The sequence below is a fragment of the Bacillus sp. KS1 genome (assembly GCF_020075515.1).
GTDB lineage: Bacteria > Bacillota > Bacilli > Bacillales > Bacillaceae > Bacillus > Bacillus velezensis.
The window spans coordinates 1-57,671 of sequence record NZ_JACAWW010000014.1; the positions used below are offsets into that span (position 1 = coordinate 1).

Here is a 57,671-nt window from a genome sequence, read left to right on the forward strand (position 1 = left end):
ACCCGTTCCCATGCCGAACACGGAAGTTAAGCTCTTCAGCGCCGATGGTAGTCGGGGGTTTCCCCCTGTGAGAGTAGGACGCCGCCAAGCTATCTTACCCAGTTCATGATGAACTGGGTTTTTTATATGAAAGATTACATAGATATATAAAGCTAATGCCTTTCAAAGGCATTAGCTTTTTTGTTTACATTGATTTTGCTTTGCTGTTGTGATGTTGAAGATTGTTTGATTTTATTGTCTCGAGCATTCTTAAACTGAACACAATCAGCAGCATAAGGAGCATCAGTGCAGTAAACAGCCAGAACGCAGTTTGTGCGGGATATTCATCTAAGCTCCAGCCGACGGCGATCGGAAGGAGTGAACCTCCTAATCCGTTTGAAGCGAGCAGAATACTGGTAGTCGTTTCTGTCTTTCCGGGGTAAAAATGATTCGTGATGATTAGGGCTATCGCAAACATGCCCGCCATGAACAGTCCTAAAAAGAAGCAAAGGGCAAAACCGAACCATACGTTTTTGCTTAATGCTAATACGGTAAGTGCAGCCAGACCGCCAATGCTTATGAGACGAAGATAACGGTGATATGTCAGCTTTTCTGATACCGGGCCTGTTAATAACCTTCCGATGATCATGCCCGTCCAATACACTGTAACTGTTATCGTTGCCAAAGAGTTGGGGATACCCCATTTCTCAGCGAAGATGGAGGGGATAAAATGTACAATGGAAACTTCACTGCCGCCGTAAAAGAAGAAGTAAGCACCCGCCAAGGCAATAAACAGCAATCCGTGTGACCGATAACCGGTGCTTTCTTTTTGAGTGTCATCGGAAGAGACCTCTTTGCGGATGAGAAGCTGATCAATACTGCCGAAACTCATCTGCTTCCATGCGATTAAGAGTGCAAAACTGGATAACCCTAATACTAAAAAAGCAATTGTCCACATGTGGTTGTTGATAAGAAAGCCTGAGAGCAGGGGCATGAACAGCGCACCTAATCCGTAAGCGACCTCCATCTTGCTCATGGCCACAGCCTGTCTTTCTTTAATAGCGGTGAGGATGATCGTGCCTACACAGGATTCCACCAATCCGGCGCCAAGCCCCGCGATGCTGACGAGAAGAAATAGCAGCGGCCAGGGCGGCAGGAAGGTGATGAACATTTCACAGCTGATGAGTGCCAGGCCAAAGATAACGACGTTTTTGCGCCCAAGCTTTTTCACCATGTAAGGCATTCCGATGACACCAATGAGAAAGCCCATGAACTGAGAGAATACCAATACTCCGCCATTACTGTAGCTTTGTGAATAATGTGTGAGTAACTCAGGCAGTACGGCTCCCAGAATAACAAGTGTAAAAGCAATCGATCCATAAGAAAAACAGCTTATCCACAGCAGACGAGTTTTCATCATTTTATCTCCTTATTAGTAAAATCATATTTCTCTCTACTCGTATGACATGATGTTTTTACAAAAAATCCAAGTACTGTTACTATATCACATAACTTTTTCTTGTACATCTCTTATGGTAACGTTAACAAATTGTTAACATTTTTTACAAGAAAGATCGTTGACATTATTTTCAATAATTTATACGATAAAAAGCGAAATTCTAATAATTTCATAGGGGTGGTATTTGTGGGAACGAAGGAAATCACGAATCCAGACAGCTTGTATTACAGTGTTGACGATGTAGTAATGGAGCGCGGAGAAGGGATTTACCTGTACGATCAAGAGGGAAATGAGTACATTGATTGCGCCTCTGCCACGTTTAACTTGAATTTAGGATACGGTAACAAAGAGGTCATTGATACGGTTAAAGAACAAGCCGATAAGCTGATCCATGTAACATCATCTTTTCAAACAGACGCCGTAAATAAACTGGCAGAAAAACTAGCAGAAATCGCCCCCGATAATCTCACAAAAGTACACCCTAAAGTCAGCAGCGGTTCCGGTGCAAATGAAGGAGCTATTAAAATGGCTCAGTATTACTCCGGAAAAACCGATGTCATCTCCTTATTTCGAAGCCACCTCGGACAAACGTATATGACTTCCGCTTTGTCCGGCAACTCATTCAGAAAAGAACCTTTCCCGCCGCAAATTTCTTTTGGCCTGCAAGTCCCTGATCCCTATTGCAGCCGCTGTTTCTATAATCAGAAACCTGATTCATGCGGTATGCTGTGCGTAGAAAGAATTAATGATTTTATTGAGTATGCGAGCAATGGAAAAATTGCCGCCATGATTATTGAACCGATATCCGGAAACGGTGGAAACGTCGTTCCGCCTAAAGAGTATTTTAAACAGCTGAGAAAGCTTTGTGATGAACATGATATCGCTCTGATTTTTGATGAAATTCAGACCGGGTTCGGACGGACGGGCAAAATGTTTGCCGCGGACCACTTCGATGTGAAACCTAATATGATGACGGTAGCAAAAGGGCTCGGGGGCACAGGCTTCCAAGTCGCCGCCACTCTGACGGAGGACAAGTATACCGGGCTTCCGGGGTATACGCACTCCTTCACGTACGGCTCAAATGTGATGGCCGCCGCTGCCGCGTGTAAAACCATAGATATCATGCAGCGTCCGGGATTTTTGGAAAATGTAACGACGGTCGGTCATTATATTATGGATCGCTTAGAAACGATGAAAGAGGATTTCGCTTTTATTTCTGAGGTAAGAGGCGTCGGTCTTATGATCGGTGTGGAGATTGTTAAAGAGAACAATGAACCGGATGTGGAGCTGACCAATTATATTGCTAAACGGGCAATGGATTACGGGCTGATTCTCCGGACATCCCGTTACGGATTCGGAAATGTATTTAAGATCCGTCCGCCTTTAACCATAACACTTAGTGAAGCCGAAGTGCTCTGCTACAGACTTCGTAAGCTATTGGAGGAAATCAAGTGAGAGACTATATCATTGGGCTTGGACAATTTGTTTATCAAAAGGTGAAAAATCAAAAAGGCACACTGAAAAACCGGCTTGTAAACGGCTATTCCCCGGGAGGCGACGCCCAATTTAACATAGACGCCGCTGCTGAGGAGGCGGTGCTGGATTATATTCAAGAAAAGGGCCATCCGGTTGCTTTTTACACGGAGGATGGCGGCCTGAAGCTGATTGGAGAAGATCCGCAATATATTTTAATTGTAGATCCGATAGACGGAACGCGCCCGGCCGCCGCGGGACTTGAAATGTCGTGTATTTCGATTGCGCTTGCTTCGTATAAGCCAAACGCAAAGATTAAGGATATCGAATTTGCTTTTTTACTTGAATTGAAATCAGGCGCTTTTATGTACGGTGATATATACAGCGATGCCATTCATTTTGAAGGGTATCATGGAAAATTGCCGAATTTGAGCGGAGTGCGGGATATTAAAAATATGTTTTGGAGCCTTGAATTTAACGGGCATCCGGCGCAGCTGATGACGGACGCATACGGCCATCTGATTGACCAGTCGGCCAATAATGGCGGGGTTTTTGTTTTCAACAGCGCTTCTTATTCGATTTCACGAATTATTACGGGGCAGATGGATGCTTATGTGGATATCGGCAATCGTCTGCTGAAAGATGATCCGAAGCTGCTTTCAGATTTTCAGCAGGTCGGGAACGGGCAGGTGCTGCATTTGTTTCCTTATGATATTGCCGCAAGCGTCTTTTTGGCGAAGAAGGCGGGGGTGATCATTACGGATGCATACGGCCGGTCTTTGGACGAAACACTTCTGACAGATTTAAGTTATCAGAATCAGCAATCATGTATTGCGGCATCAACGAAAGAGCTTCATCAAACATTGTTAGACCAAATCCGCTGGGGCAGAAAGGAAGAGAAATATGAAGGCGTTGGTCTGGACTCCTAATGATAAGCTTGAATATCAAGAGGTGGACGAGCCTCAAATTCGAAAATCCAATGATGTGAAAGTGAAAATTTTCGGCACTGGTATCTGCGGAACGGACTTAAATGTGCTGAAAGGAAAAATGAATGCAACCCATCATATGATTATGGGGCATGAATCGGTGGGAGCGGTCGTGGAAATAGGACCGGACGTGACAAATGTAAAAGTCGGAGACCGCGTCGTGATAGATCCTACGCAGTTTTGCGGGAAATGTCATTATTGCCGGAGAGGGCTGACGTGTTATTGCGAAACCTTCGAGGATTGGCAGCTCGGAATCGGGGCGCACGGAACGTTTGCGGAATATTACGTGGGGGAAGACAGGTTCATGTACAGAATTCCGGATTCAATGGAATGGGAGCGGGCCACATTGGTTGAGCCTCTCTCCTGTGTACTGAATGTTGTGGACAAGGCTTCGATTCAGCCTCAGGACTCGGTCTTGGTTTTGGGGTCCGGACCGATCGGACTGCTTGTGCAAATGATGGTGAAAAAACTGGCGCGATTGACGGTTGCGACTGAAATAGGCAGTTTCCGAAGCGAGGCGGCGAGCCGGATATCGGATTATGTCTACCACCCTGAAGCATTAACCGTGGATGAAGTGAAACGGATTAATCAAGGAAGAAAATTTGATGTGATTTTTGACGCGATCGGCAACCAGCTTGATTGGGCTTATCCTTTCATTGAAAAGGGAGGCAGAATCGTGCCGATGGGCTTTGATGATACGTATGAGATGACGGTCAGGCCGTACCAGCTGCTGTCAAACGGCGTAACGATTGTGGGCACAGGTGAAGCCCGCCAGATCATGGAAGCCGCGTTAGCATGCGCGTCCGACCTTCCGCAGCTCTATGATCTTATTACGGAAAAGACGGAACTGAAGAATTATGAAGAAGCCATTGATCATCTCATGGGCATCGACCCGGTGACAAAAGAAAGAAAGGATATCAGCGCAATAAAAACGATTCTTGTGTCTGATCCGGAACTTTTATAAAAGCGGAAACGGCTCCAGTGAGAGTCGTTTTCTTTTCTTATTTATACGGTCTTGCACATTTCTTTAAAATTTAATATGATACTCTTTGTTAACAATTCCTTTCCTCAACGACATTATACTCTGAGCGTGTCCTCTTTTTCCCCGTAAGCTTGCCTCATATTCCACAGATGAAAATCAATGTTTCCAACTGATAGGGTGCGGATTTTTATAGTGAAAAGGAGTCGTTATCATTTGAAAGATTATACATTACAGCAGCAATGGTTCGGAAATGTCCGTAAAGACATTCTGGCCGGTATTCTGGTTGCTCTCGCTCTGATCCCTGAGGCGATCGGATTTTCAATTATTGCAGGTGTCGATCCGATGGTCGGCCTTTATGCATCATTTTGTATCGCGATTATTATTTCTATCTTCGGCGGCAGACCGGGAATGATTTCAGCCGCTACGGGTTCAATGGCGGTTGTCATGGTGACATTGGTGGCTGATTACGGGCTGCAGTATTTGTTTGCGGCAACCATTTTGACAGGTATTATTCAATTTATTCTTGGTGTCAGTAAGATAGCGAAATTGATGAAATTTATTCCGCGTTCGGTCATGATCGGATTTGTGAATGCTTTGGCGATCTTGATTTTTTCTGCGCAGCTGCCGCAGTTCAAAGGAGCTTCATGGGTCATGTACGCCATGCTTGCCGGATCACTGGCTATCATATATCTATTGCCGAAGGTTACGACGGCTGTGCCGTCTCCGCTGGTGGCGATTATTGTCATGACGATCATTGCGGTGGTCTTCCATGCGGATGTCCGCACGGTCGGTGATATGGGCGGGATTACAAGTTCACTTCCGCATTTCTTGATACCGGATGTTCCGTGGACGTTTGAGACATTGCGGATTATTTTCCCGTATTCTCTGGCGCTTGCATTCGTCGGATTGCTTGAGTCGTTGCTGACGGCCCAGATCATTGATGAAATGACGGATACGGATAGTGATAAGAACAAAGAAAGCCGCGGACAAGGCATCGCCAATATTGTGAACGGATTTTTCGGAGGCATGGCCGGATGCGCTATGATCGGCCAGTCTGTCATTAATACGAAAGCCGGCGGACGCGGCCGGTTATCGGCTTTTACGGCCGGCGCGTTTTTAATGTTTTTAATTGCCGTATTAAGCGGTATCGTCGTGAAAATTCCGATGGCTGCGCTGGTGGCCGTGATGGTTATGGTGTCCATCGGCACGTTCGACTGGTCATCGATTAAAGGTTTGCGGAAAGCGCCCCTTACTGATTCGATCGTTATGGTTATTACCGTCGTGACGGTCGTCCTGACAAATGATTTATCAAAGGGTGTCTTCGCGGGTGTGCTGCTAAGCGCGATCTTTTTTACGGCGAAAATTTCTAAGCTGAAGATTGTGTCACATTCCGAACAGAAAGATGTCAGAACATATAAGGTAACGGGACAGATCTTTTTTGCTTCCGTGTCTGAGCTCATGAATGCCATCGTTTATGATGAAGGCGTGAAGCGGATTGTCATTGATTTGACCGATGCCCATGTGTGGGATGATTCGGGAGCGGCGGCTCTTGAGAAAATTGTCGCCAAATGTAAAGAATACGGAATTGAGGCTGAATTAAAGGGATTAAATCAGAAAAGCCGAGATTTAATGAAACAAATGGCATAGAATTTGTGAAGTCCGGATGAATATATCCGGGCTTTTTTTCGGTTAAATTTGTGGGTTTGCATTGTTATAATGAATGAGATTTGAAAACCGTGATATAGGAGACTTGCATATGATGTGGCTTCAGAAGTTGAACCAAGTGTTGGGGAGAATCATGCCGCTTTTGACTCCGTCAAGTGTGGCGGCGGGTGTGCTGTTATCTCAGCATATCAGCTGGATGGCCGGCGCTGTGCCGTGGATATTTGCATTTATTACATTTACGGGCAGTCTGAGTGCCAATTTTCAATCGCTGAAGCGCAGTATCGAGAAGCCGCTCCCGATGATCATGGCATTGTTTGTTCTGCATATTTTCATGCCTGTTTTTGCATGGGGAAGCGGCCATCTGATTTTCAGCGGTGACCCTTTAACTGTGACGGGTCTGATTATGGGTGTGGTGATTCCGACCGGAATTACGAGTTTGATTTGGGCTGCGATGTATAAGGGAAATGTCGGATTGACGCTGTCTATTATCCTGGTTGATACCGTGCTTTCTCCTTTTATCGTACCGTTAAGCCTGTCTGTCCTGGCCGGGGCGAATGTTCAGATGGATGTGTGGGGAATGATGAAAGGGCTGGCGGAGATGGTGGTGATTCCATCCATCGCAGGGATGATAGTCAACCAGTTTTCCCCGCCGGTAAGGACTCAGGCAATAAGCCGGTCGCTGTCTCCTTTTTCAAAAATCTGTCTGATGATTGTCATTGCCATTAACAGTTCGGAAATCGCGCCGTATGTCACGCACGTGGATATCAAATTTGCGGGCATCGCAGGCATGGTATTTTTTATTGCCATGACGGGTTATGCCGTGGCTTGGCTGATCGGAAGACTGATGAAGCGGAGCCAGGATGAAATCGTGTCTCTGATTTATACAGGGGGCATGCGCAATATCAGCGCCGGAGCCGTTCTCGCCGTGTCTTTCTTTCCGTCTCAAGTGGCGGTTCCGGTCGTCATCGGGATGCTCTTTCAGCAAATCCTTGCCGCTTTGTTCGGCTATTTGCTGAGACGCTTTGAACTTAAACCGGTCGTGATGAAGTATGAAAAAAACCGCTCAGCTACGTGAGCGGTTTTTTCCGTACAGCCAGCTTAGAGCTGATTTGAATTGTCGTTTGAATGCTTCTTGATGGTGCACGGTGCCTTTTTCAACAGTGAAAGAGAGCTGAGATTGAGAAAAGCCTTTTTGCCTCAGGCTTTCATGCACGTCTTTATTTTGTCGGATCATGGTGTTTTGGATGTTGTTTTTATGCTCAGCTTCGCGGCTGCCGACAGACATATAGATACGCTGCCGTGCCGGACGCAAAGATGCGGAGCGGACATACTCTGCTGATTTTTCATACCAGAAGGAACCGGAAATACAGCCGATTCTGCCGAATATTTCAGGCTTCTGTAACATCGCGTATACCGAAAACAGTCCGCCTAATGACGCGCCGATCAGGCCTCTCATTTCTGGATGTGCAGAAATGTGATGCATATCTTCAACAGTGGGAATGATGACATTTGTCAGCTCCTCGAGAAAGAGCCTCCCTTTGCCGCCGAAATCATGAAACGCAGGGCTCAGGGAAGGCGCGGGCCACGGTGTGTACTCATCGAGCCTGTCAGCCGGTTTGATGCCGATGAAAATCAATTCGGGAAGTGTTCCGTTCGCAAATTGGGATTCAAGCTTATCCATCTGTTCTAAAAACAAAGAACCCCCGTCCAGTACGTATACACAGGGTACAGCCCCTGTTTGAACCGAATAGGAGTGAGGAAGATACACAGTGCATTCCTTTCCGTTTATCCGGTGTTCTGTAAGGGTGCCTCTCATGCATCCAGCCCCTTCTTTTGCTTAAACAGAAGAAAAAAGAAATAAGGAACGCCGAGAATCGCAAGAATAATTCCCGCCGGCACTTCTGAAGGCTGAAAGAACAATTTGCCCGCAAAGTCGGCGGATATGACGAGGAGCATACCGACCAATCCGCTGACCGGTAATGAGTATCTGTGCTCAATCCCGGCGAGCCTGCGGGAAATATGGGGCGCGATCAGTCCGACAAATGCCATGCTGCCCGCTGCGGTTACACATGCGCTGATCAAAGCGATGCAGGCAATGAGTAAAATCGTTTTTTCTTTATTGGTTGAAACACCGAGGCTTTTCACCGTGTCCTCATCGAAACGAATGGTATCCAGCAATGACGTTTTCGCCATAAGAAGAGGAATGAACAAGATCAGCCACGGAAGGATCGCCGTAATGGTCATCCAATTTGCCGACCAGATGCTGCCGTTTTTCCAAACCATCGCCATCTCATAATCCTGCGGGTCCATTTTTAATGAAAGAAATAAAGACAGCGCGCTGAATCCGGAATTCATGGCGATCCCGACGAGAATAATTCTGCCCGATTCCAGATGCCCCCGGTGCCAGGCGAAAATATAGATCAGCACGGCCGCCATCAATCCTCCGATGAGGCCGAAGACAGGCATACCCATCGCAGAGGCAAGTGCCGTCGCTTCAGATTGTCCCTGAAACAGAAGCATAAACGTGACGATTCCGGCTCCGGCTCCTGCATTAATGCCCAAAATACCGGGATCGGCAAGACCGTTTTTGGTAATGGCCTGAATAACGGCTCCGGCTATCCCCAACCCGAGTCCGATGGCAGCAGCCATGACAATGCGCGGCAGCCTCAGCTGAAACAGCAGAATGTCATATTGCGGATTCGGATGGATGCGGAAAAGCGTACTAAGCAGTTCACCCGGCTTTGCGGAAAAAGAACCGCTTGTCATGCTGAAATAGCTTACGAGCAATATGAGAGCAATCAGAATGATATAAATTCCGGCCATTTTACGCACCACGCTGATTCCCTCCTTTTCTTTTAATCAAATAAAGAAAGAAAGGAACACCGATGATAGAAGTGACAACTTCAATAGGCGTCTCAAACGGATAATTGATGAATCGGCTGGCAAGATCGCAAAGAGTCAGGAAGACGCCGCCGATGATGCACGCGCATGGGATCAGCCTGCTGTAGTCCGATCCGACGAGAAAACGTGTGATGTGCGGAACGACCAAACCGACAAAGGCAATTTTTCCGGCGAGTGCCACCGAGCTTCCTGTCAATATGACAACGGCCGCCATCGCCATGAGTTTGATGGTTCTTTTCTGCTGTCCCAGACTTTTTGAAATGTCGTCTCCTAATGATACGGCAGTGACCTTTTTGCTGAGAATCATGGCCGTGATGATTCCGATCGCAAAAAACGGGACGGCCAGTTTCAAAAAATCAGGGTTCATTTGATGCAGTCTCGCACTGTACCAAAAACTGAAATCCTGCGAAATTTGAAAATAAATCGAAAGCGCAGCCGACAGACTGCTGAGAAGCATACTGGTCACCGTTCCGATAATGGCAAGCTGCACCGGGGTAAAACCGCCGGGAAGAATGGAGGCCAGCCCGAAAACAAGAGCGGCGCCGAATGCGGAACCGATAAACGAGTATATGATCATTTCAATGGATGTCGATTGAGGGAGCAATACCATGCAAAGGGTGATGATAAAAGCGGAGCCGTCCGACACACCCATGATCGAAGGCGAGGCCAGATAGTTCCGTGTGATTCCCTGCATGAGCGCTCCGGAAACAGCAAGGGCGGCGCCGATAAACATAGCGCCGGCAGCCCTCGGGATTCTTGAATGCCATATGATCTGATGGTCGGTATTCTCCGGATTAAAGTGCAGCAATGCGGAGAACACGGTATGGATGTCAAGCTGCTTTGCGCCGTATAAAACGGAAAGCAGCAGTGACAGAACAATGGCAATCGGTGAAGCAATGATAATAATGTGTGTCCGCCGTTTTGCATACATGTGAAAAACCTACTCTTGATTAGTCTTGAGTCAATTTGTCAGCCGCAACCTGTAAGAAGCGGATTTTACTCCAAGCGGTTCCGCCTTGGGCTAATGGATCGATCGTATTGACGTATACATGGTCTTTTTTGACTGCCGTCAGGCTCTTCCAGATCGGATTTTTCTCTAAGTCTTTCAAAGCGTCCGGCTTATCTGCGTTTTCGTCATCAGAGAATTGTACGAAGATGTGGTCAGGGTTCATTTCGCTTAATTTTTCAAGAGAAATCAGTTCCTGCGCTTTCGCCGCTTTGACTTCGTCCGGCGCCTTCAGGCCTAAATCACCGTAAAGCGTGGAGTTGAAATAAACTTGTTCAGGATAGATATAGATATTGCCTTGTCTGATTCTGATGACCAGCGCGTTTGACTGTTTCGCTTTGCTGTTGATCTTTGTTTTTGTCTTTTTCAGGTCCTGTTCGTAATCTGCGATGATTTTTTTCGCTTTTTTCTCTTTATCTGTAAGCTGGGCGAGCAGCATCATGTTTTCTTTCCAGTTTGATGAGATATGAGAGACAGGGATCGTTTCGGCGGTGCCGCTCAATTTTTTCAACGTTTTTTCCGGGAATTTGGTTGATGCCAGAATGACGTCCGGCTGCAGCTCAAGAATTTTTTCCATATTCGGCTGCATTTTTTCTCCCGTTGATACGGATTTATCTGTAATATCTTTAAACAGTTCCGGGAATTTGCCGGAGAAAGAAATTGCTCCTGCCGGATGAACGTCAAGCAATTTGGCGTCTTCCATTGACTCTACGCTGCCTGTAATGGCGATTTTGTCAGTCGGCGCTTTGACTTCATATGTTTTTCCGAGATATTCGATTTTCTTTTTATCTGAAGAAGCGTCCTTTCCTTTACTTGCTGTATCAGATGTTTCTGAGCTTCCGCAAGCCGCGGCCGTGAAAGCCAAAAGCAAAATCATGAAAGCGAATGCCAATTTCTTCATCTATTGTTCCTCCTGTTCAATTGATAACTATTATCAATTGGAATTATAGAGAAGGATCAGGGATAAGACCATGGATAATTTCCGGCATTACCATGGACGATCTTCGGATAAAATGGAAATGCTTTGCTCGATCATCCGCTGATGTCCGCTTGGAGAATATTCAATCCACGGGTCAGATGATATGGGAAACACGCGTTTATTGCTGACGGCTCTAAGGTTCTGCCATATTCCGGTCTGCTGAATCCGCTGAAAATAACGAAGCGTTTCCGGTTCTTTACAAGTGAAAAGCATGATGCAGTCAGCCTGGCAATCCGCCAGCATTTCCAAGGAAATCTTTTCGTCAGGAGCAAAAGATTCCGGTTTTGCGGAGGCAAAGCCTAAATCACCGAAGAAGACATCCTCAATACTGTTGTTATGGGCGATGTACATATTTTCTTTATATACACGGATAAATAAGAACCGCTGATGCCGCACGTGTTTAAGAGCATCTTTCGCTGAATGGGCGAGACTTTGATAAGCTTTAAGCCAGTGCCGCGCTTCCTGCTCTTCATTCAAATATGCGGCTGTGCGAAGAAACTGGTCTCTCCAATTCTCTTGAGCCGGAAGGTAAAAAACGTCAGTGATGTCATTCAGGCGCTGTTTTTCTTCTTCACTGACAGAATCAAGACTGAAAATGATGTCCGGGGCAGCTTGGGAAAGCGTGTGCAAGTTCTCTTCCCAATTTGCATTATAGCGGTAAGCACTCAGGTGAACCGGAATATCGGAAGAGAATTGTTTGTAATAATAGGCCGTCCATTTCGGGTGCAGCGCCGCAGCGTAAGGCACGTGATGCAGAGGAATCAGATGTCCCATCGTTTCTTTTCCGTAAGCGGCCATTTTTGTGCCCCTTTTTTTCATATAGCTTGTAGGTGAGCTGCCGGTATGTTTTTTAAAGATGCGGCTGAAATAAAATTCGTCCTGGTAGCCGATTTGATGAGCGATTTCCCGCAGTTTGCAGTTTGCCTTGGCCATCAGTTTTTTCGCATTGGTTATGCGGATGTCTGTGATATATTCGGTTACGCTCTGCCCGTATAGTTTTTTAAAGGTTTCACTGTAATGCTTGGGACTGATTCCCGCCATATGAGCGAGCTGGGTGAGCGTGATTTTTGTGTCGGACTGAGCATGTATGAATTGTTTTGTCTGTTCGATCGCCGCTTTCGTATTATTTTGATGGCATACTTTTGCGGCATAAAGGTCGTACATCAGCTGCTGAAAGTCGGCTGTGTATTTCATTTTCTGCAATGCATCCGCCGATCGCACGTTTTCAGAAAGTGACTGAAGACGGCTTGTCAAATGATCAACCGTTTGTAAATGCATTTGCTGAAGTCCGTGGAAGATGTCTTCCCCATTATCCGGAAGCATCGCTTCATCATCTGATGAATAGGAGAAAACACGGAGTCTGACGATATACAAATGGATGCCGCCTGACGATATAGGGGCAATATTGAATGTCTCATCACAAGGACAGATGTAGAGCGTTTCCTTCTGCAGCGGAAAGCTGTCTGTTCCGATATCAATTTGTCCCTCGCCTTTCACATGAAAGATCAATACGGGGGAATCAGTGAGCTGATGCTCTGACAGAAGGTCGGCTGTTTTTTTTACGGAGATGATATCAATGGGCTGAAAGAATAATGTGTTTTTCATGAGAAACCACCTTTTAGGAAACATTCATTTAAATGATAACTGTTATCATTTAAATTGTACCAAATAAATGAATGTTTTCCTATAAAAAGCGGAAATGTGAAATGCGTCAAAATGTTACACGTGTAACACGAATGTTGTCAGTATATGAGGTATTGTTTTCTTAGAGTTTTGAATTGGTCCAGCCGGCGTTGATATGTGCCGGTGATGTCTTCAATGGAAGCGCCTTTTTCTATTTTTTTGCGTACCCAGCCGTTACCGATCAGCTTGTCAAAAGAGCCTGTCGGCAAGAAGGAAAAGTCATTTGGATATAAGTCATGCATGGTTTTCAGAATGGAAAGCCCTGTTTTTGCCGCTTCAAATGTGTTTCTGTTTGTTACGTAGACTTGAACGCCGTGGCACAGCTTGCCCTGGTGCTTGGAGAAGCTGGGGGTAAATGATGCGGCTCTGAAGGCGACGCCCGGAAGCTTGAGACTGTTCAGGCGTTCTTCGAGCTCGGTGCTTTTCATATAAGGCGCGCCGATAAGTTCAAACGGCTTTGTCGTGCCCCTTCCTTCGGATACGTTTGTGCCTTCGATTAGTCCTGTCGCCGAATATGCGAATATGCTGTCCGGGGTCGGGATATTAGGCGAAGGGAGGACGAACGGCAGACCGGTATCTTCAATCGTCATCGTCCGCTTCCAGCGCTTCATTTTTACGACGGTGAGGTCGGCGCCAATATGAAACTCTTTATTGAATAAAAGAGCAAGCTCACCGATCGTCATGCCGTGCTTCAGCGGGATCGGATACAGTCCGACAAATGAAGCGTAATCCGGTTCAAGAACCGGGCCGTCCGGATTTCGTCCGCCTTGCGGATTCGGCCGGTCTAAGACATAAAAAGGGATGCCTTTTTCTTTGGCCGCTTCCATGGCATAGGCCATTGTATAAATGTAGGTGTAGTATCGTGTTCCGACATCCTGAATATCGAAAATCAGCACATCCGTATCTTTCAGCATGTCAGGCGTCGGTTTCCTCGTTTCCCCGTACAGGCTGTAGACGGGAAGCCCTGTTTTTTCGTCTATATAGGATGTGACTTTGTCTCCGGCCTGAGCATCGCCGCGGACACCGTGCTCCGGTCCGAATAATGCCGTTAAATGGATGTCTGGTGCCTCATACAGCACGTCAACGCTGCTTTTCAATGAATTGTTCACACCGGTCGGGTTGGTGATCAGCCCGACCCTTTTTCCCTTCAGTTCCTGTTTATAATCTTTCACCAGGTGGTCGATGCCTGTTTGGATGCTTGGTTTCTTGGCGGTATGAAGGTTTCTGTCAGAAGCCGCCGAGACTGCCGTCATAGCACTGATGACGACTAATCCGGCAAGAAGCGCAGCCGTTTGTGTTTTCATGATCTGTCCTCCTGTTTAAAGCGGTTTTCCGGTCTTCAGATTGATACCGAAACCATAAGGATAGAGTGTCGTTCCCGGATGAGTGACGGAAGGAATGTCAGCGGGCAGCCTGCCTTGCGGTTTTGTCTGTCCGAATATCGCTTCAATGCCTGCCGGAATGTTTGGCTGGAGAAATTGTCCGTCTGTATATCCTTTAAAGCCGTAGACTGCGATAAGGGCTTCAGCTTCTTCAAAGTTCGCGGCGTCGTAAGGATTACGCAGGCTCATCAGCACAAAGGGTTTTTTGTTCGATTGTGCGGCTTTCATGACGGCCCGCGGAAATGCAGTCGTCCACTTGCCGGGATCTGTGACGGAATCGTCAATGACGCCGTCGTTTACGACAGGATCATTTTTTACGACATATGAGCCTGTAATCACGTAATCAGCGTCAGATATCAGCTTTTTGTGCTCATCATGAAATGTGCGCTCGGCGAAGTTCATTTTACTGATGGTTACCGGCCGGATTTTTTTCTTCTTGATGAGCTGTTGAATGGTTTGTTCCATTGACGCTGTTTGATCTTCATAAGGAGCGGCAATGAGAACGCGGCTGTTCTTTTTCGGTTTGAATGGGAGCGTGCGGTTTTTGTTTTGTAAGACGGTGACGGATCTTTCCGCGATTTGTTTTTCAGCTTTCAGGTGATTTTTGCTGCCGACGGTTTTCTTTGCTTTTGCAATCTTCTTTTTCAGATTTGTCTCTTTCGGGGCGGGATATATCCCTCGTTTTATTTTCAGGGAAATGATGCGTTCCGCTGATTTGTTAATTTGCTGCAGCGGAATTTCCCCTTTTTGTACCGCCTTTTTTAAAGCGGAATGAACCCGGGCAAAGCAGTTTTCCGTTTGCAGCGATGTTACTTGTGCCGGCATCAGGGCAATATCGACTCCTGCTTTTACTGCCATGACGACCGCCTCTTCCTGGCCGAAATGATCGGCAATGGCTTTCATATTTAATGCATCCGTAACGATGACGCCGTTAAATCCCATTTCTTCACGGAGAAGATGAGTCATCACTTTTTTCGAGAGTGTGGCGGGTACGAGGATGTCTGAACCGTCCAGCTTGCTTTTATAGGTTGTATCGTCAAAAGCGGGAAATTGCACATGGGCTGTCATGATCATATCAGCTCCGGCCTGAATGGCCTTCCGGAACGGATAAAGTTCAATCTGACGCAGCCTTTCTTGATTGTGGGTGACAAGCGGAAGGCCGTAGTGGCTGTCGACATCCGTGTCGCCGTGTCCCGGGAAATGTTTGACGGCGGCAGCGACATCCTGCTTTTGCTGAGCCTTCATTGAGGCAAGGCCGAGTGAAGCTGTCAGATCACGGTCTGAACTGAACGACCTGACGCCGATGACAGGGTTTCCGGGATTATTATTGATATCGAGAACGGGAGCGAAATTCGTATTAATGCCCAGTGCTTTCAGTTCTTTGCCGATAATGGCGCCGGTCTGGGACGCGTAGGCTGTTTTTCTCGCGGCTCCGAGCGCCATATTGCCTGGGAAATGAGTGCCTTCACCAAGTCTGGTTACGATGCCGCCCTCCTGATCAATGCTTAATAATAGCGGAATGTCAGGGCTCGCCTTTTGAAAGGCATTTGTCAGGCGTACCGTTTGCTCAGTATTTTTTACATTTTCTGCAAATAAGATAACGCCGCCGAACCGGTACTTTTGAATAAGCCCTGCGACTTCGTCATTCATTTGGGTAAGAGCCTCAGGTGATGACTGCCCCTTTTTTTGCCAATTTCGAAAATCAGGCATGAGCATCTGCCCTAATTTTTCATCTAATGTCATACGGGATACCAGTTGTTCCGCCTGTGACGGAATGTCCGGTTTTGTCGATGCATGATGCGTGCCGAAAACAATGAACAACAGTAATACAGCTGAGATGACAAGTTTCATGATGGTGCCCTCCTGCCGTCATAGTTTGGACAAAAGACATGGGTTGTCATTCAATGGCTTCATAAATCGTTTTTATGACGCTGCCGTAGCTTCCGGTCGGGAAAAGATCCCCTTCAAAAACATTTGGATTTTCACCGGGACTGACGACGGGGGAATGCTTTTTATTGGTCAAAAGTGCGATCCCCAGCTTATAAGCGGGATCAATAATCGTGATGGTGCCGGTCCATCCTGTATGGCCATATGCCTGCCTGCTTGCATAAGGGCCGAACATCCACTCCATATCCGGGCTGCCGTTTTTCCGCCAGCCGAGAGCGAAAGTCGGATCAGAGGATGCCGCCGTTGTGAACAAATCGGCCGTTCTTTTATTGAAGAGAGAAACGTGTTTATAACTGCCTCCGTTCAGCATGACTTGAAGAAGGACGGCCATGTCATCAGCTCTGGAAAACAGCCCGGCGTGACCGGACACCCCTCCCATGGAGTAAAATGCTTTTTCATCGTGAACTTCCCCCTGCAGCGTATACGTCCTGATGTGAGGGAAATGGATGACTCCGTCACGTGTGTTGCCTAAACGTTCAGTAGCTGCGAATGCTTTTTCTTTAAAGCCTTTTTGCAGCGGGTTGAACAGTGTGTGCGTCAGTTTCAGCGGTTTGTACAGTTCTTGTTCAGCATAGGCATCAAGGGTTTTTCCGGTTATGCTTTCAATGATGCAGCCGAGAAGCATGTAACCGATATCGCTGTATACGTGTTTTGTTCCCGGTTTGTATTCAAGCGGGATTTGGGTGAGAAAACGGATCGTTTTCTCACGTTCTTGTGAATACAAAGGGCCTGCGGTATCCGGCTGATAGAAATAAAAGCTTGCCGGCAGACCGGATTGATGCTGGAGCACATCGATGACGCGAATGCGGTCTTTTTCTTGAATCGGATCGCTTTTTCCGTCTTTGAAATCAGGAAGGTAAGCCGAGACTTTTTGATACACATCAAGCTTTCCCTGGCTGACGAGTCGCTGCAGTGCAAAATTGGCCGCGTACATTTTTGTATTGGAAGCTAAATCAAACATGGTTGATGTTTTCATTTTTTTCGGACGGGATAAAAGGGTGTTCCCGTCATATTTTTTGCTGTAGCCGTATGCTTTCTTTTTGATCACCCGTCCGTCCTTTACGACGACAAGGACGGCTCCGGGGAATCCTGCTGCGATGTCTTTTTCAATCATTTGATCAACCTTTCTGAGCTTTGCTGCGTCGTATAATTTGGATTGGGCTTCGGCTTTGTGCTGCGGCAGGAAAGAGAGGCTGATGACCATTGTGAGTATGGCGGCTGTCAGTGTTTTCATATTCTGATCCCTCCCGGTTTATTCAAATTCAGCAGCCATGTCATCCTTAAATCCGAACGCATAAGTGAAGACAAAGCCCGCCGCGTAAGAGATGAAGAGACCGATGATATACAAAACGATTTGAGCCGGCTGTACGAGAAACGAGAGCGGAAGGCCGGAGACACCGATTGAAAAAGTAGCCACCTGAAAATGGGCTTGAAAGGCGCCGCCGATTCCCGCCCCTAAACACGCCGTCAAAAACGGCCGGCCGAGCGGGAGCGTGACGCCGAAGATGAGCGGCTCTCCGATTCCGAGCAGACCGGATGGAAGTCCGCCGCCGATCGCTCTTTTCAATGAGGCTTTTTTTGTTTTCATAAAGATGGCGAAGGCCGCCCCTACTTGACCCGCGCCTCCCATCGCGAGAATCGGAAGAAGCGGGTCATCTCCGATTGACCGGATTAATTCCAAATGTACGGGGGTCAAGCCCTGATGCAGGCCGGTGACGACAAGCGGCAGGAAGGCGGCTCCCAGTACAAACCCTGAGAGCACTCCCCCGACATTCAGCAGCGACAATAAACCTGATGTAATCAGATCAGAAATAAAACCGCCTGCAGGGATAAAAACGACATATGTCACCAGCCCGGTGATAAGTAAAGACAATGTAGGCGTGACGATAATGTCGATGGATTGATGGACGTACTTTCTGATAAACCGTTCGGTATAAGCGATAAAAACCGCAGCGAAAAGAACGCCGATTAATCCTCCCCTGCCAGGGAGCAGATTCTCTCCGAACAAACTGATATTGGCGATTTCAGGGTTAAGGATCAATATACCCGCAAGGCCGCCCATCGCGGGAGTCCCGCCGAATTCCTTCGCCGCATTGATGCCGACAAGGACGCCGAGGTATGCGAATAAGCCTGAACCGATAACCGTTAAAATAAGTGCGATTTGGGATTCTTTCGGGAGCCAGCCGGCCTGAATGACGGCTTTCGTAATACCGGTGATTAAACCTGATGCAATGAGTGCGGGAATAAGGGGAATGAAGATGCTTGATATTTTTCTCAGAAACAGTTTGATGGGTGTGGTGTTTTTTCTGTTGAGATCGGCTTTTTTCCGTGAGGCGGCTTCTTTTAAATCAATGTTTTTTCCGGATGGCATAAGTTTTGCGAAAGCGTCGGCGACATGATTGACGACACCCGTGCCGAGAATGATCTGCAGTGTTTCGGCTTCGACGACGCCTATTACCCCGTCAAGCTGTTTCAGCGCTTCAATATCCGTTTTGTCCTGATCTAAAGGCGTAATCCTCAGGCGTGTCATACAGTGGGTAAAGCCTGAAATATTCGATGAACCGCCGCAATTGTCCAGGATATCTTTGGCCAGTGACTGATAAAATGCCTCTTTGCTCATGGAGATCCTCCTTTTTCCGTACGATTTTTCCCGGGGAGCTGTGCCTGAAACGCATCCTAAAAGCGCCTGCGCCGATTATGAAAACGGCGCGGGCTCGTAAAAGCACATTATTTTTCACCAAAGAACGATCAGCGTTCTTTTTCTTTTGAAAGGTGCTGTTCAATGGCTTTATCAATGAAGCCGTCTGATTCTTTGAGCAGTGCCTTCGCGTGTGTTTCGTCCGAATTCGTCTTCAGCATGACGATTGCCGTTTTGACATGGCTGCCTGCGGCCTCAAGCGTTTCTTTTGCCTTGTCGTACGGAACGCCCGTGATGCTTTGGATAATGCCGATTGCGCGTTCTTTCAATTTTTCGTTGCTGACATGAACGTCCACCATTAAATTTTCGTACACTTTGCCGCTTTTGATCATCACGGCCGTGGAAATCATGTTCAGAATCATTTTATGTGCCGTCGCCGCTTTCATTCGTGTTGACCCTGTAATTACTTCAGGGCCGACGACGACTTCAATGCTGTGATCGGCATAAGTGCTGATCAATGAGTGTTTATTGCATGTGAGGGCGACGGTTTTGGCGCCGATTGTTTTTGCGTATTTCAGCGCACCGGCCGCATACGGCGTGCGCCCGCTTGCCGCGATGGCGATCACGGTGTCTTCTGCGGTAAGCCCGATCGTTTTGAGATCGAGAGCGCCGGTTTCCTCGCTGTCTTCTATACCTTCAGCCGCTTGCAAAAAGGCGTCTGCTCCTCCGGCCATCAGACCGATGACGGTGTCGGGACTTACGCTGTATGTAGGCGGGCATTCAACCGCATCCAGTACACCGAGCCTGCCGCTTGTGCCCGCTCCCGCATAAATCAGCCTGCCGTTTCGCCGTAAGGACTGATGGGCGAATTGAACGGCAATCTGAATATCGGGCAGCACCTGCTGAACGGCTTCAGCCACTTTGAAATCCTCTTGGTTAATGATGCGGAGAATTTCCATCGTGTCTGCTTGATGGATTGAAGCGGTCTGCGGATTTCTGGTTTCTGTGGTCAATCTGTGAATGTTAAGCCGGTCTGTCATGATTGTACCCTCCCAAGTCGTTAATACTTGAAGTATATGGGCTTCTGAATAGATGTTTCAAGAAAAATCGGCAGGGATGAGATGAATAATCAAGCGCTTTCACAAAAAATGATGCAGAATGTGCTGTTCGCCGATGGGGCCGATCGTGCGACGACCTTTATCAATAAAACCGGAAGACCGGTACAGGTTCTTTGCACGATGATTGCGATGGTTTACAGCAAGCACGATTTCATCACACCAAGGAAAGTAATTTGCGACAAAAGCGGGGAGCTGCAGCATCGCTTGTTTGGCATAACCTTTTCCCTGATGCGGCGCATGTAAGGACAGCGCACTCAGCAAAATGGCAGACACATTGTTCGAATACGGGGCAATGGTTTCTTTTGAGGTATGTAAAATGAAAAAACCGACGGGGCGGTCTTCTTTTAAAATGACTGTCGGGTAGCGATCCCGGATGACGAGAGCCTGCGGCAGGACATCTATCGGCAGAGCTGTGAACTTTTTATCTTCTTCACTCAGCACAAATCCGTTCAGCCCGTCTGCATGATCCGGTTTATAAAAGGACAGGGCTACACCCATGATATCTACTCTCCTTTTTTATAATTGATCCAATTCATCTTCTGATAGAACACGGCAGCCTGCCCGTTTTAAAAGAGCGGAAGTGATGCCGTCTCCGATTATTTTTTTCCCCGAAAAAGTGCCGTCATAGATAAAGCTGCTGCCGCAGGACGGACTGTTTTCTTTAAGGATGACCGTTGCGGCGCCTATTTCTTTTGCGTATGCTAACGTTTTTTCCGCGCCGTCCATATATAAAGCCGTAACGTCTTCGCCTGATGCTGTTACGATTCTTGCTGTTCCGTTCAGCACGTCTTCGCCCGTACCGCCGATGATTTCCGCCGGTTCGCGGGGAGTGGTGAAGCCGCCCAAAAGTTCGGGGCAGACCATCACAGCTTTCTTTTCTTCTACGAGTCTGCGGATTTTTTCCGAAGCGGCGTGAGAGCCGTTATACCTGCATTCGATACCGCCGAGACAAGAGCTGACTAAGATCATCTGTGTCCATTCCCTTCAATATTTTGATACTTTCATCATAAATGAAATAAGAGAGGAGGGATGAGTTTTTCAGTTAAAAAACGGGTAAAAAAGTTTGAAAATAAAAAAAATAATTTTTCTCTTTACAAATGGGGTACAACCTGTATATAATAACTTTTGTCAGCTCGACGCGGACACAACGGCCCGTTGGTCAAGCGGTTAAGACACCGCCCTTTCACGGCGGTAACACGGGTTCGAATCCCGTACGGGTCATATGGAGGATTAGCTCAGCTGGGAGAGCATCTGCCTTACAAGCAGAGGGTCGGCGGTTCGAGCCCGTCATCCTCCACCATATTTGCCGGCCTAGCTCAATTGGTAGAGCAACTGACTTGTAATCAGTAGGTTGGGGGTTCAAGTCCTCTGGCCGGCACTGTTTTTCAAAAAATACGGAGGGGTAGCGAAGTGGCTAAACGCGGCGGACTGTAAATCCGCTCCCTCAGGGTTCGGCAGTTCGAATCTGCCCCCCTCCACCATTTTTGGGCTATAGCCAAGCGGTAAGGCAACGGACTTTGACTCCGTCATGCGTTGGTTCGAATCCAGCTAGCCCAGTCTCAGACACCTTTTGCATAAAGGTGTCTTTTTTTTCATCAGCATTTTGTTTCAATTTCTGATTGTTCATCAGATATACTATTTTTAAGCTGCTGTTAAGGCAGTATATTCTGTATTTTCCATCTACACCCTGCCTGAAATTTGGTAAAATAAATGTAATAAAAAAATGAAACCTTTTAAAACAATCAACGTATAGATACAGACCGGTGAAGGGCAGAGGTAAGATAAAACATGGAAAACCTGATTAAAAAAAGAATCAAGCAAGTCAAAAAAGGCGATCAAAATGCGTTTGCAGAAATCGTTGACCTTTATAAAGATAAGATTTACCAGCTTTGCTACCGCATGCTCGGCAATGTTCACGAAGCGGAAGATATTGCGCAGGAAGCTTTTATCAGAGCGTATGTCAATATTGACAGTTTCGATATCAACAGAAAGTTCTCAACGTGGCTTTACAGAATTGCGACCAACCTGACCATTGACCGCATCCGCAAGAAAAAGCCTGATTACTATCTGGACGCAGAAGTAGCGGGAGCAGAAGGGCTGACGATGTATTCGCAGATCGCCGCGGACGGGGTTCTCCCTGAAGACGCCGTATTGTCATTGGAGCTGTCGGACACAATTCAGAAAAAGATTTTAAAGCTGCCTGACAAGTACAGAACGGTTATTGTATTAAAGTATATTGACGAACTCTCTTTAATTGAAATCGGGGAGATTCTGAATATCCCTGTCGGCACCGTCAAGACAAGGATACACAGAGGCAGAGAGGCTCTTAGAAAACAATTGAGGGATCTTTAAGTGGGGTGATGAAATGAGCTGTCCTGAACAGATCGTGCAGCTTATGCATAAGCATCTTGATGGAGATATCCTTCCTGAAGATGAAAACGTATTAAAACAACATTTGCAGTCATGCGGGAATTGCAAACGGCATTTTCATGAAATGGAGAAATCCGTAGCACTCGTCCGAAGCACATCGCATGTCACGGCCCCTGCTGATTTTACTGCCAAAGTTATGGCGAATCTTCCAAAAGAGAAAAAACGCGCTTCTGTAAAACGATGGATCAAAACTCATCCGATGATTGCAGCCGCAGCGGTTTTTGTGATTTTAATGGGCGGCGGTTTTTTCAACAGCTGGCATAATGACCACAATTTCAGTGTGTCCAAACAGCCGAACCTTGTCGTGCAGAATCACACGGTCACCGTCCCTGAAGGCGAGACCGTAAAGGGCGATGTCACAGTAAAAAACGGCAAGCTGTTCATTGAAGGAAAAGTCGACGGCAATGTGACCGTCGTCAACGGAGAAAAATACATGGCCTCAGCCGGACAAGTCACCGGGCAGATTGAAGAGATTAACCAATTGTTTGACTGGGTCTGGTACGAACTGAAATCGGCGGGCCAGGGCGTCGTGAGCGCTTTGGACCCGAATGAAGATGAGTAAAGCGTATAATCGCTTTACTCTTTTTTTGTGCATCGCCGCACTGGCTCATTTCACTTGAGAAATCAAAATGTGGTATAATGAGCACGCTATATGATGTACATATTGCTCATGCAGCACAATTCATAACAGAAAAACGAAATGACTGAATTCTTGGAGGACGAGGAAATGGCTTTTGAGGACATCCCATTTTTGCAATACCTCGGCAATGCCGTTGATATTCTCCTTGTTTGGTATGTGATATATAAATTAATCATGGTCATACGCGGGACGAAGGCGGTTCAGCTTTTAAAAGGAATCGTCGTCATCGTATTGGTCCGGATGGCCAGTTCATATTTGGGACTCAGCACGCTTCAGTGGCTGATGGACCAAGCGATAACATGGGGATTTTTAGCGATCATCATTATATTCCAGCCTGAGCTGAGACGGGCGCTTGAACAGCTCGGACGGGGCCGGTTCTTTTCCAGGAGCGGAACCCCCGTGGAGGAAGCGCAGCATAAGACAATTGAAGCGATTACAAAATCGATCAGCTACATGGCGAAACGCCGCATCGGCGCACTCATCGCGATTGAGCGCGATACGGGAATGGGCGATTATATTGAGACGGGCATCCCGCTTAATGCGCAGGTCAGCTCGGAGCTTTTGATTAATATCTTCATCCCGAATACACCGCTGCATGATGGAGCGGTCATTATGAAAAATAACGAGATTGCGGCGGCTGCCTGTTATCTGCCGCTTTCTGAAAGCCCGTTTATTTCAAAGGAGCTGGGGACGCGTCACAGAGCGGCTGTCGGCATCAGTGAAGTGACGGACAGCTTAACCATTATTGTATCTGAAGAGACGGGCGCCATCAGTGTGGCCAAAAACGGAGACCTTCACAGAGAATTGACGGAAGAAGCACTGAAAGAAATGCTTGAAGCCGAGTTTAAGAAGAACGCCAGAGATACTTCTTCTAACCGCTGGTACTGGAGGGGCAAGAAAAATGGATAAATTCTTAAACAACCGCTGGGCTGTAAAGATCATTGCATTGCTCTTTGCGCTGCTGCTTTACGTTGCGGTTAACAACAACCAGGCGCCGACTCCGAAAAAGCCGGGGGAATCCTTTTTTCCGACATCAACGACTGACGAGGCTACGCTTACTGATATTCCTGTAAAAGCATACTATGATGAAGCGAACTATGTCGTCACCGGCGTGCCCCAGACCGTAAATGTCACGATTAAAGGCTCGACAAGCGCGGTGAAAAAGGCGAGACAGACGAAGAATTTTGAGATATACGCCGATATGAATAAGCTGAAGACCGGGACTCATAAGGTCGAATTGAAGGCGAAAAACGTATCGGACGGACTGACGGTCTCCATTAACCCGTCAGTCACGACGGTTACGATTCAGGAAAAAACGGCTGAGAGTTTTCCCGTGGAAGTTGAATACTACAATAAAAGCAAAATGAAAAAGGGATACACCCCTCAGCAGCCGATTATCAGCCCGAAAAACGTGCAGATTACAGGTTCGAAAAATGTGATTGATAACATTTCACTTGTCAAAGCATCCGTGAACCTTGAAAATGCAAATGAGACCATTGAAAAGGAAGTGAAAGTGACCGTCTATGACAAAGACGGCAACGCACTTCCTGTTGATGTTGAACCGTCAGTCATTAAAGTGACGGTTCCCGTAGCCAGTCCGAGCAAAAAGCTTCCTTTCAAAATCGAAAGGAAGGGAAGTCTTCCGGACGGGGTGAGCGTTGCGAGCATTGACTCGAATCCGAGTGAGGTGACGGTTTACGGCCCGCAGGATGTGCTGGATTCACTTGAATTTATTGACGGCGTATCTCTTGATTTAGGAAAAATTGATAAAGATACCGATATCAATGCCGATATCCCGCTTCCTAAGGGTGTCACTAAGGTATCACCGGAAAAAATCACGCTTCATGTTAAAGTGGACAGTGAAGACAAAAAGGATTTTGACAATGTCGGAATCAAGACGGTCGGACTGGGAGGCTCACAGCAGATTGAGTTTCTCGATCCTGAATCGCAGGCGATAAATATTACGGCCAAAGGCTCTCCCGCCAACATTAAGGCGCTGAAAAAGTCGGACATTGAACTGTATGCCAATGTCTCGGACTTTGATGACGGAGAGCACTCTGTAAAGCTTGAAGTAAACGGCCCGCAAAACGTCACATGGTCCCTGTCAAAAGACACGGTTAAGATCAAGCTGACTTCTAAGAAAAACACAAGTTCAAATAAAAATAACGGCGGTTCCGCTGATTCCGGCAATAAGAACGGCACAAGCGGAGACGCAGACAAAGACAAGAACAAGAACAAGAACCGGGAAGACGACACTGACAGCGATCAGAATAAAAGTCAAAACCAGGATCAAAATCAAGACCAGGATGAAGACGGATCAAGCGCTGATTCTTCTTCAACAGAATGAAAAAGGAGCGATACAAAATGGGCAAGTATTTTGGAACAGATGGTGTAAGAGGTGTTGCCAACAGCGAGCTTACGCCAGAGCTGGCCTTTAAAGTTGGGCGTTTTGGCGGTTATGTCCTGACCAAAGATAAGCAGCGCCCGAAAGTGCTGATCGGCCGTGATACACGTATCTCCGGACATATGCTGGAGGGAGCCCTTGTCGCCGGACTTTTATCGATTGGAGCTGAAGTGATGCGCCTCGGCGTTATTTCTACGCCGGGGGTATCCTATTTAACGAAAGCCATGGATGCTGAGGCGGGCGTCATGATCTCCGCTTCTCACAACCCCGTACAGGATAACGGAATTAAATTTTTCGGAGGGGACGGCTTTAAGCTTTCTGATGAGCAGGAGGCCGAGATTGAACGTCTCATGGATGAACCGGAAGATAAGCTGCCGAGACCGACAGGCGCGGACCTTGGGCTTGTGAACGATTATTTTGAAGGCGTTCAAAAGTATCTGCAATTTTTAAAGCAGACGGCGGACGAAGATTTCACAGGCATTCATGTAGCGCTTGACTGCGCCCATGGTGCGACATCTTCCATTGCGACGCACCTTTTTGCCGATCTCGATGCTGACGTGTCTACAATGGGGACGTCTCCGAACGGATTAAACATTAATGATGGCGTCGGTTCTACACACCCGGAAGCGCTGAGTGCTTTCGTCAAAGAAAAAAACGCCGATATCGGCCTTGCGTTTGACGGCGACGGCGACCGCCTCATTGCCGTTGATGAAAAAGGAAACATCGTCGACGGTGATCAGATTATGTACATATGCGCGAAGTATTTGAAATCAGAAGGCCGTCTGAAGGATGATACCGTCGTATCGACCGTGATGAGCAACCTCGGTTTCTACAAAGCGCTTGAAAAAGAAGAAATCAAAAGCGTTCAAACGGCAGTCGGCGACCGCTATGTCGTAGAAGCGATGAAAAAAGACGGCTATAATGTCGGCGGCGAGCAGTCAGGGCACCTTATTTTCCTTGATTACAACACTACCGGCGACGGTCTCTTGTCCGCGATCATGCTTGTGAATACGCTGAAGGCGTCCGGCAAAACCCTTTCAGAACTTGCGGATGAAATGAAAAAATTCCCGCAGCTATTAGTGAATGTGAAAGTGACGGATAAATATAAGGTAGAAGAAAACGCTAAGGTGAAGGCCGTTATTTCTGAAGTGGAAAAAGAAATGAACGGAGACGGCCGGATTTTAGTGCGCCCGTCAGGCACCGAACCGCTCGTCCGCGTGATGGCCGAAGCGAGAACAAAAGAGCTTTGTGACGAATATGTCACAAAAATCGTGGATGTCGTGCGGACAGAAATGGGAGCGGAGTAGCGAAGTTTATAAGCAGAGAGCGAACAAGACAAGTGCGATCAGCATAATATGATAGTAAACATGATGCCGGGGCGGCAAAAAATAATTGACCGTCCTTGGCACATGCTGTAAAATCAAGCTTGTTCAGCCTTTGTTTTTCACTTGCAGGAAAGGCGGGATTGTTTGCATCTTTTATAATTACAGCGCCCGAACTAAGCGCCCGAAAAACGGCTTAGTTGACGAGGATGGAGGTTATCGAATTTTCGGCGGATGCCTCCCGGCTGATTCATTTAGATCACAGCCGTAAGGATTTCTTCAAACCGGAGGGGCGACTCTCCGAACAAAGAGAAATCACATGATCTTCCAAAAAAACATGTGGGAGGGGACGATTGAAAGTCCCCTTGTAATTTGACTTTCTTCGTCTCCTTTCGCACCTTTAGGAGGAAGAAAATATGTGTGGAATTGTAGGTTATATCGGTCAGCTTGATGCGAAAGAGATTTTGTTAAAAGGATTAGAGAAGCTTGAGTACCGCGGTTATGACTCTGCCGGTATCGCTGTGGCGAATGAGCAGGGCGTGCATGTGTACAAAGAAAAAGGCCGCATCGCCGACCTTCGTGAAGTGGTGGATCACACGGTTGAATCTCAAGCGGGAATCGGCCATACACGCTGGGCGACTCACGGCGAACCAAGCTTCCTGAACGCTCACCCGCATCAAAGCGCACTCGGCCGCTTTACACTTGTTCACAACGGTGTGATCGAGAACTATGTTCAGCTGAAGCGCGAATATCTTGAAAACGTTGAACTGAAAAGCGACACGGACACTGAAGTAGTCGTTCAAATGATCGAGCAATTTGTGGCGGGAGGACTTAGCACGGAAGAAGCGTTCCGCAAAACACTGACTCTGTTAAAAGGCTCTTACGCAATTGCATTATTTGACGGTGAAAACACAGACACCATTTACGTTGCAAAAAACAAAAGCCCTCTGTTAATCGGCCTTGGAGATACGTTTAACGTCGTGGCGTCTGACGCGATGGCTATGCTTCAAGTAACGAATGAATACGTTGAGCTTTTGGACAAAGAAATGGTGATCGTGACAAAAGACGAAGCCGTGATTAAAAACCTAGACGGTGAAGTCATGACACGTGCGTCTTATATCGCTGAGCTTGACGCCAGTGATATCGAAAAAGGCACATACCCTCACTACATGTTAAAAGAAACGGATGAGCAGCCGCTTGTTATGCGCAAAATCATCCAAACGTATCAGGACGAAAACGGCAGACTGGCCGTGGCCGGCGATGTCGCTGACGCCGTGGCGGAAGCGGACCGCATATATATCGTGGCTTGCGGAACGAGCTACCATGCCGGTCTTGTCGGGAAACAATATATTGAAATGTGGGCAAACGTACCGGTTGAAGTGCATGTAGCGAGTGAATTCTCTTATAACATGCCGCTTCTGTCTAAGAAGCCGCTCTTTATCTTCCTTTCTCAAAGCGGAGAAACAGCGGACAGCCGCGCTGTGCTTGTTCAAGTCAAAGCGCTGGGTCACAAAGCGCTGACGATTACAAACGTTCCGGGATCAACGCTTTCCCGTGAAGCGGATTACACATTGCTTCTGCACGCAGGTCCTGAGATCGCTGTTGCATCAACAAAAGCGTATACGGCTCAGATTGCCGTCCTCGCGATCGTTGCGTCCGTTGCAGCAGAACGCAACGGCGTTGATATCGGTTTTGATTTGGTCAAAGAATTAGGTATCGCGGCAAACGCCATGGAAGCCCTCTGCGACCAGAAGGACGAAATGGAAATGATCGCACGTGAGTACCTGACTGTTTCAAGAAACGCTTTCTTCATCGGCCGCGGCCTTGACTACTTCGTGTGTGTCGAAGGCGCCCTGAAGCTGAAAGAGATTTCTTACATCCAGGCGGAAGGCTTCGCCGGCGGCGAGCTGAAGCATGGAACAATCGCTCTGATTGAAGAAGGAACACCGGTCTTTGCGCTTGCGACACAAGAACACGTCAACCTGAGCATCCGCGGAAACGTGAAGGAAGTCGCAGCCCGCGGCGCCAACACTTGCATCATCTCGCTGAAAGGCTTAGAAGACGCAGACGACAGATTCATCCTGCCGGAAGTCAACCCTGCGCTTGCTCCGCTGGTATCTGTTGTGCCATTGCAGCTGATCGCTTACTATGCGGCACTGCACCGCGGCTGTGACGTTGATAAACCGCGCAACCTTGCGAAGAGTGTGACTGTGGAATAATATATTTAACCCCTTTGGTTATTAGCCAGAGGGGTTTTTTAATGCGGAAATTAGAAATACATACTCTTTGCGATTGTAAAGAAATCCCCTTTTATATATTGAAAAGGATTAACACCTGCTTTATAATACGAAATGCATTCCGGTTAAAATCCATAAATGTAATCATTAGTAAATTGTTTTGTGCATGCCTCATCGGAAAGTAATCACCTCCAGTATTTTTCATCATGAATATCCATTATATAAACGTAATCAATCGATTACACATCCACATTATGCTTAAGACTTTAAAATCCCTTTTGTATTTGCCGACTCCTGATCCATTATGAATACCTAGACTAGATATGAAAATCACATCATTTTTGCAATAATCCGGTTAAATTCTCAAAAAAAGTCCTGACAGCAATGATAGGAGTGGAATGATGTCAAACCTTTTAGAAATCAGAAACATCAGCAAATCTTTTGGTCATAAAGCTGTTTTAAAGGATGTTACATTCAATGTGCCTGCCGGATCAATTGTCGGTTTTATCGGTGATAACGGCGCAGGCAAGTCAACAACATTTAAAACGGATATTAGGATTAATCTCTCAGGATAGAGGTAAAGTGAAAATCTTTGGTAAAGAGAATCTGGATAAACATATAAAGTTCAAAGAAGATATTGGGGTCGTATTTGATGCGATGAATCTTCCTGCGCACCTTACGATAAAGCAGCTGAATCATGTATTTAAGAAACTATTCGGTGCTTGGGACCAAGATCATTTTTACCGGTTGGTTCATTCTTTCTCTTTACCTATGGACAAAAAAGTGAATACATTCTCGCGCGGCATGTCAATGAAGTTATCCGTAGCTGTTGCTTTGTCGCATAATGCAAAATTATTACTTCTGGATGAAGCAACGGGAGGACTTGATCCCTCTTCAAGAGATGACCTGTTAAATGAATTAAAAAGCTTTGTGAGTAAAAGCAACGGCGGTATTTTACTTCCATCGCACATTATGACTGATGTCGAGAAGATAGCCAGCCATATCATTATTATGAAAGATGGCGAAATTTTATTAAATGAAGAGAAAGATAAGGTTCTTGAAAGCTATACTGTTATAGACGTTGATGAAGGCCGATTGGCTGAGCTTGACGAAGATATCGTTCTAGCAAAAAGGAATCATGGATCTTATTGGAGTGTGCTTGTATCGGATCAACAGAAATTGCCGAATGGCGTAACGGCCAACACCCTTTCCATAGAAGAAATCAGCGTCTTTTTAACGAGGAGTGAAAACATTGAAAGGTCTGTTACTGACTAACTATTATTTGGTTTATCGAAGTTTCTTTGCATACACGGGGGTGGCCATATTGGTATCAGCAGTCATTTTTTATTTTGGGGATGCTTCAATGCATCGTTTTGTGGCTATGCTGATTATTTTGTTTGTCGTTATGCCCGCACTTGAGGTTATAAAGTATGAGAGCAAGTCTGGCTATGACAGCTATGTCCTGACTTTACCGGTCAGCAGAACAAATATTGTTCAAAGTCATTATTTCTTTTATCTTTTGATCGTTGTGATCGGAGCTGTAATATCTTATGGTATTTTCCTTGTATACAGCCTGGGTTCTGATGAACCAATTGACGGCATATTGAATATTGTCTCTTTTGGAACGTTCATCGTTCTCTTTGCCGGTGCAATCGTTTACCCTCTTCTCTACATGATAGGCCCGGAAAAGTCTGATGCTATCGTGATTGGAGGTGCAATGGGGGGACTTTTTGCTACCTTTGGATTACAAAGTGTCGTTGGGGATGCAGCAGAACAAGTACCGCTGTCATTTTTGCACATAAATCCTTCTTTATATGTCCCGATTATATATCTCATGATCGGCGTTATCTTATATATCATTTCATTTTTCATTGCCGCAGCTATATATCATAAAAACAGAATTTTAGCAACTGATCAAGTTATAATAGGATAAGTGTGTTTCCAGCCTTTACTGCAAAGTTTCACAGTCTTGGCTATCCCAGAGCAAAAGGTGAAAAAGCTGACAAATGATGACGTCAGCTTTTCTTTATGTGTTTTTTTAAAACTCCTCATACTCCGCCGGGTCTTGGCCGTTTATGCGTCCGTCGGGGCGGGTAAGCGAATCGATAAGTTTCATGTCATTTTCATCAAGGGAGAAATCAAAAACAGAGATGTTTTCAAGCTGGCGCTCGGGCGATGCTGATTTTGGAATCGGGATGGCGCCCAGCTGGATATGCCAGCGTAAAATGACTTGAGAAATGGTTTTGCCGTATTTGTCCGCAATCCGTCCGAGTTTTTGATCGTTCAATACTTCGCCGGCGCGGGATAACGGACTCCATGATTCTGTCACGATGCCCTGTTCTTCGTGCCATTGGCGCTGCTGTTGCTGATTAAAAGCGGGATGCAGTTCAATTTGGTTGATGCCTGGCTTTACGCCGGTTTCACGTTCGAGCCGTTCGATATGCTCAGGCAGGAAATTGCAGACGCCGATGGATCGGATCAGACCCCATTTTTTCGCATCAATCAGTGCCTGCCATGCTTCCGTGTAGCGGTCTTGTTTCGGGTTCGGCCAATGGACGAGATACAGGTCATAGTAGTCCAGACCGGCGCGGTATAAAGATTCTTGGATGGTTTGTACAGCTTTGTCATAGTCATGGTAGCGCCCGGGCAGCTTGGACGTCACGTATAGCTGTTCTCTCGGAACAGAGCTTCTGCGGATGGCTTCTCCGACCGATCCTTCATTTTCATAGTTATAAGCGGTGTCAATCAGACGGTAGCCGATATCAATGGCGCTGGTAATGGCATGAACGCCATTGTTTCCGTTAAGAGCGTATGTACCGAAGCCGATCGCGGGAATGCTTGTCCCATCCAGCAGTTTCTTTTGCGGAATTGTCCCAGTCATCATTAAATCCCTCCTTGTTTTCTACTTTACCATTATTCTTACAAATGAAACGTAATAATGGAAGGAAATGAGATGATCCGCACATGAAAAAAGCTGACGGAGAACCGTCAGCTTTAAATTTGAAACATCCATGCTACGACGGGGCCGAAGACCGACCCTAACACGGCGCAGAGCGTCATGGAAACAGAACTCATGGAGACCGTTAATTCTCCGTACTCCATTGCTTTTGAGGTGCCGAGCGCATGGGAAGCGCTCCCGAATGCAATTCCTTTCCCGAGTGAGCTGCGGATGCGGATCCACTTGAGAAGCAGCGGTCCTAAGATAACGCCGGAAAACCCTGCGATCATGACGAACACGACTGTCATGGAAGGGACACCGCCGATACCGGACGCAATCTGTATGGCGACAGGCGTCGTAATTGATTTTGGGATAATTGACAAAATCAAACTCCGGCTGATGCCGAACAGCTCTGCAAATAGCAGGCCGCTGACCATTCCGGAGAATAAACCGGCCAACACGCCGCCAATGATCGGAAACATATACTTGATTAACACCCGGCGCTGCTTATAAAGCGGGTATGCCAAAGCCACCACGGCGGGGCCGAGCAGTGAATTGATCCATTGTCCGCCGATCATATAGTCTTTATACGGAATATGAAAAACAAGCAGCACGGCGATAATGAAAATCGTAGTCGTCAAAACCGGTATGAGAAAGGGATATGGAAAGCGCACATATAATTTCACCATAGCCAGATAGGCGGCGGCCGTGAACAAAATTATAAGGATTGCGATACATGCTTGCTGCACTTCTTTTTCTCCTTTCTCTGATTGGCTTTGTGCTCTAACAGCTGGCTGGCGTACCCTGCGGCGATCATTGTGACGATGGTGCTCAGCACGATGATCAGAAACAGAGCAGCCCCGCTGGCGGAAAACAGTGACGGGTAATTGATGACGCCCGTCATGGCCGGAATGAATAACAGCGGAAGAAAAGACAGCAAAAATCCGGCTCCGTCTTCAATCATTTTGACGGGAATGATTTTAACCGATAAACATATGATCAGCAGGATCAAACCGATGATACTTCCGGGAATGGGCAGGTGAAAGAATTGCTGAACGGCTCCCCCGATAAAGGAAAATGCGAATAAAATAATGATTTGCAAGATGATGCGTATGACTTTCACGACAATGCTGTTCTTTGGAGAAGAGCAGCTTCCCCCTTTCTTGATGCTTCGATATGTTTCTTTACTTTTTGCGCATATATTTGTACTATACAAATATATGTATGCAAAATCTTTCTATATGTTTTCTGAGTAAATGTGCATATATTTGTATTATACAACTAATATTGCTGTTGTCAATTGTAAGGAGTGAGGCTGTTGTCAAAACAAGATCCGATTGAATTAATTGAATATGAGCTCACCACTTTTATCAGGAGAGCTGTTTATCTTGATAACTCCGACCGTAAAATCGGACATCTGGAAAGGGCTGCGTATTTGTTATTACGGCAGCTGGATGAATTCGGACCGGCGCGTGTAAAGGAATTAGCCGAATCTTTTAAGCTGGATATTTCCACATTGTCACGCCAGGCCGCGGCCTTGGAGTCGAAAGAGCTGATCCAGCGTTTTTCCGATCCTTCTGACGGGCGGGTCAGTCTGTTTGCGATTACGAAGCTTGGCAAACAGAGGTTAAAAGCTGATAAAAAGATGCGTCTTGATCGGTATCATCGTATGCTTGACGATTGGTCAGGCGATGAAAAAGAAATGTTCGGCCGGCTTTTGCTGCGGCTGAATGAGGCATTTATCGATTAATGCATGATTTTTGCCGGGTTAAGCAGGATTATGGCGTATACAAGGGAGAATGGAAGAGAGTAAGGCTTTACGCCATTCTGCTTAGCAAAAATAATATTGAATAGGGGGCGGAAAACGTTTCTTCTGGGAAATAATGTTTCTCGGAGGCTGCGGCATTTATTATCTCAATATTCATAATTAAATAAAAATGAAAGCGCTTTATTTTTAGTATGTTGGTTTAGGGTGCAAGGTGTTTACCTGAAAAAAACAATTGTATTTTCCACGGAAATTTATTATGATGGAATAAGGAAATTGGAGATTATATAACAATAGAAAGATAGAATATTTCTAATATTGCGGGAAATGAAGAGCGAGTTAGGTTCAACAGGTGCACCTTCTGCTTCATTATTTCACATATATCAGAGCTGTTAAGAGGAGGAAGCGAAGTGGCAAACAAAGAATTAAAGAGAGGCTTAAGCGCGCGTCATATACAGATGATTGCGCTGGGCGGCACGATCGGTGTCGGTTTATTCATGGGGTCATCCAGTACGATCGGATGGACAGGGCCGTCTGTCCTGCTGGCTTATGCGATCTCAGGTATCTTTATCTTTTTTATCATGCGTGCGATGGGCGAAATGCTCTATGTAGAGCCGAGTACAGGGTCGTTTGCGACGTTCGGCCATAAGTATATACATCCGTTAGCCGGCTATATGACGGCGTGGAGCAACTGGTTTCAATGGGTGATCGTCGGGATGTCTGAAATTATCGCCGTCGGTTCGTATATGAAATATTGGTTTCCTGATCTGCCGGCATGGATTCCCGGCATTATCGCCATGGCCATTCTCGGTGCGGCGAATTTAATTTCGGTAAAATCTTTCGGTGAGTTTGAATTTTGGTTTGCCATGATCAAAATCGTCACCATTATTCTGATGATCGTGGCCGGAATCGGGATTATTTTCTTCGGTTTCGGTAACGGAGGGCATGCGATCGGATTATCTAATTTATGGTCGCACGGCGGTTTCTTTACAAATGGTTTTTCAGGATTTTTCTTTGCTTTGTCTTTGGTCGTTGCGGCCTATCAAGGGGTCGAGCTGATCGGGATTACGGCAGGGGAAGCGAAGGACCCGCAAAAAACGCTGCGAAGCGCGATTCAGAGTATTATTTGGCGGATTTTAATTTTCTACATCGGTGCGATTTTCGTAATCGTTACCGTATATCCGTGGAATGAGCTTCACTCACTCGGCAGTCCGTTTGTTTCGACATTTGCGAAAGTCGGGATTACGGCGGCGGCCGGTTTGATTAACTTTGTTGTGATTACCGCTGCGATGTCCGGATGCAACAGCGGGATATTCAGTGCGGGACGCATGCTTTATACATTGGGCGTGAACGGACAGGCCCCGAAATTCTTTAAGAAAGTTTCTTCTAGCGGTGTGCCGATATTCGGTACGCTTGCGGTATTAATCGGACTTGTGATCGGTGTCGTGCTGAACTACATCGCGCCTCCGAAAATTTTTGTCTATGTGTACAGCGCGAGTGTGCTGCCGGGAATGATTCCGTGGTTCGTCATTTTAATCAGCCATCTCGGTTTCAGAAGAGCGAAGGGCGCTGAGCTTGATAAGCATCCGTTTAAGATGCCTTTTGCGCCGTTTACAAACTATTTGACGATCGCTTTCTTACTCATGGTATTGATCGGCATGTGGTTTAACAAAGATACGCAGATTTCTTTGGTTGTCGGGGTGATTTTCCTGGCGATTGTGACGGTCAGCTATTATGCGTTCGGTATCGGCAAGCGCATGCCTGGTGAAAAATCGAAAATAGAAGACGCTGTATAATTCAAAAAGACACCTCTCTTACAGGGGTGTCTTTTTCGGCCTGTCCGCGAGTGGTATACTGGTTAAAAAAAGCAGAACCGGGGGAAACATCGATGAGTCATTACCGTACGTTATTATTTGATATAGACAATACGCTGCTGGATTTTACCGCTTCAGAAACCGATGCTCTACAAAAATTGTTTCAAGGTTCAAAGCTGGACCTGACGGCAGAGGTAAAAGCCCGTTATAAAGCGTTAAATCAGGGGCTGTGGAAAGCGTTTGAAGAGGGGGAAATGACCCGCGATGAAGTGGTGAATACACGGTTTGCCCTTTTGTTTAAAGAATACGGCATCGAAGCCGACGGCGTGCTGATGAATCAGGCGTACCGCCAATACTTAGAAGAAGGGCACCAGATGATAGACGGAGCTTATGAGCTGATTGAACGGCTGAGTCCTTTATTTGATTTATACATCGTGACGAACGGCGTCTCAAGATCACAATATAAGCGGCTGGGCGACTCCGGTCTGTATCCGTTCTTTAAAGATGTGTTTGTATCTGAGGACACGGGTTTTCAAAAGCCGATGAAGGAATACTTTGATTACGTGTTTGCGAGAATTCCCGGTTTTTCTGCCGAGGGCGGACTTATTATCGGCGATTCACTGAGCGCGGACATAAAAGGCGGCCAGATGGCGGGAATGGATACGTGCTGGTTTAATCCCGGAAAGAAAGCAAATGAGTCCGGAATCATCCCGACATACGAGATTCATTCGCTTGATGAGCTGTATGATGTGCTGAACGTGGAGCGAAAAGCCACCGCTCATTTGTAAGGAGAATTCAATGAAGATTGCACATACGAAGTTACTGATCAGGGGTTTTGCATTACTATCAATCTTTCATGCGATTCTTCAGCTTCCTCCCGGCCGGGGGGAGCTGAAGGTTTTTTTGTCTGTGCTCGTGATTATGCTGACGGCTAATGACTGCCTGCGACCGCTGTATATGAAGAGAAGGCCGGCTGTATATCAAGGCTCTTTTCTCCTGAGCAACGTTATTGCGGGAGTTCTTTTGTACAATGTCTATAGTGTGGGGGCACAGGCCGTAATGGTGCTTTTATTGGCGGAGGTGCTTATTACTGATAAGGAGATTTCGGCTGTTTTGTTAACGATGAATGCCGCCGCATTTGCCACAGCTTTATACGCCGGAGGAGCGGGTGTCAGTGATATCGTGCCGCCATACTTCATCATGTTTGCGGTGATTTATTTATATCGGAAAAACCTGCAGGAGAAGTCGAAGGTTGAATTGCTGAACCGAGAGCTGAAGATCGCTAATGACACACTGAAGGAATATTCAGACCGGATTGAGGAACTGGCCGTTACGAAAGAAAGAACAAGAATTGCGCAGGAACTGCATGATTCTCTCGGTCATTATCTGGCTGCTCTGAAAATGAATTTGGAATTTGCCGGGAAGACAGCCGGGCATCAGCCGGACAAAGTGAAGCAGATCATTCATAAGGCGCATGATCTTACGAAAGAATCCATTTTAAAGCTTCGCCAGGCCGTTATGCTGCTGCAGGGCTCTTTGCCGGGGCGGGGATTTGAGCAAGAGCTCCGTGACATTTTCAGCCATTTTCAAGAGGCGGGAGGCATACGCTTCGAGCTGGAGATGGACGCGGCCATAGAAGCGGAACAGCCGGATGTGAAGCATTGTCTTTATCAATCCGTTCAGGAAACGATTACGAATGCGGTAAAGCATGGACATGCTTCATATGTTTCTGTCCAGATTCAAAAAAACCGAAACATGATATTGGCGCATATTCATAATAACGGCTCAGCCTGCGGAACGATCATAAAATCAAATGGTCTGAAAGGAATTGAGAAAAGAGCAGCCGCACTTGGCGGAGAGGCTGTTTTCTCGTCTGGGAAGGAAACGGGTTTTGACGTGAAAATAAGGATTCCATGCAAGGAGGAATAATCAAGTGAATGTCATGATTGTAGACGACCAGTCCATTGTGAGAGAGGGGCTGAAAATGATTCTGAGCCTTCACGAAGGAATTCAAATATCGGGAGAGGCTTCTTGCGGCGAAGAGGTTCTCCGGATGCTTTCTCAATCCGAAACCGATGTGATTTTGATGGATATCAGAATGCCCGGTATGGACGGAATCGAAACGACAAAAGCGGTAAAAGCGCGATATCCTTCCGTAAAAGTCATCATTCTGACAACGTTTGAAGATGACCACTATATTTTTGCCGGGCTGAAAAGCGGAGCCGACGGCTATCTCTTGAAGGATGCTGATTCAGATGAAATTATCGCCTCCCTTCAAGCCGTTTATGAAGGGAAGATGATGCTGAATCCCAAAATCACGGTTTCCGTCGTAAAAGCGCTGAACAATATGGAGATCCCTGCTGTGCAGGAAGAGCCGCAGTCAAAGCTGACGGAGATTCTCACACCGAGAGAGCTTGATGTGGCGAAACACATTATGGAAGGCAAAAGCAATAAACGCATTGCCGCAGACTTATTTCTGACTGAAGGCACTGTGAAAAACTATGTATCCAGAATCCTCGATAAACTTGAAGTGTCAAACAGAACCGAGCTTACTTTATATTTGCAAAAATTGCTATAACCCCGCTTCACCCTCCTCTCTCCCTTTTTATCACTAAACATATGACGAAAGTAATACCCATATCGAGTACGAAAGTGAATAGAAAACAAGGATCGCCGAGAGTAGAATAAGTGCAGACATGACACAAGGAGTGCTGCACGAATGCTCGAATTAACGGATTTGACAAAGAAGTACGGCGATTTTACCGCTGTCAATCATATATCACTGCGCGTCGAAAAAGGCGAGATATTCGGTCTGCTGGGACCAAACGGCGCCGGTAAATCAACAACGGTGTCGATGATCAGCACCGTGCTCCCGCCGACGGGCGGAACAATCTGCATTGACGGAACCTCATTACAGGAGCAGCCTGCGGCCATAAAAAAAGTGATGGGAGTGGTCCCGCAGGAAATCGCTTTATATCAAGCGTTAAGCGCAAAGGATAATTTGGCTTTTTTCGGGAGTCTGTACGGACTTTCCGGTAAGGAACTTTGTAAACGGGTTGATGAAGTGCTGGACATCATCGAATTACAGGAACAGCGAAATCAAAGGATATCTGAGTTTTCAGGCGGCATGAAAAGACGGGTGAATATCGGGGCCGCGCTAATGAATGAACCGAAACTATTCATTTTAGATGAACCGACCGTCGGAATTGATCCGCAATCCAGACACCACATTCTTGAAACCGTGAAGACGTTAAATCAAGAAAAAGGGATGACCGTCATCTACACGAGTCATTACATGGAAGAGGTCGAATACCTCTGTGAAAAAGCGGCGATCATGGATCACGGCTCAATCATTGCCTGCGGGACGAAAGACGAATTGAAGCAGTCAGCCAAAGCTTCTGATACCCTGATCGTGAATGCAGAGGGGCTGAATGATGATGCCGTTAAAAAAATCCGCCGCATTCCCGGTGTTGCCGAGGCTGCTGTCAGCCAGCAGACCATTACGATGCTCGTCTCTGCGGCAGATCGCAATATCCTTGATATTGCGGATGATATCAGGAAAACCGGTATCACCATTAAAGGCATTCATTTCGAGGAAGCCAATCTGGAAAGCATTTTCCTCCGGCTCACCGGCAAAACGCTGCGGGATTCATAGGGGGGCGTCATGAAATTATTATTCAGGCTGATCTTATTAGATTTTCGGTTATTGGCCGGAGCAAAGTCTTTCTATATAAAACTGATTCTGTTTCCGGCACTGATGATTTTTATTTTAGGAACGGTTTTTCACGGCGATTCGAAAGTGAAGCCATTTCAGACCGCGTTTTATAATGCGGATCACGCGGAGAGTTCTTTGGGCGACGTATTAAAGAATGACGTGCTGAAACAAACTGAGCTCATCCGTGTAAAAGACATAGGCAGTTACCAAGAAGGGAAACAGCTTGTCGAAAGCGGCAAAGTCTCCGTTTTTGTATACGTGCCAAAAGGCTTTGCAAAAGCGGCAGAACACAATGAAAAAACAAGTATCAAAGTCATCTCGGACCAACAAGGCTCTGTAAACGGAGACATTGTGGAAATGATGGCCGATTCGTTTGTCACCAGAGTAAAAGCGGAGATCAGTGAAGAAAAAGCGGTGCTGAAGAAGTCGGGACATCTGTCAAAGGGAGATGTCAGCAAAATCATCAGCGGCCTTTCGGGTGAACGTGAACAGGCTGTCACCATTCCGAAACAGTCAGCCGGCCATCACGCGGCTCCGATTGATGCGATGCAGTATTATTCAATCGCAATGGTCGTCATGTTCTCCATTATGACCGCGTTTGCGCTCATTCACGGGATAGTGGAAGAGAGACAGCAGCACACGTTATTCAGAATCAAATCAATGCCTGTTTTACGTATCCAGTATGTGGCGGGTAAGCTTTTGGGAATCATGCTTGCCATCCTTATGCAAATGGCTGCCGTCATCATCGCAAGCAGTATCTTGTATCAGGTAAAATGGGGCAATTTGTTTGAAATATTGCTGGTTACGATCGTTTATTCATTTACGATCGGCAGTATCGTGCTTCTTTGGGGGGTTACTGCAAAAAACCACGAGACCGTCTCAAGCATGGCGGCTCCCATTTTATACGGATTCAGTTTTTTAGGCGGAAGCTTTATCGCAAAAGACGGCTTGCCTGACAGTTTGAAAATCGTGCAGGAGCTGATACCGAACGGCAAAGCGATCAACAGCTATGTCAGTGTCACGCAGCATGCCGGTCTGAGCGGTATTGCGGCGGATTTGGCAGAGCTTGCCGCCATCGGCGCCGTGTTTTTATGTTTGACCATCTGGGTGTTTAAACGGAAGGAGGCTGTTTCATGACGCAGCTGTTATTCATGATCAGACATCAGCTGAAACTGATGCTGCAAAATCGGGCTGCCATCTTTGCGACGATTTCCGCCCCGCTCCTTCTCACATATTTCTTTTCCTTTTCTGCGGATGGCAGTCAGCAGAAGGAAGTATATGTAGCTGATGAGGATCAGAGCGCCTATTCAGCGCAATTTATGAAAATGATTCAGACAGCCGGCCATATAAAAGTCACGAAGGTCACGGAGGACGTATTAAAAACAAAGGTTAATCATCAGGATATATCCTTTGGATTGCTGATCAGCTCTCATTTTGAAGAGACATTATTTTCCGGAGATGAATTGAACGTTTCATTTATTCAGAATGAAGAAAAGGGTGATGCTGTTTTGACAGAGCAGCTGATTGCGCAGCAGGCGGGCGCGCTGAAAAAAATAGTCCGCGATGCAAAAGTGATATCCCGCACGCTGCACACCGACGGAAAGCAGGCGGCAGCTGATCTCTTGAAGGATATTCAGGGGCATTCCGCCGTCAATGTTGACCGCCATCACGTTTATGAAGGCGGACAGGCAGCCGACAGACTTATCGGATTTTTAGTGATGTTTATCTGGTTCGTTGCAGTCCAAAGCCTGCGATCATTTATAGATGAACAAGAAAATCATACATATGACAGATTGCTGAGCACGCCCGTTTCCTATACGGCATATGCAATCTCTAAGTTTGCGGCGGCGTATCTTTTCGGACTTCTCCATATTATCGTGATCCTCGCTGCCGGAACATTCATGCTGCATATCCGTTTTGCTGATCATGTTTTTGCTGCGGGAGCGGTGCTTGCGGCCTGCTCGTTTGCGCTGACTGCTGTAACGATGGCTGTGATACCGTTCATGAAGAGCCAAAAGCAATTCACGTCGCTTGCTTCCGTTTTTATAGCTGTCACGGGTTTATTGGGAAGGGCTTTCTTCACATTAGACACGGCTCCGGAGTACATGCGGATGCTGTCGTTGTTTACCCCTGAAAAATGGGCGATCGGCGCATTTCAAAACAATGGCGGAGGCAGCATGCAGATAGTGCCGCTGAGCCTGTTTCTTGCTGCCGGTGCAGCGTCATTGGTCTTATCACTTTATATGATAAGCCGTCATATGAAAAAAAACGGTTAGAAGGGTGGCTGCTTTGTATATGGCAGAAATGATCGGAATCATAGAATTGCTCGCGGGAGCCGCAATGAACGTATGGATCGGGAGGCTCGGAAAAACCTTTTTCGGTAAAGATGACAGAAGTTCGAGAGTCGTGTTAAGAATCTGCGGCATCTTTCTCATGATCAACGGCGTTTCAAGAGCGTTTCATATCTAGTTCACAAAGTGTTCCGGACTCTTTTATAAAATGTAATCTTTTTCCTTGTAAATCGTGTAAAATAGTATAGGATTCTACGAAAAGAATAAGAGGGGGAAGAAACATGAAAAAGAGACTCGTTACGCTATTCGTGGCGGCCGCCGCTGTTTTGTTGCTTGTGAGCGGGTTGTGGGCTCCATCAGCGTCTGCGGCGCCGGCTCCTGCTTTAACACAAATCCGTATTATCGGTGTGACGTCTGACGGTCAGAGTTACCAATGGGAAAATATCGGGCCGAACCAAATCAGCGCATCAAAACCGATGAAGGGTACAACGGGTTATTTAGCCGTATATTTCCAAGGGTATCCGAACAATAACACGATCCAGGCGTTTAACAACGGAACGAATATTACAAATCTTACGTCAAAAGCGCTGGAAGATGAATATACGAAAAACGGCAATATCGTTACAGGCTATATTAAATATTACAGTGTTCCTCTTTCTTATGTCAGTTCAGGAACGTTCTCTTTCTCCGCAACGGGGCTGAACGGGCCGTACACGCCGTTAAGCAGCGGGTTTTTCTCCATTCAGGTACAGAGTTAAAACAGCCGCCCGGTGCTTTCATGTATAGTTTTTCTCTCTTTCCGGGAAGCTATTCCTATAGAAAAGGGAGGGCTTACATGATGGACAGGACACTCGGATATTTGCGCGAGTCGCTTTCGAACCACTTGGAGCATGATGTGTGCCGAGGGATTTATAAAAAGCTTCAGGTGAAGCATTATGCAAATGAGAGCGAGTTTGTGAAAGATCTAAATGATTTGGAAATGGACGCGCTGAATCAGGTGCTTGAAAAGGAAATTAAATATGCTGAGAACGAGCAGGATGAGAAGCGCACGATGGAATTGAATGAAGTATATGAGCTCCTGTTTTAAAAAGCCTCCCGGCGGTCGGGAGGCTTTTTATTGTTTCGGAAACAGTTTACAGAATCATCCAATCCTTTGTATAATGGATAGTTGTGAAAAACACAGACGGAGGAGAAACATGAACGAAATAAAAAAACAGACGGTTCTTGAGTTATCATCGGTTGAAAAAGCTTTGGTTTTTCTGGTGCCGCCAATATTGGGGCTGGTCATCGGATGGTTTCTGCCGGTCATTGCGAAATGGGCCGTAACATTGGATTGGCTGCCTGTTATCGGGCCGCTGGAAATGATCGCTTCTTTTCACGGATGGAAGGCTGCGGCTGTCATCGCCGTTATCGGCTTAATCGGGGGAATGTGGCTGACGCGGACTGTTTTTAAAGAATGTCTTACGGCGGTCGTGACGGACAGCGAGGTGTCCTTAACCATATATAATGAAGAAAGCGTGTACTCGAAAGACAGCATTTCCGGTGTGTTTACGGATGGGAAGTATCTTGTCTTATTAGGCACGGAAGGACAGGAGCTTTTTCGGGAGAAGCTTGAGCCGGCGGTTGAAAAAGCGGCTGATGCGTTTCGCGCGCATGGGTATGTCTGGCTGGGGACGGAAGATCCTTTTAAAGAAGAATATAAACGGTGGGTGCCGGACACGCCGGATTTGGAGCCGGGGGCAAATGCTCTTTTAAAAGCGAGAGAAAAGGCGCTGAAAGAGGAGGAAAAGGCTGACGCGAAAGAACTGAAAGCGGAAATAACCAAGCTGGGCATTACCGTTCGGGATAAAGGCTCGCGCCAATATTGGCGGTTCTATCAAACGCCGTCTGCATAAAAAAAGCTGCCGCCGTTTGATACGGCCGGGCAGCCCGGGAACAGATTATTTCTTCTTGTCATCATAATATTGAACCGGGTACATGGAGCCTTCAGATACCATTTTGTTATCTTCAATATCTTCGGGATGCGGGTTGCCTGCTTTGTTGACGGGGAATGATTCAATATCCTGCTTCCCGGAGAGCGATGTTTTCATATTGCGGATAAAGTTCATCACCTTTTGGCGGTTTGATTTATCTTTGAGCAGGTAGGAAGTCACTCCGACAGTCGACACGGCAAGTCCTGAAATGAGCAGTTTTTGTTTCACGATAAAAACTCCTTTCTATTTCTGGCTTGCAGTAGTTATTCCCGCTTAACGGCTGTTTAAACATCTGAAGGTTAATTTTGGCTTTCCGCTTTAATGCGATAAAGATTGACAAAACTATTTTCAGAATAATATTATAAATATATGATAGCGCTGGAGTCATACTTTAATTGAAAGGTGTTAACTTTATGAATCAATTACATCGCAGAATGGGAACGTTTGCACTCATGATGGTCGGACTTGGGTCGATGATTGGCTCCGGCTGGTTATTCGGGGCGTGGCGGGCGGCTCAGATTGCGGGACCTGCCGCAATTATTTCCTGGATTATCGGTATGATCGTTATTTTATTTATCGCACTTTCTTACAGTGAATTGGGTTCAATGTTCCCGGAAGCCGGGGGAATGGTAAAATATACTCAATATTCTCATGGATCATTTATTGGATTTATCGCAGGATGGGCAAACTGGATTGCGATTGTTTCCGTTATTCCGGTGGAAGCGGTTGCGTCTGTTCAATATATGAGCTCATGGCCGTGGGAATGGGCAAAATGGACAAGCAATCTCGTTCACAACGGCACTCTTACGGGAGAGGGGCTCGGCTTCGCATCCGTATTACTGATTATTTACTTTTTACTGAATTATTGGACAGTTAACTTGTTTTCAAAAGCGAATTCATTGATTACCATCTTTAAAATTATTATTCCGGGGCTGACAATCGGAGCGCTGCTGTTTACCGGCTTTCACGGCGGAAACTTCACATCCGGTTCAAGCATTGCGCCGAACGGCTGGGCGAGCGTGCTGACGGCGGTGGCCACATCAGGTATCGTATTTGCGTTTAACGGGTTTCAAAGCCCGATTAACATGGCCGGAGAAGCAAAAAATCCCGGCAAATCGATTCCGATTGCGGTTGTCGGTTCGCTGCTGGTCGCAACCGTCATTTACGTCCTATTGCAAATCGCATTTATCGGTGCGGTTGAACCTTCCATGATCGTTCACGGCTGGAGTCACCTGAACTTCAACTCTCCATTTGCCGATTTGGCGATCGCATTGAATATCAACTGGCTTGTCATTATTCTTTATGCGGATGCGTTCGTATCTCCGTCGGGAACGGGTATCACTTATACCGCTACGACGTCACGCATGATTTACGGCATGGAAAAAAATAAATATATGCCGAGCATTTTCGGAAAGCTTCATCCGCTGTACGGCGTGCCGCGCCAAGCGATGATTTTCAATCTGATCGTATCGTTTATCTTTCTGTTTTTATTCAGAGGATGGGGTGTGCTTGCTGAAATCATTTCCGTTGCGACGCTGATTTCTTATATCACGGGTCCCGTGACGGTGATGACGCTGCGGCGGACGGCGGGGGATTTATACCGGCCTCTCCGTCTGAAAGGCCTCAGCGTGGTTGCACCGCTCGGCTTCGTGTTCGCGTCTCTCGTGCTGTATTGGGCGCGCTGGCCGTTAACAGGGCAGGTGCTGTTTATCATTTTGATCGGCCTTCCGATTTATTTCTACTACCAAGCGAAAGCGAAGTGGAAAGGATTCCGCAGAAACTTTAAAGGCGGCGTCTGGATGGTTTTCTATCTGCTCAGCATGATGGTCATTTCATGGCTCGGAAGTGAAAAATTCGGCGGTCTGAACATCATTCCGTACGGGTGGGATATGGGGCTGATCGCAATCGTTGCCCTTGCCTTCTATGCATGGGCGCTGAAGAGCGGCTTCAAGACTGAGTATTTGAAAGACGCCAAAGCAATCAACGATCAATTAAAAGGCGGACAGGCGGAAGCCGCTGCCGGAAAAGAATAGTGATTGATAAAAACCTTGCGGTAACGTTCCCGCAAGGTTTTTTGATCGGGCAAAAAAACATGGGTTCGATACAGACGTGACGATGAATGAGAAAGCCTAACGACAGGCAACCAGGGACAGTATTCTTTTTTTTCTCATGATTTCTCCGTCTTATCAATAACTGTCTTCCATACTAAAGAATGAATGTAAAAGATATGTTGGGCAACTATTAATCTTTTATATTTCTTTCTTCTCCGTAACTTTCTCCGTTTTCCTTTACTCCAAGTCAAAGTTTTTGAGACAAGGCAAATAATTAACCACAGAGAAAATACAGTACGTAAGTCGTGTTTACAATAAATGTATAATAAATTAAAATATAGGAGATTAAATAAATAGTTGGAGGTAATAAGTATGAAAACGCGAAAATTTTTTGCAACATTATGCATCATTACTCCCTTAGTATTTGGAGGTTTTACGAGTGTTAAGGCTGTAGACTCGTATAATTCAGAAACAGTAAACTACATATTGAAAATGAATCCGAATCTGTCGAAAAAAGAATTAATTGAATCTGTTAATGATCTAGTTAAACAAGATAATAAAACATCTAATGAGATCTTAGAGGAAATTAAAACTGAATTAAAGAAGCAAGAAAAGCTAGATAAAGAAGAAGATAAAAGTAATAGAATGAGCACAATGGGCAAGAATAGCGGGCCAAAAATTATAGGATCAAGCTCTAAAGGTAATGTTTACTATACACCTGCATCTACTTTTGGGCTTCCGCATGGACATGTCGGTATGTACTATAAGGGAAATCAAATTGTCGAATCGGTCCCTAAAAAAGGTGTTCGTGCAATAGCTTCCTCGAAACGTAAGGTCGAAAAAAATGCTGTAATTCAAAATGTGAAAGTTTCTAGTTCTAAAAAAAATAATTCAGTAAATTGGGGTTACAGCAGGGTTGGGAAGGATGGTTATTCATATAATTTTGCAACAAATAGAAAATCGAGTCATTATGGTGATAAAAACTGTTCAAAACTATTATGGTCAGCTTTTAAGCTAAAGGCTGGTATAGATATGGATAAAGATAAAGGTCTGGGTGTCTATCCAAGAGACATCAGAGATTCCAATTATACAAAAACTATTAAAACATTTTGATGAATTATGTTCACTCCCTAAGTTTATTTAGGGAGTCATATTATTTTAAGGAGTGAGATTATATTTGAACAAGATTAAGTGGCTTATTATAATTGGGGTCATAGTATTAATAGGTATATTTATATGTATTGGAACATTTAAATATACTAATTCAGCTTCTGATGTTAAACAAACTGAAACAGAAAAAGAAAAGAATTTCTTGAATGATAAAATTGCAGCTATATATTATTCAGCAACAATAGATTACCCTAAAGATGGGAGTTACACTGTATATATTGATGAAAAAGGAGCAGCAACAGCTGTAAAAGGAGATGCTATTGAGGTTGGAACCATTGCACAAGATGAAAAAAACATAGTTAGACAGGACAAAAAAGAAGTTTATATGATAGGCGATAACTTCAAAAAATTCCCGATGCAACATCAAGTACATACAAGTTATGGGCAGTCATCGGGTCATTTAATAAAAGGAAATATATTTTATTTTTTGAATAATCAAGAAGTCGGTAAAAACCATTATAATAGCTTAATCAGATGGGGTAACAGCAATGGATTTCATGAAAAAATTATTCCGGGTTTCTATACAAGTACCGGTAATGACGGTGAATATATTTACGTGATAAATGAAGATTCTTCAATCAAAACACCGACTTTCCAGGATGTTAAAATAGATAAAGATAAAGTTACAGTAGGGAAAGGAACAACAATTCCTATATTAAATGAAGAAAATTGGAGTGTTTATTCACAGATAATAGTTAAAAAAAACTCAGCCTTTTTTATACTATATAACCAAACGGATAAATCAAACAAAGTACAATTCAAAGTAGCAGAAATTGATTTAAAGCATAATAAGTTTAAAGGGGCATATCCTTTAGGCAGTTATAATATCCCTGATGAAATTTCTCAACTGGCAATTCCTCTTTCCACTAATAACTTTTTTGTGAAAAATGACACTTTATATCATTTGGCAGCTAATTCAATACTTTATACTTTTGATCTGAAAAGTATGAAGCCGAAGAAAAAACTCCCATTACATAGATCAACAAAATTTGAAAACCAAGCAAAATTCACTTATTTTGATGAGTCTGAAATTTTCTTGTTAGAAATAAGCAAGGGTGGGAAATATGTGATTAATTCTTACTCTTATAAAAACGGAAAAAAATTGAAATCTACTCCTATCAGAGGACTTGAAAAAATTATTAACAATACCCATGTTTCTGAATATGACTTTTTTATGATTAAGAAAAACAAAGAAGTATGGGGTGATTAGATATAAATGGCTAGACAGCTGAGTGAGTATACTTAAGGGGAAATTAAATTCACAAAGGAGAATAATAATGGATGAGCTAGATCTTGCTTTTGGTATTTTACCACTTTCTATTATCGTCTTATCGATTATATTCACTTATATTTTCAAAAAAGTGTATATAATGCCGCTTGTCAGTATAGTTGTTTCTGTCATACTAATGTTTACTGTTTTTAATCTATCCTTTTGGGGATGGGTTGTTGTCTATGGTTTAGTATCACTTGTATTATCGTCTATTACAAATAGTATAAGAAAGAAAATAGATAATAGAAATAAATAATTATATTCCTTTGTTTAAAAAGATATCACAAGTAATTCATCATTACAGTGATACCTTTTTACAATTAAGGTGAGTCTCAGCCTTTTAATAACATGATCCGCCCGCTACATAACATGATGGCGTTTGCATTATCGGGCAAAAAAACATGGGTTCGGCATCATCCCCGAACCCATGCTGGCTTTATGATTTGTATTCTTTTTTAACCTTTTGGAATATATCCGCATAGTTGGTAAACACACCGGTTACGCCCCAATTCAGCAGACGGCGCATGTCCGCCTCGCTGTTCACGGTATAAGGGTGAAGCAGAAGGCCGTGGCTGCGAATGTTTCGGACATTTTGAGCGTTCAGCGCTTTGTAATCCGGTCCGATTCCGACGGCATATGTTTTTATGTCCGTTAAATCTGCGTCAGTCATTGACGTCATCTGTTCCGCTTCAAGCAATTGGACGGCGGGAAGTTTCGGATCGAGCTGTTTGATTTTCAGAAGGCTGTCCTTGCTGAAAGACTGAATGATAACTTGTCCAAGTTTTGCATGCTTACCTGCCAATTTGTATTTTTTCAGTGAAGCGATCAGTTTTTCTTCCATACCCGGATATGTTTCGGGCGCCTTTGTTTCAATATAATAGTTTGCATGTCTGCCGAACCGTTTTAACACGTCATCAAGTGTGGGAACGCGAAGTCCGGCGTATTGCGGTTTTGCTTTTTCCGGATAGGCCTTATTGAACCAAGAGCCGGCGTCGAGCTTTTGAATCTCGGCTAATGTATGATTCTTCACCCAGCCTTGTCCGTTTGTGGTGCGGTCCAGTTTTTCATCATGCATGACGATCAGCTTGCCGTCTTTTGTCATTTGTAAATCCAACTCAATATAGTCAGCCTTCATTTTTTGCGCAGTTTCATAAGAAAGGATCGTGTGCTCCGGGACATACCCCGAAGCACCGCGATGGGCAATGGTCAAAATTCTGTCAGGAGACAAGAGGTTTCCTTTTCCCGCTGCCGATACAGGCGTGACGATGAATGACAATAAACCGAGTGAAAGCAATACTAAAGCAAACAACTTATGTTTCCGCATGTTTTCTTCCCCCTTAAAAATCAATATCTGTCTCTAGTGTAGAAAATCGTTGTAAATGCTGTACTGCAAAAATATTAATCTTTTATGTTATTTTCTTACACATGCTCCGCCCGCTTGCCCGTATTCCACGTCATAGCCAAGAAGACGATGGACAGCACGCATGAGGAGATAAGCATGATAAAGCCGCCGTTCCAGTCAAAGCGGTCTACGACATAACCCATGATGGCGTTGGCGAAAGCGGAGCCTCCGATGTAGCCGAAAAACCCGGTTAAGCCGGCTGCCGTTCCCGCCGCTTTTTTAGGCGCAAGGTCAATGGCCTGAAGCCCGATCAGCATGACAGGTCCATAGATTAAGAAGCCGATGCTGATCAGCGCGATATTATCGATGAGCGGATGACCGGCAGGGTTAAGCCAGTAGACCAATACAGCGATAAATACGCCGGCCATGAACAGTACGCCTGCCGGCGCGCGGCGGCTTTTGAAAAAACGATCGCTGATCCAACCGCACAAAATCGTTCCCGGAATTCCCGCATATTCATAAAGGAAATAAGACCATCTGGAGTCTTCAGGAGAGAACCCTTTCGCTTCCGTCAAATAAGTCGGCGCCCAGTCAACGACACCGTACCGCACGAAATAAACAAAGACATTGGCAAATGCGATATACCACAGAAATTTATTATTCAGCACGTATTTGAAAAGAATTTCTTTGGTGGTCATCTCTTTTTCCTGGTCTTTGAACGCATGTTTCGGATAGTCATTCCGGTATTCTTCAATCGGCGGAAGCCCGCAGGATTGCGGCGTGTCCCGAACGAGAAGAACAATCACAAATGAAATGACGATGGCGATAATCGCCGGAAAGAAAAATACGCTTTTCCAAGTAACAAACATGGCGATGCCGAGAGTCACGAGCGGGGCGAGAATACCTCCGCCTATGTTATGGGCGACATTCCATATCGACATTTTCGTTCCGCGTTCACTGATGGAAAACCAATGAGCCATCGTCCGTCCGCAAGGCGGCCAGCCCATTCCTTGAAACCATCCGTTAATAAACATAAAAATGAACATAATCGTCACGCTTGACGTGACCCACGGCATGGAAACAAATAAAATGTTTACGACACCTGACAAAAACAGGCCTGTCGCAAGGAAATACCTCGGGTTGCAGCGGTCAGACACCATCCCCATAATAAATTTACTGAAGCCGTAAGCGATTGATACGGCCGCAAGCACCAAGCCAAGTTCCCCTTTTGAAAACCCTTGTTCCTGAAAATAAGGAATAGCGAAGGCAAAGTTTTTGCGAAGCAAATAATACCCGGCATACCCGATGAAAATCCCCAAAAATACTTGCAGCCTGAGCCGTTTATAGGCCGCATCCGTCTTTGAATCATCCAATCTCTCAATATGCGGAGCCGGCTTAAACAATTGAAACATCATATCCTCCCCTTTGCTGAACGTCTATCATGATGTATGTATGACTCCTTTCCTTGAAAATGACAAAAAGAACCAGAAATCACCCTTGTGAAAGGGCGGGGTTTCCTGGTTCTCCTCATCTCCATCCAAAAATCATTAACTTGTGTATGATAGCGCTTTCTTAAATTATCACAGTCTGACGTGAATGTAAACGCTTTAAGGAAAGTTTTCATTTTTTTGAATAAATAACCGGAGGGAATATCAGCCGGAGCGCGAAAGATTTGAAGTACTCGATTTTGTACTCAGGCATAAGATGTGTTAGGCCGAACTAAGAAAAGCGAAGGGAGTGCATCTGTTGATTGATGAATTGGATTTTGCGTTCGGTGTTCTGCCGCTTTGTATCATCATCTTGTCAGTCGCCGGAACATATTTGTTTAAAAACGCGTTCATTATGCCGGCTGCCGCTTTGGCCGTTTGCCTTATATGCACCTTTACCGTATTGAATTTCTCGTTTATCGGGTGGGCCGTCGTGTACACGCTCGTCTCTTTCGCGTTATCGCATATTACGATGGTGGTGATCAGCCAAAATAAAAAATAGGATCGGCGGCAGCCGATCCAGCTATCAAAAGCAGAGATGCGCTCTCTGCTTTGTTTTATTTATGAATGTTCAGGAAGTCCTTGATGACAGCGGTCTGTTCTTCTTTCGGATAGCTATTGTACAGATGGCTGGCCAAGCGGACGGGGTCACCGAAGAAGTACCGCTCATATTGTGTCTGTCTTGTTCCGAAGGGGCTCATGGTCAAATCCCATGCGAGGCGGAACACTTTTACCCGGTCCTCAGCGTTCAATTCGGCCGCCTGCAAATATTGGTCAAGGTCTCCTCTGATGTCAGAACGGAACGCTTTTTCAGTCGGCAAAGTCACCATTCCGCTTGCTCCGATCAGCTGAATGATTTCCGTGAAGCGCGGGTAGATGTCGGGAAAAATCGCGCTGACCACACGAAGCGGAGTGACACTCGGACGCATATAACCCCATTCATCTGTTTCCGCATCATTCTCCGACTTTTCCAAAAGGGCTTTCATCGTTTCCAGACCGGTGATGATTTCAGCCATCTTAGCCTGAATATGCTGATATTCGCCCACATCTATCGCTTCGACAAGCGTTTGGGCGAGGCCCAGGAGAAACTCCGTCTTTACAATTTGTCTCGTGATAACTTGATGAAATGCGAAGGCGTTAAAAGAGCTTTTCATATTAAAATCAAAAGCCGCCTCGTAATTATTATAAAAAAATACGCGTTCCCAAGGGACCAAAACGTGATCAAATACAACGATAGAATCCATTTCTTCATATCTTGAGCTGAGCGGATAATCAAACGCTGATTTTCCGAGTACGAAAGATTCCCTGCAGATGAATTTTACTCCTTTTGTATTGGAAGGGATTGAAAAAGCGAACGCTTCATCCGATTCAAAATACATTTTAGGCAGAGAAACCACGAGCACTTCATCCGTCAGGCCGCCTTGTGTGGCTAAAATCCGGGCGCCGTGTATAATGAGGCCTTTTTCATTTTTATCGACGACTTTTGCCGAGATAGGTGTCGGCGATACGTTTACACCCATTTGTGAACGATTCACCTGAGGGGTGATAAACGTGTGCGTAAAAGAAAGATCCTGTGCAGCAGCGCGTTCGTACAGCGCTTGAACATGTTCCGGAAAACAATGCTCGCGGTCTTTCAAAAGCGCGGCGGAGGAAGCGAAGCTCATCAGCACGGTATTCATATAATCCGGGCTTCGTCCCATCATTCCGTGCGTGTGTCTGGCCCAATGTTCGAACATGTTTCTTCTTCTTTTTACGTCTTCTTTCGTTTTCGGCTGCAAGTATGAAAGCCCGGCCCGTTCTTTTTTACCGGGAAGACTGTAAGTCATTTGATCTTTCATGTCCGGTTTCGTTTGCAAATCATAAAGAGAGCGCTTCGTTTCCAGAAGGCCCTTAAATGCGGGATGTTCAGAAATCTGTCCCTCGATCTTTTCACCATCGAGCCAAATCTCATTTCCAAGCTGATTTAATCGGTCAATGAACATTTTTCCATTAATGATACCCATCATGTCGCCCTTCTTTCTATGCAGATCCACTACCTCATTATATTGAAAACGAAATTGGGTGTTCCGGTTATTTCCAAAGGAGAAAAGCCTTTTTTATAAGGGGGGTGAAGGAATTGCATAATAAAAAACCCCTTAAGCAGAGGGGTTTTTAACTGATCATGTCTTTGTATCGTTGTTCGAGGACAAAGTCTATCATTCCGGTGATACGGATGTTTTCAGCGTTCTTTGTAAAGTGAGGAATGGAGTGCAAAGGCCCTTTTTGGTACAGTTTCAGCAGTTTTATTAGATATATTAAGCCCCTGGCGAATAAAAAAAGCAGGAGATACGGAAGCAGGCGGGGAACATGAACATAGCTGACTTGACCTGAGAAAAGTGCAGTCAGAAACATAGCAATAACGCTTCCGATAAAAATCCATTTCATAAAATCAAATAATGAGGAGTCAGGTTTGGAAAACTGATTTTTCAGCTTGAATAACTTCTCAGTATCTTGTTCTTCAAGACATTTCATCAGTTCTTCATCATTTTTACAAGAGCTAATCTGCTTCATGCTTTCTTCGAGTGTATCATCACTTTGTTTACCGCCCGCTAAAGAAGCCAGTGTACGATATTTCTTTTCCAGATTTGTATTTATCATATTTATAACCCGGAAGGAGTAAGTGTTTCTTCTTAAGCGGCTGTCAGGTAACCGGTCTTTCTTTTCGCGCGAAAAAAACATATAAAACGCGACAATGCATCCGATTGTAAACAGTGAAAACACTGCCGGCAACAGATCAGATAAAATGGGAATAGGTATGAGTGTTTTGACTTGAATAAACAAGAATGAAGTGAAGATCAACGCCATCACTATACAGCAAAAAGCAATCTTCATGAGCATTTGAAAAGGAAGAGCCGGAGCAGAGTAATAGTACTTTAAAAGACTGAGCGTATGTACATCCTGTTCAGCTAAAAAGTCCATCATTTCTTGTTCATTCTTACATTTTAACAATCTTTGTGCGGTTTGCTTTGCTGTGTTAAATGCAGATTGATTTTCATTCAATGAGTGAAACCTCCAAAAAAATAATAGGAATAAAACTGCATGAATGAGATATTCATGCAGTTTTTCTTTGATTAGTAGAGATCAGTCATATAAGCGTAAAGAGCTAACAAAAATACGGCAAATTCAGTTACCGTTTCTACAGTTTTATTCCCAGTCGGTTTTTCAACTGTAAGGATTTTAGAGGTAAAATAGAAAGCAGACAGGCCTGCAACAATAACGAGGCCTGAAGGGAGAAGATCCCAGTCCTTCGCTAATTCACTTTCTGCAGCTGAAACCGGTACACCTTTATACGTTTTAATTCTAAACGTAAACATGGTCGTAAGTCCAGTTGTGGACCCATCGGCAACTGGAATGTCAGGTGTATAGATTTTAATTGAAACATCTAATGATTGAGCAGATGGGGTCACTGCCATTTCCAGATAACCGTTTCTTACAGATAGGCTCAGATTGTCTAATAAATTTTGATAAGAACGGATGTCTGAAGCCGTAAGTATTGTTTGTGTATCTCCCAGTAAACCAGTAACATATGCCCCGGGCTTTCCATTCGTTATTGTCATTGTATTAGCAGACCCCTCACTTGGGATCGTATACAGAATTGAAGTAGACAATAAGATATCTAAAGTTGGAGAGGCTAAAATGGTTTCGGTTGTACCGAATTCGAACATCATATTGGCAAGACCGGATGCATTCTCTAAATCTGGAATTGTTGACAGGATATTGGTTAATGTGTTTAATCTTGCATCATACACAGGATCAGAAGGCGGATGGACGCTGCTTGCACCCGAGTCTTTTCCGGAGTATCCGTCTTTGTCAATGGCGACTTTTCCCGCTCCGCTTCCGATCGTTCCTTCATAAAATTGATCAAAAGCCCAGTTTTTCGGCATCGGGTATCCGAGGTTGCCGCTGAATCCGGTCGACATGTTAGCCGTAAAACTATATTTGGTCAGACCTGCTTCTGACGTCCGGATACAAATGTTTCTCGGTCCGTATACCCCAATTTCATATTTCGGCGCAGTTGAGAACGCCTGCATTTTCATAAAAGCTGACTTGATTTCTTGAAAGTAAGGGATGATTTTATCTGTGACTTCATAATCATACGCATCGAAATCGACGGCAAAGTAAATGGTCGTTCCTGAAGGAAAGCCTAATCTTCGGGCGGCTGATGCAGCGCTGTACGCATCTCTCGTTCCTTGGTCTTTTACAAAATAAGAAGATTCATAGCCGCCGTCCTGATAAATCGGAAACACGCTTAAGCCGGCATTGAAAATAGTGGAGAGTTCTTTTGACGTTAATGCTTTCGATGTCAGTCCGCTGCTTGTCCGCACATTCCCGGTCAGATATCTTCCCACGATCTTATAGCCATTCTCACGTAAAGTTTTGGCCGTATCTGCCGTCAAAATGGCAGCGGTGTCACAAGCTGAAGCAGCCCGTGTTGTGTCGCCTGAGCTTGATAATAAAGCTTTAATCGTCGGCATGTCCGCATAACCAGTCTGCGGCAGGCACATAAACTTTTGGAAAGCTTTCACTGCCGATACAACTCCGACGCCGTATTTTCCGTCGAATTCACCGGGGTCAAATGATTTCCCATTACAGTAAAGCGCGTATTGAACAATCAAAACAAAGCCTGTCCGTGAATCGCCGGGAGTCAAGGTAGGACATAAGCTGGTCGTTCCGTTCCCGAAAAATCCATTGGCGACGCTTGTGCTCATGCCTTCTTCTTTTTGCAGGGCATAAATGAGAGCCTTGTTTGTATCGCGGGCATATAAGCCGTCACAAGGCATCAAGCCGATGTAGTCATTGTAATCCCGGTTCAGGTTCTGCTGGATTTGGCGGATTTTTTTGTCGCCTCCCGCTACTAACCGAAAAGCGCTCATATCCAGCAAGGCCTTCATTATGAGTGCCGTGACGATGCCGTCTTGCTTAGTGAGCCCGGCCGCTTTTTGAAACTCTTTTACAGCATTTTCGGTATTTTCATAGAAAACGCCTGAAAATCCGCCGGGGTTAAAACCTTTACACCACAGTGCCCCTTGCAGAATGTAATTCATGTTTGTCGGCTTAGAATCGGGAGCCTGCTTTTTCAACGGCTTAAACAATCTTTGTGTCGTCGGGCCGAAGTTATCGGCAGGTTCTGAAATACCAAGCTCAATTTGAAGCGCCCGTGTCAGACCGTAAATGGTATCCCAGCCCGTTTTTCCGTTTTCCGGCACTTTGTTGTACCCGTGTCTGCCTTTGTACGTTTCATTCAGCCATTGTTGTGTTTCCAGGACCATTTCGTCCATTGCAATCCCTCCATTAGGTGTAGTGTGCGTTCATTCATAGGTGGCAAACGTATGACAGTTTGTCATGGGTGCAGAAGTTTATCCAAGGAGAGCCCCATCATACAGCCGCAGAACAAACGCCGAAAGAGAGGCATTGATAGGAAAAGACCTCGCTATGACAATTGATACAAAAACAACAAAATGGATAGCGGTTTAAAGTAACTTTATCACTTAATCAAAAATAACAAGAATCATAAGTAGTAGTCATATAGTCATTTTAAGGGCTGTTCACATCTCTTCCTGCAGTCAAAATGGTTAGTTGGACGGATTTATGATTGGCTATATTGTCATTAACATAAATAGGGTAAATAGTTACAGGAAGGAAGGATTTTCTCGATGAAAAGCAAAAAGATTTTTAAGTCGCTCATCATTATTTTTACTCTTTTAATCAGCGGAATTGGTTTTATGGGTTTTTCTTCTCCGCAAAAAGCAGAGGCTAAAGACTGGCTTCACACTTATAAAAGCGGGTATTTCACTAACTATGTGATCAATACATATCATCCTAAATTCACTAAAACGACAAAAAAGTACAGCTTGAGAGCCGTGACTTTTAAATCCAACAGTAAAGGGAAGGGCACGTATAAAATATACGTCCAAAAGCAAGTCAACGGCAAAGGTGCCTGGAAAACAATCAAAACCGCCAATGCAAAGAAAAATGGAACGACTTATTTTGAAACACCTTCGTTGAAAAAAGGAGATTCATACAGATTTAAATTGGTCAATCAGGGTTCGAAAAAACGTGTCAATTATAGTGCAAGATGGATTGTATTCGCTTCATAATGCCGATTTTCCGGTCTATAAAGTTTTAGCTGCTGCTGCTGCGGCAGCTTTTTATTTTCTCCGGAGCTCAACCGCCAGGGAGCCCGCACCTGTCTCTTCGGGCGTACGTTTGTATTCAACGCATCATTCTGGATTATGCGGAAAGGTACATCGCTTCAATGATAAGCCAATCCCGGGTTCTTTTGATTCGTTTGAAAATGTTCTGATATAAAAAAGGCGTGCCCCGGTGTAAAATGGCTATATTGATAAATATGGAGGTTGAGATGGATCAAGATTATATGACTGAGCTTGTCTCAGTCCAGCTGAAGAAAATCCGGTCGGAGAGAGGCTACACACAGGAGAAAATGGCGGATGTGATCGGCCTTTCTAAAAAGTCGCTGGTGCAGATTGAGAAAGGGCGGGCGCTTGCGGAATGGCCGCACGTTGTGGCGGTTTGCGCGCTTTTCAGATCAAGTGAAACACTGCAATCCGTATTAGGAGATGATCC

Annotated in this window: 53 protein-coding genes, 5 tRNA genes, 1 rRNA gene and 1 pseudogene (1 of these 60 running past the window's edge); 38 read left to right on the forward strand and 22 right to left on the reverse strand. The window is 45.5% G+C overall.

Translation table 11 applies throughout. The features are described from left to right. A 5S ribosomal RNA gene (rrf, locus tag HWY38_RS06665) occupies window positions 1-90 on the forward strand; the annotation flags it as partial. A gap of 94 nt (window positions 91-184) precedes the next feature. Here the strand turns inward: rrf and HWY38_RS06670 are convergent. Continuing rightward, window positions 185-1,396 carry an MFS transporter gene (locus tag HWY38_RS06670; RefSeq protein ID WP_224181572.1) on the reverse strand — a complete coding sequence of 404 codons (1,212 nt, stop codon included), beginning with the start codon at window positions 1,394-1,396 and terminating at the stop codon, window positions 185-187. A gap of 228 nt (window positions 1,397-1,624) precedes the next feature. On the opposite strand from HWY38_RS06670, the gene HWY38_RS06675 reads away from it, so the two are divergent. The 5 genes from HWY38_RS06675 to HWY38_RS06695 all read left to right on the forward strand — a co-directional run bounded on the left by HWY38_RS06675 (window position 1,625) and on the right by HWY38_RS06695 (window position 7,619). Further along, window positions 1,625-2,893 (forward strand): aspartate aminotransferase family protein, encoded by a 1,269-nt coding sequence (locus HWY38_RS06675; RefSeq protein WP_029326112.1) that lies wholly within the window; start codon window positions 1,625-1,627, stop codon window positions 2,891-2,893. Beyond that, on the forward strand, window positions 2,890-3,840 hold the full coding sequence (locus HWY38_RS06680) for an inositol monophosphatase family protein (RefSeq protein ID WP_224181502.1): 951 nt from the start codon (window positions 2,890-2,892) through the stop codon (window positions 3,838-3,840). The genes HWY38_RS06675 and HWY38_RS06680 overlap by 4 nt, the downstream gene beginning before the upstream one ends. Beyond that, window positions 3,815-4,861 (forward strand): zinc-dependent alcohol dehydrogenase, encoded by a 1,047-nt coding sequence (locus HWY38_RS06685; RefSeq protein WP_044802661.1) that lies wholly within the window; start codon window positions 3,815-3,817, stop codon window positions 4,859-4,861. Before HWY38_RS06680 ends, HWY38_RS06685 begins: the two co-directional genes overlap by 26 nt. A gap of 231 nt (window positions 4,862-5,092) precedes the next feature. Beyond that, complete coding sequence (locus HWY38_RS06690; protein WP_095061746.1) at window positions 5,093-6,526, forward strand: SulP family inorganic anion transporter; 1,434 nt, start codon at window positions 5,093-5,095, stop codon at window positions 6,524-6,526. A gap of 151 nt (window positions 6,527-6,677) precedes the next feature. Then, on the forward strand, window positions 6,678-7,619 hold the full coding sequence (locus HWY38_RS06695) for a bile acid:sodium symporter family protein (protein ID WP_099567254.1): 942 nt from the start codon (window positions 6,678-6,680) through the stop codon (window positions 7,617-7,619). Here the strand turns inward: HWY38_RS06695 and HWY38_RS06700 are convergent. From HWY38_RS06700 to HWY38_RS06755, 12 genes are all read right to left on the reverse strand, one after another. Continuing rightward, entirely contained in the window at window positions 7,608-8,360 is a 753-nt protein-coding gene (locus HWY38_RS06700; protein WP_224181503.1) for an alpha/beta hydrolase, read from the reverse strand. The two genes, HWY38_RS06695 and HWY38_RS06700, sit on opposite strands and share 12 nt — an antisense overlap. Then, the gene (gene feuC, locus HWY38_RS06705) at window positions 8,357-9,367 is read right to left on the reverse strand and encodes an iron ABC transporter permease FeuC (protein WP_032872817.1); all 1,011 of its coding nucleotides are present in this window, start codon (window positions 9,365-9,367) and stop codon (window positions 8,357-8,359) included. The genes HWY38_RS06700 and feuC overlap by 4 nt, the downstream gene beginning before the upstream one ends. A 1-nt stretch (window position 9,368) precedes the next feature. Continuing rightward, entirely contained in the window at window positions 9,369-10,376 is a 1,008-nt protein-coding gene (locus tag HWY38_RS06710; RefSeq protein ID WP_224181504.1) for a FecCD family ABC transporter permease, read from the reverse strand. Between the two features lie 19 nt (window positions 10,377-10,395). Next, window positions 10,396-11,352 (reverse strand): ABC transporter substrate-binding protein, encoded by a 957-nt coding sequence (locus HWY38_RS06715; protein ID WP_038456754.1) that lies wholly within the window; start codon window positions 11,350-11,352, stop codon window positions 10,396-10,398. An 87-nt stretch (window positions 11,353-11,439) separates the two neighbouring features. After that, window positions 11,440-13,035, reverse strand: a complete 1,596-nt coding sequence (locus HWY38_RS06720; protein ID WP_224181505.1) for a helix-turn-helix domain-containing protein — start codon at window positions 13,033-13,035, stop codon at window positions 11,440-11,442. Window positions 13,036-13,172: 137 nt separating this feature from the next. Next, window positions 13,173-14,417 (reverse strand): exo-beta-N-acetylmuramidase NamZ domain-containing protein, encoded by a 1,245-nt coding sequence (locus HWY38_RS06725; protein WP_224181506.1) that lies wholly within the window; start codon window positions 14,415-14,417, stop codon window positions 13,173-13,175. 15 nt (window positions 14,418-14,432) lie between these two features. After that, the gene (locus HWY38_RS06730) at window positions 14,433-16,346 is read right to left on the reverse strand and encodes a glycoside hydrolase family 3 protein (RefSeq protein ID WP_224181507.1); all 1,914 of its coding nucleotides are present in this window, start codon (window positions 16,344-16,346) and stop codon (window positions 14,433-14,435) included. Between the two features lie 46 nt (window positions 16,347-16,392). Next, on the reverse strand, window positions 16,393-17,676 hold the full coding sequence (pbp4b, locus tag HWY38_RS06735; protein ID WP_224181508.1) for a penicillin binding protein PBP4B: 1,284 nt from the start codon (window positions 17,674-17,676) through the stop codon (window positions 16,393-16,395). An 18-nt stretch (window positions 17,677-17,694) separates the two neighbouring features. Further along, window positions 17,695-19,062, reverse strand: a complete 1,368-nt coding sequence (locus tag HWY38_RS06740) for a PTS transporter subunit EIIC (RefSeq protein ID WP_224181509.1) — start codon at window positions 19,060-19,062, stop codon at window positions 17,695-17,697. Window positions 19,063-19,190: 128 nt separating this feature from the next. Next, window positions 19,191-20,120, reverse strand: coding sequence for an N-acetylmuramic acid 6-phosphate etherase (gene murQ, locus HWY38_RS06745; RefSeq protein WP_224181510.1), 930 nt, complete (start codon window positions 20,118-20,120; stop codon window positions 19,191-19,193). 99 nt (window positions 20,121-20,219) lie between these two features. After that, window positions 20,220-20,696, reverse strand: a complete 477-nt coding sequence (locus HWY38_RS06750; protein ID WP_224181511.1) for a GNAT family N-acetyltransferase — start codon at window positions 20,694-20,696, stop codon at window positions 20,220-20,222. Window positions 20,697-20,714: 18 nt separating this feature from the next. After that, on the reverse strand, window positions 20,715-21,167 hold the full coding sequence (locus HWY38_RS06755) for a DUF523 domain-containing protein (protein ID WP_007408014.1): 453 nt from the start codon (window positions 21,165-21,167) through the stop codon (window positions 20,715-20,717). 180 nt (window positions 21,168-21,347) lie between these two features. Here HWY38_RS06755 and HWY38_RS06760 point away from each other — a divergent pair. The 13 genes and pseudogenes from HWY38_RS06760 to HWY38_RS06820 all read left to right on the forward strand — a co-directional run bounded on the left by HWY38_RS06760 (window position 21,348) and on the right by HWY38_RS06820 (window position 31,164). Further along, window positions 21,348-21,419, forward strand: a tRNA-Glu gene (locus tag HWY38_RS06760). Window positions 21,420-21,422: 3 nt separating this feature from the next. Beyond that, window positions 21,423-21,498, forward strand: a tRNA-Val gene (locus tag HWY38_RS06765). Window positions 21,499-21,503: 5 nt separating this feature from the next. Beyond that, a tRNA-Thr gene (locus tag HWY38_RS06770) sits at window positions 21,504-21,576 on the forward strand. An 18-nt stretch (window positions 21,577-21,594) separates the two neighbouring features. Continuing rightward, window positions 21,595-21,679: transfer RNA gene (locus HWY38_RS06775), tRNA-Tyr, on the forward strand. A gap of 4 nt (window positions 21,680-21,683) precedes the next feature. Then, a tRNA-Gln gene (locus HWY38_RS06780) sits at window positions 21,684-21,755 on the forward strand. Window positions 21,756-21,986: 231 nt separating this feature from the next. Further along, window positions 21,987-22,550 (forward strand): RNA polymerase sigma factor SigW, encoded by a 564-nt coding sequence (sigW, locus tag HWY38_RS06785; RefSeq protein ID WP_003156766.1) that lies wholly within the window; start codon window positions 21,987-21,989, stop codon window positions 22,548-22,550. Between the two features lie 13 nt (window positions 22,551-22,563). Continuing rightward, window positions 22,564-23,190, forward strand: coding sequence for an anti-sigma-W factor RsiW (gene rsiW / locus HWY38_RS06790; protein WP_003156765.1), 627 nt, complete (start codon window positions 22,564-22,566; stop codon window positions 23,188-23,190). 165 nt (window positions 23,191-23,355) lie between these two features. Next, window positions 23,356-24,177, forward strand: a complete 822-nt coding sequence (gene cdaA / locus HWY38_RS06795; protein WP_003156763.1) for a diadenylate cyclase CdaA — start codon at window positions 23,356-23,358, stop codon at window positions 24,175-24,177. Then, window positions 24,170-25,615 carry a YbbR-like domain-containing protein gene (locus tag HWY38_RS06800; protein WP_224181512.1) on the forward strand — a complete coding sequence of 482 codons (1,446 nt, stop codon included), beginning with the start codon at window positions 24,170-24,172 and terminating at the stop codon, window positions 25,613-25,615. The genes cdaA and HWY38_RS06800 overlap by 8 nt, the downstream gene beginning before the upstream one ends. Before the next feature lie 17 nt (window positions 25,616-25,632). Next, window positions 25,633-26,979, forward strand: coding sequence for a phosphoglucosamine mutase (glmM, locus tag HWY38_RS06805; protein ID WP_007408011.1), 1,347 nt, complete (start codon window positions 25,633-25,635; stop codon window positions 26,977-26,979). A gap of 431 nt (window positions 26,980-27,410) precedes the next feature. Then, window positions 27,411-29,213, forward strand: coding sequence for a glutamine--fructose-6-phosphate transaminase (isomerizing) (glmS, locus tag HWY38_RS06810; protein WP_007609074.1), 1,803 nt, complete (start codon window positions 27,411-27,413; stop codon window positions 29,211-29,213). Between the two features lie 419 nt (window positions 29,214-29,632). Continuing rightward, window positions 29,633-30,506: pseudogene (locus HWY38_RS06815) on the forward strand (ABC transporter ATP-binding protein). Next, entirely contained in the window at window positions 30,484-31,164 is a 681-nt protein-coding gene (locus tag HWY38_RS06820; RefSeq protein ID WP_224181513.1) for an ABC-2 transporter permease, read from the forward strand. The pseudogene HWY38_RS06815 and the gene HWY38_RS06820 overlap by 23 nt, the downstream one beginning before the upstream one ends. A 105-nt stretch (window positions 31,165-31,269) precedes the next feature. Here HWY38_RS06820 and HWY38_RS06825 read toward each other — a convergent pair whose 3' ends face one another. The 3 genes from HWY38_RS06825 to HWY38_RS06835 all read right to left on the reverse strand — a co-directional run bounded on the left by HWY38_RS06825 (window position 31,270) and on the right by HWY38_RS06835 (window position 33,292). Further along, entirely contained in the window at window positions 31,270-32,115 is an 846-nt protein-coding gene (locus HWY38_RS06825; RefSeq protein WP_224181514.1) for an aldo/keto reductase, read from the reverse strand. A 110-nt stretch (window positions 32,116-32,225) separates the two neighbouring features. Continuing rightward, window positions 32,226-32,918 carry an LrgB family protein gene (locus HWY38_RS06830; protein ID WP_003156752.1) on the reverse strand — a complete coding sequence of 231 codons (693 nt, stop codon included), beginning with the start codon at window positions 32,916-32,918 and terminating at the stop codon, window positions 32,226-32,228. Beyond that, window positions 32,888-33,292 (reverse strand): CidA/LrgA family holin-like protein, encoded by a 405-nt coding sequence (locus HWY38_RS06835; protein WP_003156751.1) that lies wholly within the window; start codon window positions 33,290-33,292, stop codon window positions 32,888-32,890. Before HWY38_RS06835 ends, HWY38_RS06830 begins: the two co-directional genes overlap by 31 nt. Before the next feature lie 195 nt (window positions 33,293-33,487). Here HWY38_RS06835 and HWY38_RS06840 point away from each other — a divergent pair, with 195 nt between their 5' ends. The 12 genes from HWY38_RS06840 (at window position 33,488) to HWY38_RS06895 (ending at window position 43,649) form a co-directional block, all read left to right on the forward strand. Then, window positions 33,488-33,919 (forward strand): MarR family winged helix-turn-helix transcriptional regulator, encoded by a 432-nt coding sequence (locus HWY38_RS06840; RefSeq protein ID WP_224181515.1) that lies wholly within the window; start codon window positions 33,488-33,490, stop codon window positions 33,917-33,919. Between the two features lie 425 nt (window positions 33,920-34,344). After that, window positions 34,345-35,730, forward strand: coding sequence for an amino acid permease (locus HWY38_RS06845; protein ID WP_224181516.1), 1,386 nt, complete (start codon window positions 34,345-34,347; stop codon window positions 35,728-35,730). A gap of 92 nt (window positions 35,731-35,822) precedes the next feature. Then, entirely contained in the window at window positions 35,823-36,536 is a 714-nt protein-coding gene (locus HWY38_RS06850; RefSeq protein ID WP_224181517.1) for a YjjG family noncanonical pyrimidine nucleotidase, read from the forward strand. Window positions 36,537-36,546: 10 nt separating this feature from the next. Further along, window positions 36,547-37,677, forward strand: a complete 1,131-nt coding sequence (locus tag HWY38_RS06855; RefSeq protein ID WP_224181518.1) for a sensor histidine kinase — start codon at window positions 36,547-36,549, stop codon at window positions 37,675-37,677. A gap of 4 nt (window positions 37,678-37,681) precedes the next feature. Continuing rightward, window positions 37,682-38,326 carry a response regulator gene (locus HWY38_RS06860; protein WP_224181519.1) on the forward strand — a complete coding sequence of 215 codons (645 nt, stop codon included), beginning with the start codon at window positions 37,682-37,684 and terminating at the stop codon, window positions 38,324-38,326. 141 nt (window positions 38,327-38,467) lie between these two features. Then, on the forward strand, window positions 38,468-39,403 hold the full coding sequence (locus tag HWY38_RS06865) for an ABC transporter ATP-binding protein (RefSeq protein WP_007408984.1): 936 nt from the start codon (window positions 38,468-38,470) through the stop codon (window positions 39,401-39,403). A gap of 9 nt (window positions 39,404-39,412) precedes the next feature. Next, window positions 39,413-40,600: an ABC transporter permease gene (locus HWY38_RS06870; protein ID WP_224181520.1), complete on the forward strand. Its 1,188-nt coding sequence runs from the start codon at window positions 39,413-39,415 to the stop codon at window positions 40,598-40,600. Then, a complete protein-coding gene (locus HWY38_RS06875) occupies window positions 40,597-41,739 on the forward strand; it encodes an ABC transporter permease (RefSeq protein ID WP_224181521.1) in 1,143 nt (380 codons plus the stop codon). Before HWY38_RS06870 ends, HWY38_RS06875 begins: the two co-directional genes overlap by 4 nt. A 13-nt stretch (window positions 41,740-41,752) precedes the next feature. Further along, the gene (locus HWY38_RS06880) at window positions 41,753-41,932 is read left to right on the forward strand and encodes a hypothetical protein (RefSeq protein WP_011996242.1); all 180 of its coding nucleotides are present in this window, start codon (window positions 41,753-41,755) and stop codon (window positions 41,930-41,932) included. A 103-nt stretch (window positions 41,933-42,035) separates the two neighbouring features. Continuing rightward, window positions 42,036-42,512: a DUF4879 domain-containing protein gene (locus HWY38_RS06885; protein WP_224181522.1), complete on the forward strand. Its 477-nt coding sequence runs from the start codon at window positions 42,036-42,038 to the stop codon at window positions 42,510-42,512. Window positions 42,513-42,592: 80 nt separating this feature from the next. After that, on the forward strand, window positions 42,593-42,841 hold the full coding sequence (locus HWY38_RS06890) for a sigma-G-dependent sporulation-specific acid-soluble spore protein CsgA (protein WP_174737904.1): 249 nt from the start codon (window positions 42,593-42,595) through the stop codon (window positions 42,839-42,841). Window positions 42,842-42,950: 109 nt separating this feature from the next. Next, window positions 42,951-43,649: a DUF308 domain-containing protein gene (locus tag HWY38_RS06895; RefSeq protein WP_224181523.1), complete on the forward strand. Its 699-nt coding sequence runs from the start codon at window positions 42,951-42,953 to the stop codon at window positions 43,647-43,649. 45 nt (window positions 43,650-43,694) lie between these two features. On the opposite strand, the gene HWY38_RS06900 is transcribed toward HWY38_RS06895, so the two are convergent. After that, window positions 43,695-43,955: a hypothetical protein gene (locus HWY38_RS06900; RefSeq protein WP_003156732.1), complete on the reverse strand. Its 261-nt coding sequence runs from the start codon at window positions 43,953-43,955 to the stop codon at window positions 43,695-43,697. A 185-nt stretch (window positions 43,956-44,140) separates the two neighbouring features. Between HWY38_RS06900 and HWY38_RS06905 the strand changes: the two genes are divergently transcribed. From HWY38_RS06905 to HWY38_RS06920, 4 genes are all read left to right on the forward strand, one after another. Continuing rightward, complete coding sequence (locus HWY38_RS06905; protein ID WP_007609126.1) at window positions 44,141-45,760, forward strand: APC family permease; 1,620 nt, start codon at window positions 44,141-44,143, stop codon at window positions 45,758-45,760. 390 nt (window positions 45,761-46,150) lie between these two features. Further along, window positions 46,151-46,891 (forward strand): hypothetical protein, encoded by a 741-nt coding sequence (locus tag HWY38_RS06910; RefSeq protein WP_224181524.1) that lies wholly within the window; start codon window positions 46,151-46,153, stop codon window positions 46,889-46,891. Between the two features lie 64 nt (window positions 46,892-46,955). Further along, complete coding sequence (locus HWY38_RS06915) at window positions 46,956-48,158, forward strand: hypothetical protein (protein WP_224181525.1); 1,203 nt, start codon at window positions 46,956-46,958, stop codon at window positions 48,156-48,158. A gap of 67 nt (window positions 48,159-48,225) precedes the next feature. After that, complete coding sequence (locus tag HWY38_RS06920) at window positions 48,226-48,474, forward strand: DUF2651 family protein (RefSeq protein ID WP_014720665.1); 249 nt, start codon at window positions 48,226-48,228, stop codon at window positions 48,472-48,474. 180 nt (window positions 48,475-48,654) lie between these two features. On the opposite strand, the gene HWY38_RS06925 is transcribed toward HWY38_RS06920, so the two are convergent. Together HWY38_RS06925 and glpT are read right to left on the reverse strand one after the other, a co-directional pair. Beyond that, entirely contained in the window at window positions 48,655-49,542 is an 888-nt protein-coding gene (locus HWY38_RS06925) for a glycerophosphodiester phosphodiesterase (RefSeq protein WP_224181526.1), read from the reverse strand. Between the two features lie 95 nt (window positions 49,543-49,637). Further along, window positions 49,638-50,972, reverse strand: coding sequence for a glycerol-3-phosphate transporter (gene glpT, locus HWY38_RS06930; protein ID WP_003156725.1), 1,335 nt, complete (start codon window positions 50,970-50,972; stop codon window positions 49,638-49,640). Window positions 50,973-51,306: 334 nt separating this feature from the next. On the opposite strand from glpT, the gene HWY38_RS06935 reads away from it, so the two are divergent. Further along, window positions 51,307-51,549 carry a DUF2651 family protein gene (locus HWY38_RS06935; RefSeq protein WP_007408994.1) on the forward strand — a complete coding sequence of 81 codons (243 nt, stop codon included), beginning with the start codon at window positions 51,307-51,309 and terminating at the stop codon, window positions 51,547-51,549. A 55-nt stretch (window positions 51,550-51,604) separates the two neighbouring features. Here the strand turns inward: HWY38_RS06935 and hpaB are convergent, their stop codons facing one another. From hpaB to HWY38_RS06950, 3 genes are all read right to left on the reverse strand, one after another. Further along, a complete protein-coding gene (gene hpaB / locus HWY38_RS06940; protein ID WP_224181573.1) occupies window positions 51,605-53,050 on the reverse strand; it encodes a 4-hydroxyphenylacetate 3-monooxygenase, oxygenase component in 1,446 nt (481 codons plus the stop codon). Between the two features lie 148 nt (window positions 53,051-53,198). Continuing rightward, window positions 53,199-54,086, reverse strand: a complete 888-nt coding sequence (locus HWY38_RS06945; protein WP_014416805.1) for a hypothetical protein — start codon at window positions 54,084-54,086, stop codon at window positions 53,199-53,201. A gap of 71 nt (window positions 54,087-54,157) precedes the next feature. Continuing rightward, window positions 54,158-56,365, reverse strand: a complete 2,208-nt coding sequence (locus tag HWY38_RS06950) for a glycoside hydrolase domain-containing protein (RefSeq protein ID WP_224181527.1) — start codon at window positions 56,363-56,365, stop codon at window positions 54,158-54,160. Between the two features lie 375 nt (window positions 56,366-56,740). Here HWY38_RS06950 and HWY38_RS06955 point away from each other — a divergent pair, with 375 nt between their 5' ends. Both HWY38_RS06955 and HWY38_RS06960 read left to right on the forward strand, forming a co-directional pair. Then, on the forward strand, window positions 56,741-57,184 hold the full coding sequence (locus HWY38_RS06955) for a hypothetical protein (RefSeq protein ID WP_007609154.1): 444 nt from the start codon (window positions 56,741-56,743) through the stop codon (window positions 57,182-57,184). A 263-nt stretch (window positions 57,185-57,447) separates the two neighbouring features. Continuing rightward, window positions 57,448-57,671 carry the start of a helix-turn-helix transcriptional regulator gene (locus HWY38_RS06960; protein ID WP_224181528.1) on the forward strand. 247 nt of this gene lie beyond the right edge of the window, so only the first 224 of its 471 coding nucleotides appear in the window; the start codon lies at window positions 57,448-57,450; its stop codon lies off the right edge, out of view.

Coding starts and splice junctions, on each gene's coding strand:
- HWY38_RS06710 (WP_224181504.1), bottom strand. CDS start 10,376: ATGTATGCAAAACGGCGGACACACATTATTATCATTGCTTCACCGATT.
- glmS (WP_007609074.1), top strand. CDS start 27,411: ATGTGTGGAATTGTAGGTTATATCGGTCAGCTTGATGCGAAAGAGATT.
- HWY38_RS06855 (WP_224181518.1), top strand. CDS start 36,547: ATGAAGATTGCACATACGAAGTTACTGATCAGGGGTTTTGCATTACTA.
- HWY38_RS06875 (WP_224181521.1), top strand. CDS start 40,597: ATGACGCAGCTGTTATTCATGATCAGACATCAGCTGAAACTGATGCTG.
- feuC (WP_032872817.1), bottom strand. CDS start 9,367: ATGGCCGGAATTTATATCATTCTGATTGCTCTCATATTGCTCGTAAGC.
- HWY38_RS06730 (WP_224181507.1), bottom strand. CDS start 16,346: ATGAAACTTGTCATCTCAGCTGTATTACTGTTGTTCATTGTTTTCGGC.
- HWY38_RS06750 (WP_224181511.1), bottom strand. CDS start 20,696: ATGGGTGTAGCCCTGTCCTTTTATAAACCGGATCATGCAGACGGGCTG.
- HWY38_RS06725 (WP_224181506.1), bottom strand. CDS start 14,417: ATGAAAACACAAACGGCTGCGCTTCTTGCCGGATTAGTCGTCATCAGT.
- cdaA (WP_003156763.1), top strand. CDS start 23,356: ATGGCTTTTGAGGACATCCCATTTTTGCAATACCTCGGCAATGCCGTT.
- HWY38_RS06720 (WP_224181505.1), bottom strand. CDS start 13,035: ATGAAAAACACATTATTCTTTCAGCCCATTGATATCATCTCCGTAAAA.
- HWY38_RS06670 (WP_224181572.1), bottom strand. CDS start 1,396: ATGAAAACTCGTCTGCTGTGGATAAGCTGTTTTTCTTATGGATCGATT.
- HWY38_RS06715 (WP_038456754.1), bottom strand. CDS start 11,352: ATGAAGAAATTGGCATTCGCTTTCATGATTTTGCTTTTGGCTTTCACG.
- pbp4b (WP_224181508.1), bottom strand. CDS start 17,676: ATGAAAACACTGACAGCCGCCATACTCACAATGGTCATCAGCCTCTCT.
- HWY38_RS06905 (WP_007609126.1), top strand. CDS start 44,141: ATGAATCAATTACATCGCAGAATGGGAACGTTTGCACTCATGATGGTC.
- HWY38_RS06700 (WP_224181503.1), bottom strand. CDS start 8,360: ATGAGAGGCACCCTTACAGAACACCGGATAAACGGAAAGGAATGCACT.
- HWY38_RS06825 (WP_224181514.1), bottom strand. CDS start 32,115: ATGATGACTGGGACAATTCCGCAAAAGAAACTGCTGGATGGGACAAGC.
- HWY38_RS06850 (WP_224181517.1), top strand. CDS start 35,823: ATGAGTCATTACCGTACGTTATTATTTGATATAGACAATACGCTGCTG.
- hpaB (WP_224181573.1), bottom strand. CDS start 53,050: ATGGGTATCATTAATGGAAAAATGTTCATTGACCGATTAAATCAGCTT.
- HWY38_RS06925 (WP_224181526.1), bottom strand. CDS start 49,542: ATGCGGAAACATAAGTTGTTTGCTTTAGTATTGCTTTCACTCGGTTTA.
- HWY38_RS06755 (WP_007408014.1), bottom strand. CDS start 21,167: ATGATCTTAGTCAGCTCTTGTCTCGGCGGTATCGAATGCAGGTATAAC.
- HWY38_RS06910 (WP_224181524.1), top strand. CDS start 46,151: ATGAAAACGCGAAAATTTTTTGCAACATTATGCATCATTACTCCCTTA.
- HWY38_RS06865 (WP_007408984.1), top strand. CDS start 38,468: ATGCTCGAATTAACGGATTTGACAAAGAAGTACGGCGATTTTACCGCT.
- rsiW (WP_003156765.1), top strand. CDS start 22,564: ATGAGCTGTCCTGAACAGATCGTGCAGCTTATGCATAAGCATCTTGAT.
- HWY38_RS06695 (WP_099567254.1), top strand. CDS start 6,678: ATGCCGCTTTTGACTCCGTCAAGTGTGGCGGCGGGTGTGCTGTTATCT.
- murQ (WP_224181510.1), bottom strand. CDS start 20,120: ATGACAGACCGGCTTAACATTCACAGATTGACCACAGAAACCAGAAAT.
- HWY38_RS06890 (WP_174737904.1), top strand. CDS start 42,593: ATGGACAGGACACTCGGATATTTGCGCGAGTCGCTTTCGAACCACTTG.
- sigW (WP_003156766.1), top strand. CDS start 21,987: ATGGAAAACCTGATTAAAAAAAGAATCAAGCAAGTCAAAAAAGGCGAT.
- HWY38_RS06955 (WP_007609154.1), top strand. CDS start 56,741: ATGAAAAGCAAAAAGATTTTTAAGTCGCTCATCATTATTTTTACTCTT.
- HWY38_RS06800 (WP_224181512.1), top strand. CDS start 24,170: ATGGATAAATTCTTAAACAACCGCTGGGCTGTAAAGATCATTGCATTG.
- HWY38_RS06740 (WP_224181509.1), bottom strand. CDS start 19,062: ATGAGCAAAGAGGCATTTTATCAGTCACTGGCCAAAGATATCCTGGAC.
- HWY38_RS06895 (WP_224181523.1), top strand. CDS start 42,951: ATGAACGAAATAAAAAAACAGACGGTTCTTGAGTTATCATCGGTTGAA.
- HWY38_RS06885 (WP_224181522.1), top strand. CDS start 42,036: ATGAAAAAGAGACTCGTTACGCTATTCGTGGCGGCCGCCGCTGTTTTG.
- glmM (WP_007408011.1), top strand. CDS start 25,633: ATGGGCAAGTATTTTGGAACAGATGGTGTAAGAGGTGTTGCCAACAGC.
- HWY38_RS06920 (WP_014720665.1), top strand. CDS start 48,226: ATGGATGAGCTAGATCTTGCTTTTGGTATTTTACCACTTTCTATTATC.
- glpT (WP_003156725.1), bottom strand. CDS start 50,972: ATGTTTCAATTGTTTAAGCCGGCTCCGCATATTGAGAGATTGGATGAT.
- HWY38_RS06950 (WP_224181527.1), bottom strand. CDS start 56,365: ATGGACGAAATGGTCCTGGAAACACAACAATGGCTGAATGAAACGTAC.
- HWY38_RS06870 (WP_224181520.1), top strand. CDS start 39,413: ATGAAATTATTATTCAGGCTGATCTTATTAGATTTTCGGTTATTGGCC.
- HWY38_RS06685 (WP_044802661.1), top strand. CDS start 3,815: ATGAAGGCGTTGGTCTGGACTCCTAATGATAAGCTTGAATATCAAGAG.